This window comes from Streptomyces gobitricini, assembly GCF_039532985.1.
Classification (GTDB): Bacteria; Actinomycetota; Actinomycetes; order Streptomycetales; family Streptomycetaceae; genus Streptomyces; species Streptomyces gobitricini.
In genome coordinates, this window is sequence record NZ_BAAASR010000040.1 from 62245 (window position 1) to 111673 (window position 49429).

Sequence of the window (49429 nt, forward strand, 5' to 3'; positions counted from 1 at the left end):
TGGCGCGTGCCGGTGAGGTACATCGTCACGCCGGCCTTCTTCGCGGCCTCCACGACCAGCTCGTCGCGGACCGAACCGCCCGGCTGCACGACGGCCTTGACGCCGGCCGCGGTGAGGATCTCCAGACCGTCCGGGAACGGGAAGAAGGCGTCGGACGCGGCGTACGAGCCACGGGCCCGCTCCTCGCCCGCGCGCTCGACGGCGAGCTTGGCGGAGTCGACGCGGTTGACCTGGCCCATGCCGACGCCGACACTCGCGCCGTCCTTGGCGAGCAGGATGGCGTTGGACTTGACGGCGCGGCAGGCGCGCCAGGCGAAGGCCAGCTCGGCCAGTTCGGCCGCGGAGAGGGGCTCACCGGTGGCGAGGGTCCAGTTGGCCGGGTCGTCGCCGTCCGCCTGGAGGCGGTCGGTGGCCTGGAGCAGCGCGCCGCCGTCGATGGGCTTGACCTCGACGGGAGCGGAGGGGGCGCCGGGGGCGCGCAGCACCCGGATGTTCTTCTTGCGGGCCAGGACCTCGACCGCGCCGTCCTCGTAGCCCGGGGCGACGATGACCTCGGTGAAGATGTCCGCCACCTGCTCGGCCATCGCCACGGAGACCGGGCGGTTGACGGCGATGACGCCGCCGAAGGCCGAGAGCGGGTCACAGGCGTGGGCCTTGCGGTGCGCCTCGGCGACGTCGGCGCCGATCGCGATGCCGCACGGGTTGGCGTGCTTGATGATCGCGACGCACGGCTCGTCGTGGTCGTACGCGGCCCGGCGCGCGGCGTCGGTGTCCGTGTAGTTGTTGTACGACATCTCCTTGCCGTGCAGCTGCTCCGCCTCGGCGAGGCCGCCCGTGCCGTCGACGTACAGCGCGGCGCCCTGGTGCGGGTTCTCGCCGTAGCGCAGCACGTTCTGCCGCTGGTGGGTGGCGCCGAGGAAGTCGGGGAAGCCGCTGTCGTCGGCAGCCGCGTAGTCGCCGGCGAACCAGGACGCGACGGCCACGTCGTACGCGGCGGTGTGCTGGAACGCCTCGGCGGCCAGACGCTTGCGGGCGGTCAGGTCGAAGCCGCCCGCCTTGACGGCGTCGAGGACGTCGCCGTACCGGGCGGGGGAGGTGACGACCGCGACGGACGGGTGGTTCTTGGCGGCGGCGCGCACCATGGAGGGGCCGCCGATGTCGATCTGCTCGACGCACTCGTCGGGGGTGGCGCCGGAGGCGACCGTCTCGCGGAACGGGTACAGGTTCACGACGACCAGCTCGAACGGCTCCACGCCCAGCTCGGCGAGCTGCTCGCGGTGCGCGTCCAGCCGCAGGTCGGCGAGGATCCCGGCGTGCACGCGCGGGTGCAGGGTCTTGACGCGGCCGTCCAGGCACTCGGGGAAGCCGGTCAGCTCCTCCACCTTGGTGACCGGGACACCGGTGGCGGCGATCCTCGCGGCGGTGGAGCCGGTGGAGACCAGCTCGACGCCGTTCTCGTGCAGCCCGCGGGCGAGCTCCTCCAGCCCCGTCTTGTCGTAGACACTGATCAACGCGCGACGGATGGGCTTATTCACCGACATGAACCTTTCGTCCCTCAATGCGGTAGCCGTGCCGGGCCAGACGCCCCACGACCTCGACGAGCAGCGAACGCTCGACGTCCTTGATGCGCTCATGGAGAGCGGCTTCGTCGTCCTCGCCCCGGACCTCGACCACGCCCTGGGCGATGATCGGGCCGGTGTCGACGCCGTCGTCGACGAAGTGGACGGTGCATCCGGTGACCTTCACGCCGTGCGCGAGCGCGTCCCGCACTCCGTGGGCACCGGGAAAACTGGGCAGCAGGGCCGGGTGCGTATTGACGATCCGACCGCCGAAGCGGGCCAGGAACTCCTTGCCGAGGATCTTCATGAACCCGGCCGACACCACGAGGTCCGGCTCGTACGCGGCGGTCGCCGCGGTCAGCGCGTGGTCCCACTCGTCACGCGTGGCGTGGTCCCGCACCCTGCACACGAAGGTGGGGAGCCCGGCGCGCTCGGCCCGCTCCAGACCGGCGATGTCGTCGCGGTCGGCCCCGACGGCGACGATCCCGGCCCCGAAGCCCTCGGGATCGTCACCGATGGCGTCGAGCAGAGCTTGCAGGTTCGTGCCGGATCCGGAGACCAGGACGACGAGGCGGGCGGGAGCCACGGGGAAACCCTCTTCGCGTTGGCTTTGTGTGGTCGTACGAATGAATCGGGCCCCTCGATACGGGGAACTCTACGAGAGAGCCGACCGTCAGCAACGATACCGGCACACCGAGCCGCCCCCACGGGACGGGGGCGGGGCCGGGGGGTAGCGTCTGAGGCAGAGCCGTCCCCGAACGGACGGACACGACGACACGAGACCCCCGCCCGCGCTGTCGCGCCGGCCCGGGGTCTGAGGGGAAGACGTTCACCACATGCCGGACCGACGCCGCCGCACGGCCATCCACCTCCTGCCGCGGGAACGCCAGTCCACGGAGCCCAGGGACGAGGACAACCCGTTCGCGCCGCCACCCGAGGGCAGGCCGGACCAGCCCTGGCAGCCCCGCCGACCGGAGGGCGGCGACGGCTCCCGGGAGGGTTCCTCCGGGGGCTCCTCCGAGGAACCGGAGCGGGACCGCCCGGCCTGGGGCAGCCAGTGGAGCCCGCGGCAGCCGGGGCGCTCCTCCGGCGGCTTCGGCAGCCGCCCGAGCGGCGAGCAGCAGGGGGGCGGCCGGGGCGGGCCGGAGTCGCCGGCCCCGCGGTGGGACCCGACCGACCCGGCGCAGCGCCGCGCGCGGTACGCGCTGCTGTCGGGTATGTGGGCGTTCTTCTTCGCGATCTTCGACTTCCCGGAGATCGGCCTGCTCCTGGGCGCTCTGGCGCTGTACTGGGGCATCAGCTCACTGCGCGCCAAGCCGCGCCCGGACGCCGCCCGGCCGGCCGCGCCCGGCGCCACCCCCGCCGCCGGCGCGCCGAGCGGCCCCCCGGCGGGACCGCCGCCCGGATCGGGCCGTCCGCAGACCACCGCCGCGGTCAGCGGCCTGGTCACCGCGGTGCTGGCGCTGATGATCGTGGCGGCGACGTTCACGATCCAGCTCGTCTACCGCGACTACTACACATGCGTGGACGACGCGCTGACCAAGACGGGCCAGCTGTCCTGCAACGAGCTGCTCCCGGACCCCCTGCGTGACGTCTTCGGCGTCCAGGAGTGACGGGACGGGATCGAAACGGGACTGAAGGGCGGGTGTGACGGGGCGGCTGTGTGACAGGGCGGGTGTGTGACGGGGCGGCTGTGTGACAGGGCGGGTGTGACGGGAGCGGTTACGTCCGCTGCCGGGGAGGCCCCGGGTCATCGGCACCCGGGGCCTCCCGCGCGCCGTCCTGCGGCGCGGCGTCCTGCGGTCCGTCGTCTCCCGGCCCGTCGTCTCCCGGCCCGTCGTCTCCCGGCGCGGTGTCCCGCGGCACGTCGTACCGCGGCACGGCAGGTCCGGCCACCGGGACGGCGGGGAACGCGGCCATGAGGCCGCCCGAGGCCTCCTTGAGGGCGCTCCAGCGCGCTTCGCGGGCCACCGGGTCCTCCCAGGTCGCGGGGAGGAAGTCGTACGGCTCGAAGGCCGGGTCGCCGGGGTCGTCCTCGGGGGCCGGCCGCTCCCGCGCGGGCTCATCGGAGGGGCCGAACGTGGCCGTCGGCGGTACGGGCGCGGGTACCGGCGCCGGGGCGGACCCGGGCACCGGCACGGGCACCTTCGGAGCGGCCGGCGCCCCGCCCTCGCTCCGCCGCCGCCAGGCTCGCAGGCCCAGTGCCACCGGCACGCCGAGGCCCCCGGCCCACGCCGCGGCCGCCCCGCCCGCACGCCACCACACCGGGCCGAACGCGGCCAGGCGACCGGTTCCCAGCGGCCCGCCCGCGGCCGCCGCCAGCACCGCGACGGCCGCGCCGACCAGCACGGCCGCCAGCAGGGCCGCGAACGCCGCGTCCCGCAGGCCCGCGGCCGGTGCGCCGGTGCCGCGTCGCCGCCCCCCGCAGGTCCACCCCACCGCCGCGCCCGCCGCCACCGGGACCACCGCGACCGTCCAGTTCACCCAGGTGCCGGAGCCGCCCGCCGGAACGGCGGCCAGCAGCGGGAAGGGGGGCGGCGCGACGACTCCCGTCACCCCGAGCGGGGTCACCACCGCGCCCGTACCCATCAGGAAACCCGGCCCGAGCCCGTAGGCCGCGCCCCACACCGCCGCGTTCGGGGCGAGCGCGGCGGCCAGCAGCAGCAACGCCATCCGGCCCGACCAGACACCGGACAGGCCCAGCAGCGCCTCCCGGGCCGCGCCCGCGTGCCACACCAGCGACACCACGACCAGCACCGCTCCCCCACCGAGCAGCACACCCAGCCCGGCGCCCGCGGCGCGGACGGCGACGGCCGTCCGGGAACGGGCGAGCCCGACCCGGACCCGCTCCGGCACCCACACCGGCAGCGGTCCCGTCGGGCGCCCGTACGCCGTCCACACCCCGGCGGCCGCGGCGAGGACGACCAGCGGCGGCAGGTGGAGCGCCGCGCCGAGTGGGTCGGCGGGCAGCGGCCCGCCCGCCCCGTACCCCAGGGCCGCCGCCGCGACGAGGAGGTAGCCGCCCGTGACGGCGCCCACCGCGCCGCTCGCCGAGGGTCTCGGCCGTGCCTGCCCGGGCTCGGCGGCGTCCCGCGCCGTCCGGTACACCAGCCACGCCGGCAGCGCCACGAGCAGCAGCGGAACGACGCCCACGGGCGCGGGTGCCCCCGTGAGGGTCGTGGGCCGCACCAGCTCGGCACCGTGGATGAGGAGCCAGACGCCCGCGGCGACGTGCAGGGCGCCGCCCGGGTCGCTGTCGGGGTACGGGGAGCTGATCCACACCACCATCACCAGGACGGTGACGGAACCGAGCCCGAGCCCGGCGGCGAGCGCGCCGCGTACACAGGCCCCGGCCAGGGCGGCGGTCCGGCCGCCCTGCACGGGGGCCGGCGGGTGATCGGTCGCTTCGGTCACGGCGCCATGCTGCCAACGACACGCGCTTGATCCGCGTAACGGCGGAATGGCCGGTGTGGCGCGCAATATACGGTTATGTACTTTTTCGCCGAGTGCAGCCCTGCCGAGGACCGGCCATGACCCGGACCACGACCGATGCCACCCGTTCCGCCCTCCCGCTGCCCTCCCCCAAGGAGCGGCGCCGGTTGCGCGAGACGATGTCCATGACCGAGGAACAACTCGCCCAGCTCGTCGGGGTGACACGCGCGACGGTGCGCTCCTGGGAGACGGGGCGCACCAGCCCGCGGGGCCGCAAACGGGAGACGTACCTGAACATCCTGGCCGGCGCCCGGGAGAACCGCCCGGGCGGCCGGCGGACTCCGGACCTCCGGCTCCCGTCCAGGACGGACCGCCGGGAGGTGGAGCGGGGCGAACGGCAGGACCCCACGCGCCGCTCCACACCGGAACCCCGGTCCGCGGCCGGGAAGCGGTCGGAAGCCGGAACCGGGGCCGGAACCGGAACCGGGGCCGGGGCCGGAACCGGAACCGGAACCGGGGCCGGGGCCGGGGAGCGCGCCGGGAACGGAGCCGGGGAGCGGCCCGGGACCGGGGGCGGAGAGCGGCCCGGGACCGGGGGCGGAGAGCGGCCCGGGACCGGGGGCGGAGAGCGGCCCGCCGCGCCGGCCGACGCGTTCGACGCCCTGTACGCGTACGCCGCGCCCGCGCTCGTACAGCAGGCCTATCTGCTCACCGGGCGGCGGCGGCTGTCCCGCGAGGCCGTCGAGTACGCCTTCCACCTGGCCTGGGAGCGCTGGCCCGAGGTAGCGGTCGACCGTGACCCGGTCGGGTGGGTGAGGGTGGCGACGCACGAGTACGCCCTGTCGCCCTGGCACCGGCTGCGCCGCTCGCACCGGCACCCCGACGCTCCGACCACCGACCAGGCCGCCCAGACGCTGCGCACCGCGCTGCTGGACCTGGCGCCCGCGTACCGCCGCGCGCTGCTGCTCTACGACGGACTCGGCCTGGACCTGCCCGAGACGGCCGCCGAGACGGAGGCGAGCACCCCCGCCACCGGCAACCGCGTTCTGCACGCCCGCGAGCTGGTCGCCGAGCGGATCCCGGAGCTCGCCGACCCGGAGGCGCTGCAAGCCCGGCTGGCGTCGCTCCTGGCCAAGGGCACCGCCATGGTGCTGGCCGAGCCGAGGACCGTGCGCTCCGGGAGCGAGCGCCGCGCCAGGTGGTGGACCAGGGCGGCCATCGCGCTGACGGTGCTCGTCATCGGCGCGACCGCCTTCACGCTGGCGACCGCGCCGACCGCGTACCACCCGCCCCTCGCCCCGGGCGCGCCGGTGGACGGTGTCCCGGTCCTCAGCGGTCCGCAGCGGCTCACCCCCCAGGACGAGGCGCTGCGGGACAAGCTCCGCGCCGAGCCGGTCACCGGGCCCGCCCGCCTGGTCCCCGACCCGCACTGACCGGCGACGCGGTGAACGCGACGCGGTGAACGCGACGCGGTGAACACGACGCGGTGAACACGACGGGCCCGCCCCCGGAAGTTCTCCGGGGGCGGGCCCGTCGTGCGTGCGTGCGGCAGTGTTCGGGCTGCCGGTGGCTCAGCCCGCGAGGATGGCGCGCGCCAGCTTGGCCGTCTCGGTCGGCGTCTTGCCGACCTTGACGCCCGCGGCCTCGAGGGCCTCCTTCTTCGCCTGAGCGGTGCCGGACGAACCGGACACGATCGCACCGGCGTGGCCCATCGTCTTGCCCTCGGGGGCGGTGAAGCCCGCGACGTAACCGACGACCGGCTTGGTGACGTTGGCCTTGATGAAGTCGGCCGCCCGCTCCTCGGCGTCGCCACCGATCTCACCGATCATCACGATCAGCTCGGTCTCGGGGTCGGCCTCGAAGGCCGCGAGGCAGTCGATGTGGGTGGTGCCGATGACCGGGTCGCCACCGATGCCGACGGCCGACGAGAAGCCGATGTCCCGCAGCTCGTACATCATCTGGTAGGTCAGCGTGCCGGACTTCGACACCAGGCCGATCTTGCCGGGCTTGGTGATGTCGCCCGGGATGATGCCGGCGTTGGACTGGCCCGGCGTGATCAGGCCGGGGCAGTTCGGGCCGACGATCCGGGTCTTGTTGCCCTTCTCGACCGCGTACGCGTAGAACGCGGCGGAGTCGTGGACCGCGATGCCCTCGGTGATGACGACGGCCAGCGGGATCTCGGCGTCGATGGCCTCGACGACGGCGGCCTTGGCGAAGGCCGGCGGCACGAAGAGGACCGAGACGTCGGCGCCGGTCTCCTTCATCGCCTCGGCGACCGTGCCGAAGACGGGGACGGACGTGCCGTCGAAGTCGACGGTCGTGCCCGCCTTGCGCGGGTTGACGCCACCGACGATGTTGGTGCCGTCACCCAGCATGAGCTTGGTGTGCTTCATGCCCGTGGCACCGGTCATGCCCTGGACGATGACCTTGCTTTCCTTGGTCAGGAAGATAGCCATGGTGTTTCCGACCTCGTCCCTTACTTCGCAGCCGCGAGCTCGGCGGCCTTGTCGGCCGCGCCGTCCATGGTGTCCACGCGCTGCACGAGCGGGTGGTTGGCGTCCGACAGGATCTTGCGACCCAGCTCCGCGTTGTTGCCGTCGAGGCGCACGACCAGCGGCTTGGTGACTTCCTCGCCCTTGTCGGCGAGCAGCTGCAGCGCCTGGACGATGCCGTTGGCGACCTCGTCACAGGCGGTGATGCCACCGAAGACGTTGACGAAGACGGACTTGACGTCCGGGTCGCCGAGGATGATCTCCAGGCCGTTCGCCATCACCTGGGCGGACGCGCCGCCGCCGATGTCGAGGAAGTTGGCCGGCTTCACGCCGCCGTGCGCCTCACCGGCGTACGCGACGACGTCGAGGGTCGACATGACCAGACCCGCGCCGTTGCCGATGATGCCGACCTCGCCGTCGAGCTTGACGTAGTTGAGGTTCTTGGCCTTGGCGGCAGCCTCGAGCGGGTCGGCTGCGGCCTTGTCCTCGAGGGCCTCGTGCTCCGGCTGGCGGAAGTCGGCGTTGGCGTCCAGCGACACCTTGCCGTCCAGCGCGATGACACGGCCGTCGGCGACCTTGGCCAGCGGGTTGACCTCGACGAGGAGGGCGTCCTCGGCGACGAAGGTCTTCCACAGGGTCACCAGGATCTCGGCGATCTGGTCCTTGACCTCGGCCGGGAACTTGGCGGCCTCGACGATCTCGCGGGCCTTGGCCTCGGTGACGCCCTCGTTGGCGTCGACCGGGATCTTCGCCAGGGCCTCGGGCTTGGTGGCCGCGACTTCCTCGATGTCCATGCCGCCCTCGACGGACGCCATGGCGAGGAAGGTGCGGTTGGTGCGGTCGAGGAGGTACGAGACGTAGTACTCCTCGGCGATCTCCGGCGCCGTCTCGGCGATCATCACCTTGTGGACCGTGTGGCCCTTGATGTCCATACCGAGGATGTCCGTCGCGCGGGCGACGGCCTCGTCCGGCGTGGCTGCCAGCTTCACGCCGCCGGCCTTGCCGCGGCCGCCGACCTTCACCTGCGCCTTGACGACCGAACGGCCGCCCAGTCGCTCGGTCGCCTCGCGCGCCGCCTCAGGCGTGTCGATGACTTCACCGGCCAGCACCGGTACACCGTGCTTGGCGAAGAGATCCCTCGCCTGGTACTCGAACAGGTCCACGCGCGTCCGTCCCTTTTCTGGTGATCGCGGTTCGTTGTCTGCGTGGGCGTGCCGCGGAGGGCAACGTGACTGCGCTGTCACAAGGGAGGCGTACACGGTGTCCGTGGACGCGGCATGTCCGTCTCGCAGGTTATCCCCGTGAGACCGAGGCACCTAAATCGCAGATCACACCGGAGCGGTGATACCTGTCACAGGCACGAACCTCCGACGGGCGGCCCCACCGCTTGTGAGACCGCCCGTTGCTACGGATTTCGTACCGGATCAGACTCCGGTCACACGCCGCCGTACGGGAGGTAGTCCGGGGTGACCGTGCCGACCGTGCCGTGCACGCCGGTGACGGCGTTGCCGGCGAGCGGCCGCACGTCCCCGGTCACGCCCTCCGCCAGGCCGGCCGCGAAGGGCTGGACGTCGTCGGTCACGCCGTACGCGAACGGCGCCACCTCGCCGGTCACGCCCTCCGCCAGGCCGGTCGCGCTGCCGCCCACGCCCTGGACGACCGGCTGGACCTGGTCGGCGACGGCCTGGACGAGCGGCCGCACCGAGCCGGTGACGCCGTCCGCGAACGGGTGCGCCTGGCCGGCCACCCCACCGGCCAGCGGCTGGACCCCGGAAACGACGCCCTCGGCGAACGGGTACGCGTCGGAGACCACGTCCTCGGCGAGGAAGCCCGCGTCTCCGGCGGCCTGGCCGGCCACCGGCAGGGCCGAGTGGACGGCGCGGTACGCGATCGGCGGCAGCGTGTCCTGGAGGGCGGCGTCCGCGACGGGCGTGGCGGTGGCGGCGGGGTCGTTCGCCACCTCGTGGGCGAAGGAGGCGAGGGGGCCGAAGAGGTAGTCGATCTCACCCTCGGCGTCGGTCCGGACCTCGGCGCCGACGCCCTGCACCTGGGAGGTGGCGTCCTGGACGTGGGAGGTGGCGTCCTGGACGTGGGAGGTGGCGTCCTGGACCTCGGTGGACGCGTACCGGACGTCGGTGGTGACGTCCTGCGTGACCTGCTGCCGGGTGTCCTGGGCGAGGGCGGTGGCGACGGCGGTGGTGTCGTCGGCGACCGTGTCGCCAGCGGTGTCGGCGGCCACGACCGCCTTGTCGGGTGCGGAGAGCGGCACCGAGAGGGACACCTCGGTGGCGCTCGCGGCGGCGGTACCGATGGCCCACATGCCGGTGGCGGTGGCGGCGACGGCTATGGAACGGCGGATGTTCTGGTGCATGGGTACGTCGGATCCTTCGAAGTCGGTTCTCGGCTGGAGATGACGGGCAGACCTGTCCCGCCCCCGCGCGGCAGGTCCTGAGCGGGGGAGGTCTGCCCTAGCCGGGGAATTCGAGGATGGTGTGGGGCCGGTCCTGGATGGGCGCGGCCGTCGCCGGCCGCACGGTGTTCCGTGCCGGTGCGCGGTGCGCGTCCGCCGGGGACGCCACGGCGTGCTGGTCGCCCGGTCGCGGAGTGCCGCCGTCGCCGGTGGCGGACTGCCGGACGGCGCCGCCGCACGGGCCGGGCGCGGAGGGCGGCGACGGCGGGGCGATACGCGTGTCCGCGGCGCGGTACGGGGCGGTGCGGGCGCCCATCGTGTCGGGCGCCGCCGGCTGGAGGGCCGTGGCGCGCGTACGGGGCTGGGCGGCGAGGTCCCGGGCGGCGGTGGCGCCCTGGGGAGCGGCGACGTCCCGGCCGGCCGCCTCGGGGACGGTGGCGCCGTCCTGCGCCGCGCCCGGGCCCCCGGGGGCACCGGTCGGCGGAGCGAGCGGCGCGCCGAGGCCGGGCAGCGGCACCGGCAGCGGTGCCGCGGGCGCGATGGGGAGGGCCGGGAGCACGGGCGGCGCCGACGGCACCTCGGGCAACGCCCCGGTGACCCCGGGCAGTCCCCCGGCGGTCTCGGGCAACGCCCCGGCGGTCTCGGGCAGTCCACCGGCGGTCTCGGGCAGTCCACCGGCGGTCTCGGGCAGTCCACCGACGACCTCGCGCACGGTGTCCGCGGCGGGTCCGGTGACGACCTCGCGCACGGTGCCCTTGGCGGGTCCGGTGACGACCTCGCGCACGGTGCCCTTGGCGGGTCCGGTGACGGTCCGGGCCACCGGCACGGCGGCTTCCTCGGCCTCCCGCACGGCGACCGTGGGGCGGCTGCCCGTGGCGGTGGGGCCCGCGTCACGCGCGGCGGGGAGCCGCTCGGCGGCCACCCGCGGCTTCTCGTGGTCCAGGTCGTCGACGTGGACCACCTCGTCCAGGCGCACCACGGGCGCGGCCGGTGGCCGGTCCGCCGCGTGCGCCTGGCCACCGAGGAGGAAACCCAGGGCCAGCAGACCTCCGAGGAAGAGCACGACCGCCGGCGCGCGCCGCGCCACCGCCCCGCGCACCAGGCGCGGGACGGTCACGGGCACGACGGCTGCTGCGGTCACGGTTCCGGATTCCTCCCCTGCGCGGAACATCGCCTTCCGCGTACGTCGGGCCGATGCTCGCACGAACCCGCCGGGGTGACGCAAGTCCCGTGTTACTGATGGGTCGCCATGTCCGGTATGGGCAGTGGCCGTTTCTCGATCGCCGCCGCCATCACCTCCGGGAAGAGGTCGGGGGTGCAGGCGAACGCCGGCGCTCCGAGGGCCGCGAGCGCTGCCGCGTGTTCGCGGTCGTACGCCGGGGCGCCCTCGTCGGAGAGTGCGAGCAGCGCGACGAACTGCACGCCCGACGCCTTCATCGCCGCCACCCGCTTCAGCATCCCGTCGCGTATGCCGCCCTCGTAGAGGTCGCTGATCAGGACGACGACGGTGTCGGCCGGGCGGGTGATCTGCGACTGGCAGTACGCCAGCGCCCGGTTGATGTCCGTGCCGCCGCCGAGCTGGGTGCCGAACAGGACGTCCACGGGATCGTCGAGCTGGTCGGTGAGGTCCACGACGGCCGTGTCGAAGACGACCAGCCGGGTCGCGATGGACCGCATGGACGCCAGCACGGCGCCGAACACCGAGGCGTACACCACGGACGCCGCCATCGAACCGGACTGGTCGATGCAGAGCACCACGTCCTTCTTCACCGACTGCGCCGCCCGCCCGTACCCGATGAGCCGCTCCGGCACGATCGTGCGGTACTCCGGCAGGTAGTTCTTCAGGTTCGCCCGGATGGTGCGGTCCCAGTCGATGTCCCGGTGGCGCGGCCTGCTGATGCGGGCACTGCGGTCGAGCGCGCCGGTGAGCGTGGCACGGGTACGGGTGGCCAGCCGCTTCTCCAGGTCGTCGACGACCTTGCGTACGACGGCCCGTGCCGTTTCCTTCGTCGTCTCCGGCATCGCCTTGTTGAGCGAGAGCAAGGTGCCGACGAGGTGGACGTCCGCCTCGACGGCCTCCAGCATCTCGGGCTCGAGCAGCAGCGCCGACAGACCGAGCCGGTCGATCGCGTCCCGCTGCATCACCTGGACGACCGTGCTGGGGAAGTAGGCGCGGATGTCGCCGAGCCAGCGGGCGACGGACGGCGCCGACGCGCCGAGTCCCGCCGAACGGTCCCGCCCGCCGCGCCCCCGTCCGCCGCTCTTCTCCCCGTACAACGCGGCCAGGGCGCCGTCCATGGCGGCGTCGGTCCCGGCGAGTTCACGGCCCGTCCCGTCGGCCTCGCCACCGCCCAGCACCAGGCGCCAGCGCCTCAGCCGCTCCTCGTCACTCACTTGCCCGCCCCCGAGAGTTCGTCGTCGTCGGTGTCCCCCGCGCCCAGCAGGAGCCGCAGCAGCGGCAGGACCGCTTCCGCCCGGGTCTCGTCGAGCTCCGCCGCGAAGCCGGGGACCGCGGCCTCAGCCCGTGCCGCCCCGCCTGCCGCCGGGCCGCGCCTCACCAGCTCGCCCAGCGTGCGCCGGACACCCGGTTCGTACGCGGCGAACGTGCGCCGCAGCAGCGGCAGTACATCGGTGAACGCCTCCGCGGGGACCTGGTTCAGCCAGGCGTCGACCAGGCCGAGGAGCCGCTCGTCGTGGACGAGGAGCAGTCCGCCGCCGGGGCCGGAGGCGCCCCCGCCGACGAAGCCCTCGATCCAGGCGGCCGCCTCGGCGGGCGGCGTGCCGGGCGAGAGCGCGAGCCCCATCAGCCGCGCGGCCTCGTCCTCCGCGAGCCGCCCGTCGTCCAGGAGCAGCCGCGCGGCGCGCCCCCGTATGACGCCGGGCACGCTCTCCCGCCCGGCGAGCTTGCCCAGAACGTCGGCCCACCGGCCCGTGACGTCCTCGGTGACGCCGTTCTCCGCCCCGTCCTCCGCGCCCTTCCCAGGGTCCGGCAGGAGCCGGATCGCGGTGTGGACGGCGTCCAGGTGGCCACGCATCTCGGCGGCGCCGTCCGCGTCGAGGCTCGTGCACGCGGGGGGCAGACCGACGCAGATGCGCAGCGCGAGCCCGGTGGCGACACCGCCGAGCGCGGCGGTGTCCGTGGACCGCACGTCGCCGTACCGCAGGGAGCGGGCCAGCGCGGGCAGGGCCTGGGCGAGGTGACCGACGTCCGCGTCGAGGGCGGCACGGTCGGCGAGGGCCTTCATCACCACGGGCAGCGCGTCGGACAGCCCGGCCAGCAGGCACCGCTCGGCGAGCGCCGTGACGTCGGCGAGGGCGGTGGCCGAGGTGGCGTCCGACTCGGCCCTGGCGGTGGCGGCGGCGAGCACGGTGGTGCCCCACACCCCGGCTTCGGCGACCCGGACGTGCAGTTCCGGCTCCCAGCGCAGCCGCCAGCTCTCCCGGAAGGTGCCGGTGCTGCCCCGCCCCGCGGCCGGCACGCCCCAGCCGATGCCGAGGAGCCGCAGCCGGTGCAGCAGCAGGCTGCGCGCCGCGTCGGTCTCCTTGCGCAGGTCCAGGTCGAGCTCCCGCTCGAGGGCCTCGGGCTTGAGGCGCAGGGTGCGCTGGAGCCTGGTGAGGTCACGCTGCAGGGGCACGGCGGGGGCGTGCTCGGGCACTTCGCCGAGGGTGTCACCGATGATCAGCCGGTCCCTGATGAGCCCGAGCGGCACGTCGGAGCCGTCGCACATCACCGCTCGTACGGCGTCGAGCGTCTCGGTCAGCCCCGCGAGGGGACGCCCGCGCATGGCGGCGAGCGTCCCGGCGAGCCGTACGGCCTCGATGACATGGGCGGAGGAGACGATCCGGTCCTCGTCGCGCAGCAGTCCGGCGACCTTCGTCAGCCAGCGCTCGACCGGCCGGTCGGGCGCGCTGAACAGGTGCCCGTACCAGCCGGGCGAGTCGATGCCGGCGCCGTAACCGCTGTGCCGGGCGAGCCTGCGGTGCGTCCAGGGCACCCAGGTGATCTCCGCCTTCACCTTGGGCAGCCCCTTGAGCAGGGCACGGTCGGCGGTGACGGTGGTCCTGGCGGCGAGGGCCGGCACGTGCCAGGCCCCGCAGACGACGGCCACGCCGTCCCCGTGCGTCTTGCGCGCGGCGCGGAGCTGGAGTCGCATGTAGGCCTCGCGCACGAGGTCGCGGCCGTGCCCGCCGTGCCCATAGGTCTCGCGCAGGGCGGCCATGGCGTCGGCGAGTCCGGTGAAGACCGCGATCGGGTCGTGGGCACCGCCGCCCGGGGGTCCGTTCGGTGCGGCTCCGGTGCCCCGGTGCTCGACGACGTCCTCCCACCAGCGCTCCGGGTCGTCGTACCCGGCGGTCCCGGCGAGCACGGCGATGGGGTCGACTCGCAGGCCGTACCGCTGGTCGCCGGCCTTGCCGCCGTCCGCCTCCTCTCCCTCGCCGTCCCTCCAGGTGGGGTCCCCGGCCATGGCGAGGGTGTGGGTGGCGGGCAGGTCGATGAAACGGACGGCCGCGCCGTGGTCCAGGGCCCAGCGGATGGCGACCCACTCGGGGGAGAACTCGGCCATCGGCCAGAAGGACGCGCGCCCGGGGTCGTCGACGGCGTGCGCGAGCAGCGCGACCGGCGGGCTCATCCGCTCGTCGGCCGCGAGCGGCAGCAGGGCGTCCCCTTCCGGCGGGCCCTCGATCAGCACGGCCGGTGGCTTGGCGGCGTCGAGCGCGGCCCGCACCGCACGGGCCGATCCGGGCCCGTGGTGGCGGACACCGAGCAGCAGGGGTCCGGTGGAGCCGGCCGTCATACGGACACCTCGCGGCACGCCCGGTAGAAGTCCTTCCAGCCGTCCCTTTCACGGACGACGGTCTCCAGGTACTCCTGCCAGACGACACGGTCGGCCGCCGGATCGCGGACCACCGCGCCGAGGATGCCCGCGGCCACGTCGCCGGGGCGCAGCACGCCGTCGCCGAAGTGCGCGGCGAGAGCGAGGCCGTTGGTGACGACGGAGATCGCCTCGGCCGTGGAGAGTGTCCCGGAGGGGGACTTGAGCTTGGTGCGGCCGTCGGTCGTCACGCCGTCGCGCAGTTCACGGAAGACGGTGACGACCCGGCGGATCTCGTCGATGCCCTCGGGGGCCGGGGGCAGGTCGAGGGAGCGCCCTATCTGGTCGACGCGCCGGGAGACGATCTCGACCTCGGCGTCCGGTGTGGCGGGCAGCGGGAGTACGACGGTGTTGAAGCGGCGGCGCAGCGCGCTGGAGAGGTCGTTGACGCCGCGGTCCCGGTCGTTGGCGGTGGCGATGAGGTTGAAGCCGCGTACCGCCTGCACCTCTTGGCCGAGCTCGGGGATCGGCAGGGTCTTCTCGGAGAGGATCGTGATCAGGGTGTCCTGCACGTCGGCGGGGATGCGGGTGAGCTCCTCGACGCGCGCCGTCATGCCGTCGGACATGGCGCGCATGACCGGGCTGGGGACGAGCGCGTCCCGGCTGGGCCCGTGGGCGAGCAGCCGCGCGTAGTTCCACCCGTACCGGATGGCCTCTTCGGGGGTGCCGGCGGTGCCCTGCACCAGAAGGGTCGAGTCGCCGCTGACCGCGGCGGCGAGGTGCTCCGACACCCAGGTCTTGGCGGTGCCGGGGACACCGAGCAGCAGCAGCGCCCGGTCGGTGGCGAGGGTGGTCACGGCGACTTCGACGATCCGGCGCGGTCCGACGTACTTCGGTGTGATCACGGTGCCGTCGGGCAGTGTGCCACCGAGCAGATAGGTGGCGACGGCCCACGGCGAGAGGCGCCAGCGGGCGGGCCGGGGGCGGTCGTCGGCCGCGGCCAGTGCCTTCAGTTCGTGCGCGAACGCGTCCTCGGCATGCGGGCGCAGAGCCTCTCCGCCGGACGGTTCGACGGCTTCTTCGGTGACTGGGGTGATTGCGGGCACGGTGATGGATCCCCCTCCAGATCATGTGCGACCGGGTGTGGGATCCACCGTGCACCATGCCACTGACAATCGACCGTTTCCGCTGGTCACGTGGGTCCGAAAGGGATTTCGGACGCCGTTCGCGGGCGGAACCCGCCGTCACTCGGGCCTGGTTGCGGGTGCCGGGATGTCAGCCGGCGACCGGGGAGACGGCGATGCAGCCGGTCGCGGCGGCCATGCCCTTCGCGGTCTCCTCCTTGATGACCTTCCCCTGGTAGATGATCTTGCAGGACATCTCGACGCCGGCCGGGTCGACGGCGATCGGGAGCACGCCGGGCGGCAGCAGACCGCGGAGCTTCACCGTCTTCTTCCACGGCAGCGTGGGCTTCTGCACCGACTCGACCTTGGGCTTCGTCGCGTCACCTCCGTCGACGTGGTAGTCGATCGAGTCGATTCCCTTACCGGTGATCTCGTAGGTGACCTCGTACTGCTCGTTGACTTCCTTGTCGACCTGCTTGGCGGCCTCGTCGGCGATCTCGGAGCAGGCGCCGAGTCCGAGGACGAGTCCGCCGGCGACGAGCACCGACGCGATGGAGCGGCTGGTGCGGTTCATGCTGTCCCCCCGGGTGAGTTGACCGTGTCACAGGCAGAAAACAGCAAAGGGCAGACAAGGTCAACTCCCGGTCGTTGGCGCGAAGTCGCTGGTCAGAGCTGATTGTCAGTGGGGGCGCCTACCGTCGTTCCCATGAATCAGCAGGGGGTGCGCTGGACGGCGGAACAGGTGCTGGCTCTGGCTCCTGACGACGCATCGCGCAGAGCGGGCGGCAGGCTCGGCACGGCCGGGCCGTGGTCGGGTGGCGGCAGCGACGGGTCCGGGGCGGTGTGGGGGCTGTGCAAAGGCAGTGGCAGCAAGCCGTACCGGACGGTTGTGGACACCACGGGCCCGGCCTGCAAGTGCAGTTGCCCGAGCCGGAAGTTCCCGTGCAAGCACGCGCTGGGGCTGCTGCTGCTCTGGGCGGCGGACGGGGAGCCCGTGCGCGGCTCGGACATGCCGGACTGGGCCGAGCAGTGGCTGGCGGGGCGGCGTGCCCGCGCGTCGGGGGGCCCGGGAGGGGGAGCGGGCGAGGGCCCGCCCGCGAGGAACGCCGACCCGGAAGCGGCGCGGCGCCGGGCCGAGCAGCGGGCCGCCCGGATCACGGCGGGCGCCGAGGAGTTGGAGCAGCGGCTGGCCGACCTGCTGCGCGGCGGGCTGGCCTCCGCCGGCCGGTCGGGGTACGGCCTGTGGGAGGAGACCGCGGCCCGCATGGTCGACGCACAGGCGCCGGGCCTGGCCGGCCGGGTCAGGGAGCTGGGGGCGATACCGGGCTCGGGGCCGGGCTGGCCGGTGCGGCTGCTGGAGGAATGCTCGCTGACGCATCTGCTCGACCGCGCGTGGCTGGACGTCGAGCGGCTTCCGGAGCCGCTGGCCGCGACGGTCCGTACGAGGGTCGGGCTGACGGCGCCCGCCGACGGCCCGGCCGTGCGCGACCACTGGTCGGTCCTCGCCCAGTACGACACCTCGGACGGCAAGCTGACGACCCGCCGGGTCTGGCTGCACGGACGGAGCAGCGGACGGGCGGCACTGCTGCTCTCCTTCGGTGCGGCCGGGCGCGCGCCCGGGATCGCCCTGCCCGTGGGGGTGGTGATCGACGCCGAGGTCAGGCCGTACCCCGGCGCCGGGCAGCTGCGGGCCGAACTCGGTGAGCAGTTCGCGCTGCCGGTACCGGACGCGGGTCCGCCACCGGGCGGGACCGTGGCGGACGCCCTGGCGGCGTACGGGACGGCCCTGTGCGACGACCCGTGGCTGGACTCCTGGCCGGTGACGCTGACCGGGGCGATACCCGCGCCGTCCGGGGACGGCGGCTGGCAGCTGGCCGACGCGGACGGCGGGTCCGCGCTGCCGGTCGTCGCGACCGCGCTCGGCAGGCCCGGCCTGTGGCGGCTGGCCGCGCTGTCCGGCGGCAGGCCTGTCACGGTGTTCGGCGAGTGCGGACACCGCGGCTTCACCCCGCTGACCGCCTGGTCGGCGGAGACGCCCGAGACGGTCACGCTGACCTGACGTACGGAGGACACGATGACCACCACGACCTGGGAAGACCTCGTCACGTCGGCGCTGCTCGGCACCGACCGCCGCGCGCCGGCCGCCGACGTCCTGGCGCGGTCCCCCGGCAAGGACGCGCCGGCCGCCCTGCTGGACGCCGCGGCGCTCCACACCGTGCGGCGCCGCGCGGGGCTGCTGCCAGGGCCTGCCGCCGAGCTGCCCGAGCCGGCGCCGGACGACGGGCGGCCACCGCTTCCCGGCCCGGCCCGGCGCCGGCTCGCCCACTTGCTCGCCGACCGTGCCGGCACGTCCTCCGGCGGCGGACGCCGGGGCACGGCGCCCGACCTGACGGAGCTGCTGCCGCAGTGGCTGACGGCCGCGAACGCGCACGGCTACCGGGCGCCCGCGTCCCTGCTGCCCGCGCTGCTGGACGCGGCACGGGCGCGCACCGACCTGCGGCCGGCCGCGCTGGTGTTCGCCGGGCCGCGCGGGCTGTGGCTGGCCAGGCTCAACCCGGAGTGGCGGTTCGCCCTGCGCGGCGCCTCGGGAGGGACCGCGCTGCCGGACCCCGCGGACCGGGAGGCCGTGCGGCGGCTGTGGGAGGAGGGCCTGTTCGCCGAGCGGGTGGCGCTGCTCGGCGCGGTACGGGCGCACGACCCGGGCGCCGCGGCCGCCCTGCTCGCCTCGACCTGGTCCACCGAGCGCGCCGAGGACCGGCTGATGTTCCTCGACTCGTTGCGTACCGGGCTGTCCGACGCCGACGAGCCGTTCCTGGAGCAGGCGCTCTCCGACCGCAGCCGCAACGTCCGGTCGACCGCCGCCGAGCTGCTCTCCGCGCTGCCCCGCTCGGCACTCGCCCGCCGTATGGCCGAGCGCGCGTCCACCTGCGTGCACGTGGACCGCACGGGCAGGGAGGCGACGATCACGGTCGAGGCCCCGCACGAGTGCGACGCCGGCATGCAGCGGGACGGCGTCCTGCCAGACCCGCCGACGGGCCGGGGCGAACGGTCCTGGTGGCTGGGCCAGTTGGTCGAGTCGGCCCCGCTGGCGGTGTGGCCGGCACGGCTGGGCGGCCGTGTGCCCACGGAGATCGTCGCCCTGCCGGTGGCGGACGACTGGGGCGACGAGCTGCACGCCGCGTGGTGCCGCGCGGCGGTCCGGCAGCGCGACCCCGCCTGGGCCCGCGCGCTGCTCGGCCCGCCGACGACACCGCCGTCGACCGGCCCCGGCACGTCCTCACTGGCCGAGCGGGCAAAGCTCCTGTCGATCCTGCCCACCGACGAACGGGCCCTCTGGGTCGCCGGCTTCATCGCGGCGCACGGATTGTCGGAGGCGTTCCAGCTGCTGGGCGTGTGCGCGGTGCCCTGGGCGGAGCCGCTCGGTCACGCGGTGGTCGACGCGCTGGACATCGCCCGGGAAGCGGGGAGCTACCCGTGGAGCTTCAGCGGGGTGATGGGGCTGGCGGAGCGCTGCCTCGACCCCGGCCAGGCGGGCCGCCTGGAGGTCCTCACCGCCGTCCCGGACGAACCGGAGGGCGCTTCGCCGGGGGCGGGGGGCTACTGGTCGGAGGCGTTCCAGCGCCTGGTCGCCACGCTACGGCTCCGTGCGGAGATGCGGGCGGAGCTACAGGGCGCGACGCCGGACCCGCCCTCCGGGGCGTGATGGCCGGTCGTACCGGGGGCCGGCGCGGCGGCCGCCCGGCGCCCGGACCGTCGGTCCACGAGCCGGGCGGGCGGACCGTGGAGCGCCGGGGGGCGGCATGGCACCGACGCCGAGCGGGGCGCGGGAGGCGCGCCCGAGCGGCCCCGGCGGTACGCCACCGCGCCGCGGCGCGCCGCGAAGGGCGGCACCCGCAGGGCGGCCGACCCGGCACGGCACCCGCCCGGGTGTCGGCACAGCACCCGCACGGCACGCACGGTACCCGCCGTCCATCGGCGCGGATCGCGCCGGGACACCCGACCCGCCACCGGCCCGCACGAGCACCTCAACCGCACGGGCACAGCACCCGCCGGACTCGCGCTGAGCGCCCGCCGGGCACCCGTTGAGCGCCCGCACGCACCGCACGGCACCCGCCCGGGTGTCGGCACAGCACCCGCACGGCACGCACGGCACCCGCCGGGCGCCCGCTGAGCGCCCACCGTGCACCGGCACACAGGACGCACACGGCACCCGCTGAACGCCCGCACCGCACCGGCACAGCGCCCGCCGGGCACCGGCACGGCACCCGTGGGGCACCCGCCGGGTTACGCCTCGGCGGAGACGCGGACGTGGGCGTTGACCCAGTCCACGATCGACGCCGTCGTCGCGCCGGGCGTGAAGATCTCCGCCACGCCCTTCTCCTTCAGCGGCGGGATGTCCGCGTCCGGGATGATCCCGCCACCGAACACCTTGATGTCCTCCGCGTCGCGCTCCTTCAGCAGCTCGAGCACCTTCGCGAACAACGTGTTGTGGGCGCCCGAGAGGATCGACAGACCGATCGCGTCCGCGTCCTCCTGGATCGCCGTGTCGACGATCTGTTCCGGCGTCTGGTGAAGGCCGGTGTAGATGACCTCCATACCGGCATCACGCAGCGCCCGCGCGATCACCTTCGCGCCGCGATCGTGGCCGTCGAGACCCGGCTTGGCCACCACCACGCGGATCGGACCGGTCACACCCATCACTGCCTCCACATGCGTCCCCCGTACCTGTATGCCGGGGAGGTGAACGAACGTTATCGACAGCATCCCGCAACCGGCCGTTTCGCGGTGGACAGGGAGGGGGAAATCACACGTGGAACATGTTCGCTACGCGTCGCACCCGCATCGGGAACCCCGTCGGCCCCGGAGAAACCGGGACGATCGCTTCGGGAGCCGTGCCGAGGACGTGATGTCACCGTGCCGCCGCCGGCCGCACGGCGCGGCGGCGGCGCGACCGCCTCGCACCCCACTCCGGGACGGCACCCGAGTTCGGAGGTCGGCCGTGAAGGTCCTGTCGCCATGGAAGCTGCTGCCCTTCTTCCCATTACAGCTGTCCGCCGCCCTGTGCAAGGCCACCGCCCTGGAGCTCGCGATCCTGGCCGGCCACCTGATCCTCTACCCCACCGGCATCGCACCGGAACGGCGTCCGGCCCCCGTCGGCGCCCCGACGCCCCCGTCGCCGCCCTGCGGCACCCCGGCACCTCCGCCCACCGTGCTGCTGCACGGCTTCGTGGACAACCGCTCCGTCTTCGTACTGCTGCGAAGGTCCCTCGTCCGGCACGGCCGCCACCATGTGGAGTCACTCAACCACTCGCTGCTGACCTGCGACATCCGAGCCGCCGCCGAACTGCTCCGCCGCCACGTCGAGGAGATCTGCGACCGCACCGGACACCGCGAGGTCGACATCGTCGGGCACAGCCTCGGTGGCCTGATAGCCCGCTACTACGTCCAGCGGCTCGGTGGTGACCGCCGCGTACGCACCCTGGTCACCCTCGGAACGCCGCACTCGGGGACGACCGTCGCACCGCTCGCCGGCGCGCACCCACTCATCCGCCAGATGCGTCCCGGCTCGTCCGTACTGCGGGAACTGAGCGAGCCCGCGCCCGGTTGCCGTACCCGCTTCGTGGGTTTCTGGAGCGATCTGGACCAGTGGATGGTCCCCGTGGAGACGGCACGCATCGAGCATCCGGACCTGATCACGCGGAACGTACGCGTCACCGGAATCGGCCATCTCGCGCTGCCCGTGCACCCCGCGATCGCGGCCGGCGTCGTCCAGGCCCTGGAGTCGGACGGGACAGCCGCCGGAACATCCGATTCCGCGTCCGTGGCCTGAGCCGACCGGGCCACCTGTCGAACACTTCTCGAACATAGGGCCAAGGCTCTGCCTGCACTCCGCCGAAAGGCGGCCGAATGCCCGTTTCCCCCGGGGCTAAAACCCACGGAAGATTGTCGGTTGCGCGTACCGCCGGGTACAGTCGCGCCCACTGCTTTCCCCTCTGGGGCCCCTTTCACCGGGGGCCACCCCAGACCTGGTCCTGCTGCCGAGGCGAGAGAGACGTTGGTGAACGACCAGCCCCCCCACGCCGGGTACGTCGGAGACGACGCGTATTCCACGGGCAGCCTTGAGTCCGGCGGCCAGGAAACCGGCAGCTTCGCCACCGATCCTCTCTTCGGCGCCCTCCCCGGCACCTACGGGAACGCCTACGAGACGGCTTACGGCAACGGAAGCAGCGGCGGCACCAGCGGTCACCACACGGATCACAGCGGTCAGTACGACGGCACCCAGTGGTCCACCGCCACCCAGCAGTGGACCACCACGGACACCACCGGCTACGACACGCACTCCGGGCAGACCGGACAGTGGGACACCGCCGCGTGGACCGGAGCGGGCACGTACGACGCGACCGGCCAGTGGAACGTGGCCGCCACCACCTTCGAGACGGCCGCTTTCGAGACGGCCACCTTCGAGACGGCCGCCTTCGACACCGGCGCCTACGACGCCACCGCCTGGAACCACGCCGCCGCGCCGACCGAGACGTTCACCGTCCCCGAGCAGTACGACTACGCGGCCGCCGACCAGCCGCCCGCGCCGGAGCAGCACACCGAACCGCACACGGAGCCCCAGGGGGCGCCCGAGTCCGCGGCCGAACCGGAAGCGGCGTACGAACCCCAGCCCGAGCCCGAGGGTCTGCACGACAGCCTCACCGAAACGGCGATCGCCCCCGTCATCCCCCGCCCCACCCGCCGCGCGGGAGCGGGCGGTGGCGGCAGCCGCGGCCGGCGCCGTACCCCCGCCAAGCGTTCCGCTCTCCTCACCGTCGCCATGCCCTCGGCCTGCGTCATGGGCGTCGCCGGTATCGCGGCCGCCTCGGTCAGCGGCCTCACGGGCAGCGGCTCCGCCGAGGCGAAGTCCGAAGAGAAGGCGGTGACCGCCGCCGACGCGGCCTCGGTGCACCCGGTCGTCGCCAACAGCGAACTCGACACCCAGCTGGCCGCCCTCAGCGCCGACGCCCGCGACTTCGGCGACCGCGCCAGCCGCACCCAGGAGCGCATCGACCTCAAGGCGCGCCAGGAGGCGGAGCGCAAGAAGCGCGAGGAGGAGGCGGCCCGCCGTGAGGCGCTGCGCCCCAAGTTCGCCCTCCCCGTCGCCCTGCACCAGCTCAGCGCGCGGTACGGGCAGGCGGGCGTCAACTGGATGTCCCTGCACACCGGTATCGACTTCCCCGTCCAGTACGGAACCCCGGTGATGGCCGCGACCGACGGCACCGTACGCACCCAGTGGAACAGCGCGTACGGGAACATGGCGATCGTGACCGCCAAGGACGGCACGGAGACCTGGTACTGCCACCTCAGCAGCACCAAGATCCGCTCCGGCGAGGTCAAGGCCGGTGAGGTGATCGCGTACTCTGGCAACTCGGGCAACTCCACCGGACCGCACCTGCACTTCGAGGTACGGCCCGGCGGCGGCGCCGCGATCGACCCGCTGCCGTGGCTGCGCAGCCACGGCCTCGACCCGACCTCCTAGCCGCTACAGCTTCTCGACCGGCGCGTACCGCAGCAGGAGCCGCTTCGGCTTCTCGTCCCCGAAGTCGATCGTCGCCTGCGCGTCCGCGCCCACACCCGTCACCGCCATCACCGTGCCGAGCCCGAACTGGTCGTGCGTCACCCGGTCACCGACCGCCAGCGAGATCACCGGCTTGTCCGTGGCACGCCGGGTGGCGAAGCCCGACGGGCCGCCGGAACGCGACCGGGACGACAGCGACGAGGACAGCGACGACGCGATCCCGGACGTCGGCCCGGCGGGCTTGGCCATCGCACCCGTGCGCCTCCACTCCAGGTACGCGCCCGGGATCTCCTCCAGGAACCGCGACGGCGGGTTGTACGAGGGCTGCCCCCACGCGCTGCGCATCGTCGACCGCGTCAGGTAGAGCCGCTCGCGGGCGCGTGTGATGCCCACGTACGCCAGGCGCCGCTCCTCCTCCAGTTCCTTGGTCTGGCCGAGGGCGCGCATGTGGGGGAAGACACCGTCCTCCATGCCCGTCAGGAACACCACGGGGAACTCCAGGCCCTTGGCCGTGTGCAGCGTCATCAGCGTGATGACGCCGGAGCCCTCGTCGTCCTCGTCCGGGATCTGGTCGGAGTCGGCGACGAGCGCCACCTGCTCGAGGAACTCGGCCAGGGTGCCGGGCTCCTCGCCCCGCTCCTGCTCGAACTCGAGGGCGACCGCGGCGAGTTCCTGGAGGTTCTCGATCCGGGTCTCGTCCTGCGGGTCGGTGGAGGCCTGGAGTTCCGCGAGGTATCCCGTCCGCTCCAGCACGGCCTCGAGGACCACCGCGGGACCGGCACCCGAGTCCACGATGGTGCGCAGCTCCTCCATCAGCGTGTTGAACCGCTTCACGGCGTTCGCCGACCGGGCCGCCATGCCGTACGCCTCGTCGACCCGGCGCAGCGCCTGCGGGAAGGTGATCCTCTCGCGCAGCGCCAGCGCGTCGATCATCGCCTCGGCGCGGTCACCGATGCCCCGCTTGGGGACGTTGAGGATGCGGCGCAGCGGGACGTTGTCCTCGGGGTTGGCGAGCACGCGCAGGTACGCGAGGACGTCGCGGACCTCCTTGCGCTCGTAGAAGCGGACGCCGCCGACGACCTTGTACGGGAGGCCGACGCGGATGAGGATCTCCTCGAAGACACGGGACTGGGCGTTCGTCCGGTAGAAGACGGCGACGTCGCCGGCCTTGGCCTCGCCCGCGTCCGTCAGCCGGTCGATCTCGTCGGCGACGAACTGTGCCTCGTCGTGCTCGGTGTCCGCGACGTACCCGATGATCCGGGCGCCCTCACCGGCGTTCGTCCACAGGTTCTTGGGACGGCGGCTCTCGTTGCGCTCGATGACCGCGTTGGCGGCGGACAGGATGGTCTGCGTGGAGCGGTAGTTCTGCTCCAGCAGGATGGTGGTCGCGTCCGGGTAGTCCTCCTCGAACTGGAGGATGTTGCGGATCGTCGCGCCGCGGAAGGCGTAGATCGACTGGTCGGCGTCACCGACGACGCACAGCTCGGCCGGGTCCAGGTCCTCGTATCCGGTCCCCACCAGCTCGCGGACCAGGGTGTACTGCGCGTGATTGGTGTCCTGGTACTCGTCGACGAGTACGTGCCGGAAACGGCGGCGGTAGTGCTCGGCGACATCGGGGAACGCCTGGAGCAGGTGGACCGTCGTCATGATGATGTCGTCGAAGTCCAGGGCGTTGGCCTCGCGCAGCCGTGCCTGGTACATCCGGTAGGCCTCGGCGAGGGTCTTCTCGAACCCTCCCCCTACGCCTTCGGCGTGGGAGGTGCCCCCATCGGCCTGGTCGGCGAAGGTCTCCTCGTCGATCAGCTCGTTCTTCAGGTTCGAGATCTTGGCGCTGAACGACTTCGGCGGGAACTTCTTCGGGTCCAGGTCCAGGTCGCGGCAGACCAGGGCCATCAGCCGCTTGGAGTCGGCCGCGTCGTAGATCGAGAAGGACGAGGTGAAGCCGAGCTTCTTCGACTCACGGCGCAGGATGCGGACACACGCGCTGTGGAAGGTCATGACCCACATGGCGTTGGCGCGCGGGCCGACGAGCTGCTCGACGCGCTCCTTCATCTCGCCGGCTGCCTTGTTGGTGAAGGTGATCGCCAGTATCTGGCCGGGGTGGACGTGGCGCGTCGCCAGCAGGTGGGCGATGCGGTGGGTCAGCACCCGGGTCTTGCCCGATCCGGCTCCGGCGACGATGAGCAGCGGCGAGCCGGTGTGCGCCACGGCGGCGCGCTGCTGGTCGTTGAGCCCCTCCAGCAGCGCGGCGGGGTCCACGACGGTGCGCGGGGCGCCGTCGCGGTGGTAGGCGTCGCGGGCCGGGGGCACGTCGAAGCGGTCGCCGAAGAGGTCGTGCGGGACCTCCTCCGCGGCCGGGGCGTCCCCGGGGCCGTCGGAGTCCTCGGGCGGCGGCGGGGGCTCGTCGGAGGCGTGGTTCCGGAGGTCCGCCAGGAAGCTGTCGTCAAAGAGGCTGCTCATCGCCTATCGAGTCTAGGCCGCCCCACTGACAGCCGTGGACGAACCGGAAACAGGTCCGACTCATCACCCTCCGTACCGATTCGACGACATCACGCCAAGGTCACGAATACGTATCGGGCATATCGAACATCATCCTTCACAGCACCACCACAGGTTGGCTAGCGTGCTCGCCCAAGCGGTCCGTTCTCTCATCGGCGAACCACGCCAGTCGGATCGCCCACGCCGAATTCGTGCTGCCTCCGCGGCAGTCCGGAACCGGGGACCCACACGTACGACCGAGGTGAATCGGCCCGCAGCCCCTCGGGCACGGCCGTAGGGCACCTTCCGTTCCGCCCGAACCTGACAGCTGACCCGGTAGGCGGTCCACGGAAGGAGATGCCGGCCTTGGCGTCGCATCGCAAGCCGCGCGCATCGCGCACCTTGCAGACCCTGCATGCCCACTCCCCCGCCGTCGGGGTCACGACGGCCGCCGCCCTGGCCTCGGTCACGCTCCTGTCGTCACAGAGCGCGACCGCCGCGCCCGGCGCGGCGGGCGACCCGGAGCGCAAGCCGACGGTCGAGGAGGTACAGAGAAAGGTCGACGACCTCTACCGGCAGGCGGGCACGGCGACGCGGCAGTACGGCAGCACCAAGCAGACCAAGCAGACCGAGCGGGCCGAGCGGGCCGAGCGGGCGGGGCGGGCCGAGCGGGCCGAGCGGGCGGGGCGGGCCGGGTGGGCCGGGCGGGCAGCGCAGGCCGGGCAGACGGCGCAGGCCGGGGAAGAGCGGTGGCGCGAGGCCGGCGGGACGCGCGACGACGCCACCCGGCGTACGGAGGCGCCGCACGATTCGCGCCACACCCCGGGGCCCCACGCGGCCCCCCAGCACCGCTCCGGCGGCCGGGCCCCGGCCACGTCACCTGCCTTCCCGGACATGCCCCGGGCGTTCGTGGAACAGGCGCAGCCGGTGGACCGGCTCACCGACCGGCGGCACGAGTCACTCACCGGCTCGCCGGCACAGCAGCCCCACACCGCGCACCAGCGGGCGGAGGCCACGCGGCAGCCGCCGGAGTCACTCAGCGCCTCGCAGGCCTCCCTCCGCGCCACCAAGCAGGCCGTGCAGCGCAAGCTCGGCGACGCCCGGGCGCTGCTTGCGCTGCTCACGGCCGGGGAGCGGGCGCGGGCGGAGGCGGGGGCGGCAGAGGTCCCCGAGCGCCACGAGCAGTGGCGGGAGCAGCCGCAGCAGCCGCACACGCAGATGCAGGCGCAGGCGGACGACGAGAGCGGTCACACCGCCAAGGCCCGCGAGGTCGTCGCCTTCGCCGAGGCCCAGACGGGCAAGCCGTACGTGTGGGGCGCCACCGGCCCGAGCTCGTACGACTGCTCCGGGCTCACCCAGGCCGCGTGGCGGGCGGCGGGGGTCGACCTCCCCCGTACCACGTGGGAGCAGGCGCGGGCGGGGACCCGGGTCCGTACGGAGGACCTGCGCCCCGGCGACCTGGTGTTCTTCCACGACGACATCAGCCACGTGGGCATCTGCAAGGGCGGCGGGAAGATGATCCACGCGCCCGGGCCCGGGGAGGACGTCCGCGAGGAGTCCATCCACCACATGCCCATCCACAGCAGTGTGCGCCCGGCCTGACACGACCCGCCCGGCATGACGGGGCAACGCCCCTCAGCGCCTGCCCGAACCGGGCCTCGGCGTCGGGCCGGGCACCGCCCACCGGCACGGCGTTGCGAGCGACCGGCCGTCCGGTCGGCCGCGCCGAGGTCCGACGGGCCCGACGGGCCCGACGGGCACGGTGGTACCGGAGCGGGACGGGCCGCGGCGGGTGGCGGACTCCTGGACGAGGCCGCCGCCCGGGCGCCCGAGGGCCGGTCAGGTCCAGAGCGTGGCGATGAAGATGTTCACCACGGTCAGGCCGCCCACGGCTCCGAAGACCGCCTTGTCGACCCTTTCCTCGTCACGCTTGACGTAGACCAGGCCGAGGATGACGACCAGGATCGCCAGCTTCACACCGATCTTGACGTTGTTCACGGTCTGGTCGTCGGCCTGGTTGAGGCCGACCAGGGCGACTCCCGTGATCAGCATGAGCAGCGCGCCGTGCAGCATCGCGGGGCCGAAGCGCGCCGTACCCTCGCCCATCGCCTTCATCTGGGTCAGGAAGCCGCCCAGGAGGGCGGCGATACCGATGACGTGCAACGCGACGAAGACATTGATGAGTACGTCCATGGGGCGGAGCCTAACCGGGGCCATACCACCGGGCGCCGGTGAGGGTCGCCTCATCCGTCGCATCGGTCGCGGCCGATACGGAATGCGGGATTCCGAGAGCGTGTGCCTCTCCGAATCCGCTCCGGAACCCTCACCTGCGGTCAATAGCGGTCATGCCGCCGCCCGGCCGTTACCGCCGGGCTTAGCGTCCTGCCCCAGGCCCCACCCCGCCGAAGGGAAGTGACCGCCCTCGTGGCAGCGCACCGGAAACCCAAGCAGCACCCGCTGAACGGCCGCGTGGCCCTCACCCTGGCACTCGCCGGGGCGGCCACCGCCACCGTCTTCCAGGGTTCCGGGCACGCCGAACCCCACCGGAGCCCGGCCCAGGTCAAGGCGGAGGCCGACCGGCTGTACCGGGAGGCCGAGGAGGCCACCGAGAAGTACAACGGCGTCAAGGAGGAAGCCAAGAGGACCGAGGAGGAACTGGACTCCCTGCGCGACGAGGCCGCCCGCCGGACCGCCCGGCTCAACGCCGCCCGCGACGCGCTCGGCTCCGTGGCCTCCGCCCAGTACCGCGGCGGCGGCCTCGGTCCCGCCGCCCGGCTCGCGCTCTCCAGCGACCCGGACGCCTACCTCCGGGGGGCCGCCCTCGCGGACCGGGTCGGCGACCGGCACGCCACGGCCGTCGGTGCCGCCCGGAGCGAGGTCACCGAGCTCGCCCGGCTGCGCGCCGAGGCCGCCGGGCGGCTGCGCGACCTGACGGCCCGCCAGGCGGAGCTGTCCCGCCACAAGGCGGCCGTCCAGGACAGGCTGGCCGCCGCCGAGAAGCTCCTCGCCCGGCTCACCGCCGCCGAGCGCGCGGCGTACGACGGCGCCCCTTCCGGTACCGCGGCGCGGAGCGCCACCCCGCAGGGCGCCGCCCCGCGCGGTCCCGCCCCGCGGCGAGCCGCTGTCGGGGCCCCCAACCCGCGCGCCGCGCAAGCCGTCGCGTACGCGTACGGGGCCCTGGGCAAGCCGTACGTGTGGGGCGCCACCGGTCCGTCGGCCTTCGACTGCTCGGGGCTCACCCAGGCCGCCTGGCGCTCGGCGGGCGTGTCGCTGCCGCGCACGACGTACAGCCAGATCGACACCGGCCGGCGGGTGTCCCGGTCCGCCCTGGCCCCGGGCGACCTGGTGTTCTTCTACTCGGGCGTCAGCCACGTGGGCCTGTACATCGGCGACGGCAGGATGATCCACGCCCCGCGGCCCGGCGCCCCCGTACGCGTCGCGCCGATCGACGAGATGCCCTGGGCGGGCGCGACGCGCGTGGCGTGAGCGCGAGCGCCACGTACGCGGCCGGGAGCGCGGCCGGAGCGCCCGCCGCTCGGTCGCCCCGGTCGCTACGGGCGGCCGTCGACGGACAGGGGCTCCCGGCCCGACGCGGTCCCGGCCCCTTCGCCCAGGCTCACGCCCACGGCCGTCCCCGCACCGGCCCCCGGGTCCGCCCCCGGTCCCCGGCCCTGCTCATGGCCCCGCCCATGGTTTCTGCCGTCGTCCCGGCCCTCGTCCCGGCCCTCTCCACGGCCCCGGCCCGCCTCCGCGGCGGACGCGCCCGGTCCTGCGTCCTGCCCCGTGCCCGGCCCCCTGCCCGGCCCCGTGCCCGCGTCCCGCCCGGTTTCCGCCGCCTCGGCGCGGAACCGCTGCGTGAGCCACCGGAAGACCGACGGCACCTCCCGCACCCATGTGCTGGTGCGGTGACCGCCGTGGACCTGCTGGACGTCGATGCGCGTCGGCGCCCTGGACGCCTCCCGCAGCGCGACGCCCTGCTGGTAGCCGTCGCCCTCGTCACCGGTGAGGAGCAGGGTGACCCGGGGCGGCACCGGGGCGGCCCTGAGCATGTTGACCGGATTGTGCGCGTGCCGGAGGCCGGGGTCCTTGCCGGTGAGCGAGGACGGCTCGGCGGCCGGGTCGTTGTAGCCGGACATGCTGACGCCGAACCGGTAGCGGTCGGAATGGGCGATGGCCAGCTTCGTGGCGCAGTGGGCGCCCGACGAGAACCCGGCGAGCGCCCAGCCGTCGGCCGTGTCCGCGGCCCGGAAGTTGTCGATGACCATCTTGCGTACGTCGAAACTGAGCCAGGTGTCGGCGTTGATCCTGCCGGGCACGTTGGCGCAGCCGGTGTCGGTGTGGCCAAGGAGGTGGCTGCGGGGCGCGACCAGGATGAACGGCTCGACGGCGCCGTCGCGCATCAGCGGTTCCAGCTGCTGGTTGACGCGCATGCCGACGAACCAGGACTTCGGCGAGCCGGGGAACCCGGAGAGCAGTTCCACCACGGGGAACTTCCTGTCCCGGTGGGACGGGTCGTCGTACTGCGGTGGCAGCCAGACGTACACCTCGGCCCTCACCCCGGATATCCCGCCGTCGAGGACGGTCTTCCGGACGCCGGGGCCCATGGCGGGGTCGTCGACGGGGGTGAAGGTCTGCTTGACCCTCGGCAGGTCGGCGACGCTCCTGCCGCCCAGTCCGTCGGGGCCGAGGTCGATGGCGGAGTCGACGTGGTCGCTGGTGCCCAGAAGGTCGCCCCAGCTGTCGTAGAGGCCGTTGACGTTGTTGACCGCGACGAAGACGACGACGATCGCCGTGAGCTGCGCGAAGCCGACCATGCCCAACCGCGTCGCCGCCCGGACGACGGCGGGACCGCGAACGCGGCTCCACAGCGCCAGGGGCAGCAGGACGGCGACCACGGCCAGCACGACCGCGGTCACCAGGAAGGGGGTACCTGTCAGGCTCATCACGGGGAGTAGGAGGGGACGTTCGCCGTCCGGGTTGCCGCTCCTATGTACCGTTTAGCTCACACACAAGCAGCACACACACAAGCAGTACACACGGCCGGCTCGCACGGTCGGCTCGCACGGTCGGCTCACCCACAGCCGGCTCGCCCGCGCCGGCTCACCCGCGATCCGGCCCGGCTTCCTCCACCGGCCCCTGGGTCACACCAGACGACGGGCCGTCGCCCAGCGGGTCAGCTCGTGGCGGTTGGAGAGCTGGAGCTTGCGCAGCACCGCCGAGACGTGCGACTCGACCGTCTTCACCGAGATGAACAACTGCTTGGCGATCTCCTTGTACGCGTAACCGCGCGCGATCAGCCGCAGTACCTCACGCTCCCGCTGGGTGAGCCGGTCCAGGTCCTCGTCGACCGGCGGGGCGTCCGTCGAGGCGAAGGCGTCCAGCACGAAGCCCGCCAGCCGGGGCGAGAACACGGCGTCGCCCTCCTGCACCCGGAAGACGGAGTCGACCAGGTCGGCCCCGGTGATCGTCTTGGTGACATACCCGCGCGCACCACCCCGGATGACGCCGATGACGTCCTCGGCGGCGTCCGAGACGGACAGCGCCAGGAACCGCACCGGGTTCTCGGGGGCCGTCAGCAGGCTCGCGCAGCGGCGCAGCACCTCCACCCCGCCGCCACCGGGCAGGTGGACGTCGAGGAGGACCACCTCGGGACGGGTCGCGGTGATCACGGCGACCGCCTGGTCGACGTCGGCGGCCTCGCCGACCACCTCGACGCCGGTCGTCTCGGTCCGGCCGATCTCGGCCTGCACCCCGGTACGGAACATCCGGTGGTCGTCCACCAGCACGACCCGTACCCGCCGCTCCGTGCCCGCCGCAGCCGTCGTGTCCTCGGTCATCCGTCCGCCCTCTCCATCTCCAGCTCCACCTCGGTGCCGTCGCCCGGCACCGACCGCAGCCGCGCGGTGCCGCCGTTGCGCTGCATCCGCCCGATGATCGATTCTCGTACGCCCATCCGGTCGGCGGGTACCGCGTCCAGGTCGAAGCCCGGCCCCCGGTCCCGTACGGACACGAAGACCGTACGGCCCTCCACCTCCGCGTACACCTGCACCGCCCCTCCCCCGCCACCGTACTTGGCGGCGTTGACCATGGCCTCGCGCGCGGCCTGCATCTGCGCGGCCAGCCCTTCGTCGAGCGGGCAGTCCCCCACGACCACGACCTCCAGGGGCACGCCGTGCTTGTCCTCGACCTCGGCGGCGGTTCTCTTGACGGCCTCCGCGAGGGTGTCCGGCTCCTGGTCCTCGTCCTTCCCGGTGCCCTCCGGCCGGTACAGCCAGTTGCGCAGTTCGCGTTCCTGCGCGCGGGCGAGCCGCCGGATCTCACCGGGCTCCTCGGCATGGCGCTGGATCAGGGTGAGCGTGTGCAGGACCGAGTCGTGCACATGGGCGGCGACCTCGGCCCGTTCCTGGGCGCGGATGCGCATGGTGCGCTCCTCGGAGAGATCCTGCGACATGCGTACCAGCCACGGTCCCGCAAGCAGGGCCATCCCCGCGAGGACGGCTATCGCGGCGGTGAGCGCGGTACCGAGCTGCGCCGCCGAGCCGCGCACCACCATGAAGACCGTCAGGCCCATGCCGACGAGCGCGACGCCGGCCAGGCCCCGCACGAGCTGGAAGAGCCGCCTGCGGCCGCCCGGCTCGGACCAACTGGCCCGCCGCGCGTTGTCCACCTGCCGCCACACCAGGACGACCCCGACACCCACGAGCAGCGTCGGCCACACATAACGGTTGGCGTCGCCGCCGAGGTCGACGCTGGTGACGAAACCGACCGCGCCGACGGTGAGCGCGATGAGCGCCACGACCTGGCCCTTGTCGGGTTTGCGGAGCCGGCGCCGCCCGTCGGGCGCGGTCGCGAACACGGAGCGCGGCCCCGAGCGCCCACCGACGCCGAGGGGGACGACGATCCAGAAGACGGCGTACACCAGCACGCCGAGGCCGTCGGCGACGAAGAGGGCCAGGAAGACCAGCCGCACCCAGATGACCGGGAGCCCGAGGTGCCCCGCCAGACCGCGTGCGACACCGCCGAGCATCCGCCCGTCGGCACTGCGGTAGAGCTTGCGCACGGGCGGGTCGTCGGTCGTCTCGGGCGGGCGGGCGGCGACTGGCATGCCACGATCGTCACACGCCGGCCGGCGCCGGACATCAGGGCCGCCCCTCATCCGACCCTGAGAAACCGCGATGCCCCGAAGGGCAATATCAGGGACGGTCCAGGGTCGCCGAAGGTGCCGGCGCGCCTCACGGGCCGTCACCATGGACGTATGACGCGTACGACCCCCGCTCCCGCCGAAACCGGTGGAGCACCGCCTCGTCCGCCGCTACGGCGCTCCACGCGCCGGAAGGTGGTGGCCGGGGTGTGCGGCGGGCTGGGACGGTACTACGACCTCGACCCGGTGATCTTCCGGGTCGTGGTCGGGGTGCTCTCCCTGACCGGAGGCCTCGGCCTGGTCTTCTACGGTTTCGCCTGGCTCCTCGTCACCGCGGACGGCGACGAGGAGAACGAGGCGCGGCGGCTGGTGTCGGGCCGGGTCGACGGCGCCTCGCTGATCGCACTGCTGATGGCTCTGGTCGGCTGCGGTCTGTTCCTGTCGATGCTGGGCAACGGAAGCACCGTCTCGTTCTCGCTGCTGCTGATCATCGCCGTCAGCGGGGCGGCCGTCTGGTCGCAGCGCCGTCGGCTGGTCGACGGCCCCGAGGCGGTGGCGGACCCCGTGACGGCGCACACGGTGGCGGAGGCGCCGCCGGAGACCAAGGCGCCGCCGCCGCCCGAGTCCCCGTCGTGGTGGCGCGAGCCGATCGTCAAGGACGGTACGTCGGGGCCGGTCCCGCTCGGTTACCTGTGGGGTCCGGAGGACGGCGTGGGGGTGGAGGACGCCCTGCTGCGGCGCCCCGCGAGGAGCGGCGGGGCGGGAGCGGCGGCCGTCGCCGGGCGGGGCCCGCGGTCCATCGGCGGGGTGGTCCTGCTGCTGGCCCTGGTGGCGGGCGGGCTCGGCACCGGCCTGTCCTGGGGGTCGCAGCCGCTCGGTGCGTGTCTGCAGATCGGGCTGGTGTCCGCGCTGGCGGTGTTCGCGCTCGGGCTCGTGACCGCTTCGTTCCTCGGGCGGACGGGCGTCGGCACGGTCTTCATGACGGTGGTCACGGCCGTGCTGCTGACGGGCGCGGCGCTGATACCCCGGCAGATCGGCACGGAGTGGATGCGGGCGGACTGGAGGCCGGCGACCACCGCGGACCTGCGTCCCCGGTACGAGCTGGACACCGGCGTCGGCACCCTGGACCTGTCCCGGCTGGCCGTCCCGGCGCAGGCCACGGCGCGCACCGCCGCCGAGGTCGGCGCGGGCCGTCTCCATGTGGTCGTACCGAGGAACGTGACCGTGCAGGTGCGCGCGGAGGTGGGGTTCGGAGACCTGCGCCTCCCGGCCGACCCGCCCGGCGACATCGACATCGCCCCGGACCGCGAGGCGACCCGCACGATCGCCCCGCCCAAGGGCACGTCCCCGGCGGGCACGCTCGACCTCACCCTGGAGGTCGCGCTCGGACAGGTGGAGGTCACCCGTGCCGCGTCCTGACGAGTACGGCGCGTGGCGCCACGGGTTCCGCCCGGGCCGGCTGGTCCTGGGCCTCACGGGCCTCGGCATCGCGGCGCTCTACGCGGGCGACGCGGCCGGCGCCTGGGGCACGCCCTGGTACGCGGCGCTGCCCCTGCTGAGCGCCGGGCTGGTGCTGGCGGGTGTCGCCGGCCGGCTCGGTCACCGCGCCCGGCGCCGGCGCGCCGCCAGGGCGGCGTCGAGCGACAGCAGCGGGGCGCCGGCCAGCACCAGCGGCAGCCACGCCATCAGATAGGGGAGATCGTTGCCGTAGTAGTAGGGGTCGGCCTGCCAGCTCACGGTGAGCCACAGGCTCAGCGAGATCAGCGCCCCGCCCAGCGCGGCGAGGCGCGCCAGCAGTCCCGCGAGGGTGCCGATCCCGACGGCCAGCTCGCCGAAGGCGATGCCGTACCCGAACCCTTCCGGGTTCTTCAGCGCCAGGTCGACGAGCCAGGGCAGGGCGGAGGAGTCCCGGACGGACCGCATCATCTCGCCGATCGACCCGGTCCCGGACGCCGCCATGAAGCGGTCGTCGGTGATCTTGTCGAGTCCGGCGTAGACGAAGGTGACCCCGAGGAAGACCCGCAGCGGCAGCAGCGCGTACCGTCCGGCGGTCGCCCTCCAGCCGGGCGGTTCACCCGCGTCCCCGTAGCGCGCTGTCGCCCGGTGGCTGTGCGTCATCGCCGGCCTGCCTCTCCACACGGCTGTTCCCGAAGCCGATTCTCCTCGGCATTCCCGCCCGGGGATACGCGACGGACGGCGCGCCGGTTCAGGAGCGGAGCGGAAGCGGGCCCCGTGCTGGGCCGGCCGCCCGCCACGCCGGTGGCTCGACGGGGACCGGCACAGGCGCCCCCGCCGCGCTCATGGCCGGAAAGATGCCGCCGGACACGGCAACGGACCGGGGTGAGCACACCCACGCGGGGCCGCTGGAGCACAATGCACCGCATGACGGACGACGACCGCACCCCGCCCTCCCCGCTGGTCGGTCTCCTCGAGCTGGAGCCCCACATCGAGGGCGGCTGGTTCCGGGAGACCTGGAAGACGACGGGCACGACCGCGCCGGACGGCTACCCCGGCCCCCGCACCTACGCGACCGGCATCTACTTCCTGCTCCATCCCGGTGAGCGGTCGCGCTGGCACCGCGTGCGCTCCGACGAGCTGTGGCTCTGGCACCGCGGCGGACCGCTCCGCCTCTCGCTGGGCGGCGGGGGCGACACCCCGTCCGAGCCCTGGGACCTGGTACTGGGCCCGTCCGTCGAGACCGGGGAGCAGCCCCAGCTCCTCGTCCCGGCCGGCACCTGGCAGGCGGCCGAACCCGCGGGTGACGAGCCGGTCCTGGTCACCTGCGTGGTCGCGCCGGGCTTCCACTACGACGACTTCACGCTCGAAGCCGCCGCCCACAGGAAGTAGGCGACGGCTTCGGTCGGCGCGGAGCGGGAACTTCCGAGCGGGGGCGCCCCCACCGGGGGTTCACCACCGGTGTCCCACCGCCCGGGGCCCACCGCTCGCGGGTTCACCACCCGGGGATCACTCCCACTCGATGGTGCCCGGCGGCTTCGACGTCACGTCGAGCACCACCCGGTTGACGTCCTTCACCTCGTTGGTGATCCGCGTCGAGATCTTCGCCAGCACGTCGTACGGCATCCGCGTCCAGTCCGCCGTCATCGCGTCCTCGGACGAGACGGGCCGCAGCACGATCGGGTGACCGTACGTACGCCCGTCACCCTGCACGCCCACCGACCGGACGTCGGCGAGCAGGACGACCGGGCACTGCCAGATGTCGCGGTCGAGTCCGGCGGCCGACAGTTCCTCGCGGGCGATCGCGTCGGCCTCGCGCAGCAGGTCCAGACGCTCCTTGGTGACCTCGCCGACGATACGGATACCGAGTCCGGGGCCCGGGAACGGCTGGCGCTGGACGATCTCCTCCGGCAGGCCCAGCTCCGCGCCGACCATCCGGACCTCGTCCTTGAACAGCTTGCGCAGCGGCTCGATCAGCTGGAACTCGAGGTCCTCGGGAAGCCCGCCCACGTTGTGGTGGGACTTGATGTTGGCCGTGCCCGTACCGCCGCCCGACTCGACGACGTCCGGGTAGAGGGTGCCCTGGACGAGGAACTCGACGGGGTGGTCGTCCGGCGCCTCGGCGACGATCTCGGCCTGGGCCTGCTCGAAGACCCGGATGAACTCACGGCCGATGATCTTCCGCTTCTCCTCGGGGTCGGAGACCCCGGCGAGCGCCTTCAGGAACCGGTCCTGCGCGTCGACGACCTTCAGCTGCACGCCGGTGGCGGCCACGAAGTCCTTCTCGACCTGCTCGGTCTCGCCCTTGCGCATCAGACCGTGGTCGACGTACACGCAGGTCAGCTGCGAGCCGATGGCCTTCTGCACGAGGGCGGCCGCCACCGCCGAGTCGACGCCGCCGGACAGACCGCAGATGGCGCGCTTCTCGCCGACCTGCGCGCGGATCGCCTCGACCTGCTCCTCGATGACGTTGCCGGTGGTCCAGTCGGGGCGCAGGCCGGCGCCGCGGTAGAGGAAGTGCTCCAGGATCTGCTGGCCGTGCGTGGAGTGCATCACCTCGGGGTGGTACTGCACGCCGTACAGCTTCTTCTCGTCGTTCTCGAACGCCGCGACCGGCACGACGTCCGTGGACGCGGTGACGGTGAACCCCTCCGGCGCGGCGGAGCAGGCGTCGCCGTGCGACATCCACACCGGCTGCTCGGCCGGGGTGCCCTCGAAGAGGGTGGAGGAGACCCTGCTGACGTGCAGGGGCGTACGGCCGTACTCGCGCGCGCCGGTGTTGTCGACGGTGCCGCCGAGGGTGGTGGCCATCAGCTGGAAGCCGTAGCACATGCCGAAGACCGGGACGCCGGCCTCGAAGAGCTCGCGGTCGAGCTGGGGGGCGCCCTCCTCGTACACGGAGGACGGGCCGCCGGAGAGGATGATCGCCTTGGGGTTCTTGGCCAGCATCTCGGCCACCGGCATGGTGGACGGGACGATCTCGCTGTAGACCCGGGCCTCACGGACGCGGCGGGCGATGAGCTGGGCGTACTGCGCGCCGAAGTCGACGACCAGTACGGCGTCGGGCGCGGCAGCGGGATTCGCTGATGACACTACGGCGGCCTTCCGGCGGGGAGGAGTCTGTATGTCGATTCTACCGGCGCGGCCGGGGGAGCCTTTGTCTCACCATCCGAACCCGCACCCGTCCCGCTCGGCCGATGGTCCATACTGGCCGCATGCGCAAGCTCTCGACCTTCGTCTTTACCTATGGCACCGGGCCCGTCCGGCTGCCATGGTCGTGCTGCTTGAGCAACTGACAAGCGACTTCCCCAGGCGCCCCGGGCCGACAAGGTCCGGGGCGCCTGTCGTTTCTCCGGATCTCGTCACCGCCCCGGGGCCCAGCACCAAAGGAGCCCCGCCATGACCGCAGTGCACACCGACCGGACCGGCGCCCGCACCGACGAGGCCGCGGACGTGATCACGGGCGCGCGTGAACGCATCGACGCGCTCGACGACCGGATCATCGGCCTCATCCAGGAACGTGTGGCCGTCTCGGCCGTCATCCAGGAGGCCCGCGTCTCCTCCGGCGGCCGGCGCGTGCACCTGGCGCGCGAGATGGAGGTGCTGGCCCACTACCGCGACGCCCTGGGCAGGCCGGGCACGTCGCTGGCGATGACGATGCTGGAACTGTGCCGCGGCCGCATCTGAGTTCGGGCGCGCTCTCACCCGTACGGCGCGTGACCGCTCCCGTACGGCTTCGTTGGTCCCGGTGTCCGTGTCAGCCAGGGGCGGGCCGAAGAAACCACGCGTGGCTCCGCTGGGGCGTGTGGCGTTCCCCGTGGGGTGCGCCGTGGGACCTCGCTCCAGCGCGCGTGACCGGACGGCAGGGGACAGCAGCCCGGTCACCCGAAAAGGCGGTCGGCTCCGGGGACGCCCGGAGCCGACCGCATCAGGTCCGAACGGTCGCCCGCCCACGGCCGGCCGGCACGATGCCCGACGCTTCCGGTCCCGCCCCCCACCCCGCACCTCGTACCTCGTACCTCGTACCTCGTACCGCCAAGGTCCGCACCACCGTCCAGGACCACTCCCACGACCACTGCCCAGCGGCGTTACCCCCCGGCGCCGCTTCCCCTCGGCCCCGGCGCTGCCCTGACGCCGGTGCCGACGGCCAAGGGCCCCGCGGAAGCGTTTCCGCGGGGCCCTTGTTCTGCTGCCCTGCGTGCCCTGCGTGCCCTGCGCGCCCCTCTGCAGCACGGGCGCGCGCGGAGAGGCACGGCGGAATGTGTGACGCAGCGCACATAAAGTTTTCGTCAGTTGGCGTACAACCATCCCCGCACGTCGCAGGTCATGCATGCGGAATCAACGGCCACACCCGTGACACCCCACACCGGGTCGGCCCACACGACACCGTGCCGCTCCAGGCGGCACGCCCGGACTTCACTGAGGTCTTCATGAAGCTTCGCCGCGCCATGGCGGTCGCCGCCGCGACCGCCGTCATAGCCCCTGCCGCCTTCCTGGCGGCTCCGGCCGCGTACGCGACGGACGGCACCACCAGCACGACCTCGACCTCCGGCGCCACGGGCGAGGCGGGGACCGGTACGGCCGACGACACCACGGCGACCGAAGAGGGCACCAAGACCGACGACGGTGCGGCCACCACGGAGGACGGCACCAAGACCGAGGACGGTTCGCAGACCGGCGACGGTGCGGCGTCCACCGAGGACGGCACCAAGACCGAGAACGACGCCACCACGGGCGAGGGCTCGAAGACCGAGGAGGACAAGGTCACGGGCGGCGCCGAGGGTGGCGCCGACAAGCCGGGCGCCGAGACCGGCAAGGACGAGGAAGGGGCCGGCAAGGAGGAGATCGTCGACGAGGAGATCGTCGACGAGGAGATCACGGAGGAGGAGGTCTGCAAGCAGGCCGCCGTCGACGTCTCGCTCTCCAACCTCCCCAGCAAGATCGTCGCGGGCAGCGGCTGGAAGAACTTCCAGCTGAACGTCAAGAACAACAGCGCGGAAGCCCTCGACGAGGTCGTCGTCGGCGCCTGGGCGTCCTACGCCAAGGACGTCGACGAGGAGGCCTACACCGACCGCCTGGTCGAGAAGTACGCCAAGATCGAGTACAAGAAGCCCAACGGCCAGTGGGAGAACGGCGCCAACCTCACCGGCCAGAGCATCGGCTTCTTCTTCGACGTCGTCAACCTGAAGAAGAACGAGAACCGCACCATCCAGCTGCGCATCTCGATCGACAAGGCCGCGCCCGCCGGCGCCGCCCTCGGCTTCGCCGCCACGGGCTACGACAAGAACGACGAGTGCTACGAGGACTACGCGGACTACGACTTCCAGGTCCTGGCCGCTGGCAGCGAAGGCGGTGACGGCGGCGAGGCCAAGCCGTCCGACGAGAAGCCGGCCGACCTGAAGCCGCAGGGCGGCTCGACCCCGATCAAGGTCGAGGGTGAGCTCGCCGAGACCGGTTCCTCCTCGATGCTGCCGACCATCGGTATCGCCGGTGGTATCGCCGTCGTCGCCGGTGCCGGTGTCGTCTTCGCGCTGAAGCGTCGTAACAGCGGTGCCACCGCGTAACACGCGTACCACCGCATAGAGCAAGAGAGGCGCTGCACTCGGAGGGGGGTGCAGCGCCTCTCTCGTGTCCGCTCCCGCGTTTCCGCCGCCGTGCTCTCCCCCTACCGCTTCGGCGGGACCACCGGCATGCCGAGGAACGGGAGCCTCAGGGCGCCGAAGGCGTGTGCCGGGACCGCGGGCGACGCGGGCGCGACCGGGGCGAGGCGCTGGTACGCCGCGCCCTGCGCCGGCCGCGGGTCCCGCTCGCCGTTGTTCGGCCAGAAGGACATGGCGCGCTCCGCCTGGGCGGTGATGGTGAGGGACGGGTTCACACCGAGGTTCGCCGAGACCGCCGCGCCGTCGACGACCGAGATGCCCGGGTGGCCGTGGAGGCGGTGGTACGGGTCGATGACGCCGTCCTCCGCCGTCGCTCCGATCACGCAGCCGCCCAGGAAGTGGGCGGTGAGCGGGGTGCCCACCAGTTCGCCGACGTTGGAGCCGGCGAAGCCGTTGATCTCCTCCGCCAGGAAACTCGCGGCCCGGGTGCCCTCGGCGATCTGCTTGGGGTTGGGGGCGCCGTGGCCCTGGCGGGCGGTGAGCAGGCCCTTCCCGACACCCGCGCGCTTGCGGTAGGTGGTCAGGGAGTTGTCCACGGACTGCATGACGAGCCCGATGATGGTCCGCTCCGACCAGCGGCGGTTGGACAGCGACCGCATGGTCAGCAGCGGGTGGCGGACCACGTTGCCGAGCCATGCCCTGACCCGGCGTTCGGCGTAGGGGACCTGGAGGATCGAGAGGGACCCCATGGCGTTGGAGCCCTTGCCGTAGCGGACCGGTTCGATGTGGGTGTTGGCGTCCGGGTGGATGGACGAGGTGATGGCGACGCCCTGGGTGAAGTCCACGCGCGCGTGACCGTGCCGCTTGCGGTAGCGGCGGTCGGTGGTCTGGGAGCCGACGAGCGCCTCGGAGTTGGTACGGGTCAGCTCGCCGAGGCGGTCGGAGACGCGGGGCAGTTTCCCCTCGTCCTTCATGCGGTGCAGCAGCGTCTGGGTGCCGTACGTGCCGGCCGCGACGACGACGTACCGGCAGCGCAGCGGCCGCGGGGCGGCCTTGCGGCGGCGGTGCGTGGGGACGGTCGAGACGACGTAACCCTCGCCCGAGGGGGCCTCGGTGATGGCGGTGACCGTGGTCATGGGGTGGATGACCGCCCCGGCCTTCTCGGCGAGGTACAGGTAGTTCTCGGTGAGGTTGTTCTTCGCGCCGTGCCGGCAGCCCGTCATGCACTCCCCGCACTCGGTGCACGCGCGGCGGGCCGGTCCCGCCCCGCCGAAGTACGGATCGTCGGCCTTCTCGCCCGGCCTGACCTTCGCCGAGCCGCCGGCGTCCTCGCCGTCCCCGAAGAAGACTCCGACCGGCGCGAGGTGGAACGTGTCGCCGACGCCCATCGCCTGGGCGGCCGCCTTGAGGTGGACGTCGGAGGGGGTCATCGTCGGGTTGAGCCGTACGCCCAGCATGCGCTTGGCCTGGTCGTAGTACGGGGCCAGCTCCTCCTGCCAGTCGGTGATCGACGCCCACTGCTTGTCCCGGAAGAACGGCTCCGGCGGTACGTAGAGGGTGTTGGCGTAGTTGAGGGAGCCGCCGCCCACCCCGGCGCCGGCCAGCACCATGACGTTGCCGAGGAGGTGGATGCGCTGGAGGCCGAAGAGTCCCAGGGCAGGGGCCCACAGGTAGTTCTTCACGTCCCAGGAGCTCTTGGGCAGGGTGCCGGGGGTGAAGCGGCGGCCCGCCTCCAGCACGCCGACCCGGTACCCCTTCTCCGTCAGGCGGAGGGCCGAGACCGAGCCGCCGAAGCCGGAGCCGACGACGATGACGTCATAGTCGTACGTACCGGGCGAACCGCCCTGGTGGCGGGCAGGGGGGACCTGGGGCATGGGCTCTCCTCGTACCGAAGTGGGGAAGGTCTAGCGGAAGCGGAACGCCTTCATCAGGCGCAGGCTGCGGTTCATGAGCGCCGCGTACTGCTCGTCGTCCATGCCGAAGGCGGGCGCGAGCGGGATCACCCGCTGCTGCGCCACGGTCTGGGCCTCGGTGTACTTGAGGATGCCCTCGGCGCCGTGCCGGCGGCCGAGGCCGGAGTCCTTCATGCCGCCCATGGTCGACTGGACGCTGCCGTACGCCGGCGCGTATCCCTCGTTGATGTTGACGGTGCCGGTGCGGAGCTTGGCGGCGACGGCGTGGCCGCGGCGCCCGTCCTTGGTCCAGACGCTGGCGTTGAGGCCGTACGCGGTGGCGTTGGCGCGCTCGACGACCTCGTCCTCGTCGGTGAAGCGGTAGAGGGACACCACGGGCCCGAAGGTCTCCTCGGCACACACGGCCATCGGCTCCTGGACGCCCTCCAGGATGGTCGGCTCGTAGAAGAGGGGGCCGATGTCGGGGCGTGCGACACCGCCCGCGACGACCGTGGCGCCCTTGGCGACGGCCTCCTCCACGTGCCGTGTGACGGTCTCCAGCTGCCGCTCGCCGACCAGGGACCCCATGTCGGCGCCGTACGCGAGGGAGTTGCCGAGCCGCATCGCCTTCGTCCGGGTGGCGAAGCGCTCCACGAAGGCGTCGGCTATCGACTCGTGGACGTACAGCCGCTCGATGGAGATGCAGAGCTGGCCGGCCGAGGAGAAGCAGGCGCGTACGGCGCCCGCGGCGGCCTTCTCCACGTCCGCGTCGTGGAGCACCAGCATGGCGTTCTTGCCGCCCAGTTCGAGGGAGACGCCGACGAGGCGGGCCGCCGCGCCCCGGGCGACCTCGCGTCCGGTGCGGGTGGAGCCGGTGAACGACACGTAGTCGGCGTGCTCGACGACCTCGGGGCCGATGACCGGCCCGTCGCCGAGGACGACCTGGAACACCTCGGCGGGCAGGCCTGCCTCGATCAGCAGGTCCCGTGCCCACAGGGCGGTGAGCGCGGTCTCGGTGTCGGGTTTCATCACCACCGCGTTGCCGGAGACGAAGGCGGGCAGCGCGTCCCCGACGGACAGTTCCAGCGGGTAGTTCCAGGGCGCTATCTGGCCGACGACCCCGCGCGGCTGGCGCAGCTCGGTCACCTTGGTGAGGGTCGGTACGACGCCGGTGTGGCGCTTCGGCCTGAGGTACGCGGCCGCGCGGCGGCCGTAGTGGCGGGCGGCGACGGCGACGGCCTGGACCTCTTCGTGGGCGTGCAGCCGGGCCTTGCCCGTCTCCAGCTGGATCAGGTCGAGGACCTCGGCCTGCCGCTGGAGGACCAGGTCGTGGAAACGGAGGAGGACGGCGGCACGCGCGCGTACCGGCGTGGCGGCCCAGACGGGCTGCGCGGCGCGGGCCCGGGCGAACGCCTCGGCGACGTCCCCGGGCGTGGACTCGGGCAGCTCGGCCAGCCGTTCCCCGGTGAACGGGGTGTGGTTGGCGGTCCGGCCGGAACCGACGACGCCACGGGTGAGCTGGGCGACCACTTCCGGCGTGACCACGTCGGCGGCGGTACGGGCGCCGGCCGGGGCGGGGGCGATCGGGTTCGTGCCGAGAGGTGTGGCGGGACCGGCCTGCGTGTCCGTCGCCTGCGTGTCCGTCGTGTCCGTCATGGGGGCGAGGGTATGCCGGATGGGGCCCGTGCGGTACCCGCCGGTAACAGCTTTTCACCGGCCGCTCACACCGTGCCAGTGTTCACTGGCAAATAAGCCCTGATCAGGAGTGCCGCACCCGGAAGGAATCGAGAACGGTGTCGAAGTGCCGCTTCAGCTCGTCGAGCCGGGCCACCGGCGCGGAGACCCACACGTCGTACATCCGCCCGCTCTCGTCCCAGCAGATGTCGTACGTCCGCCGAGCCCCTTCTGGGGCCGCGAAACCGTTCCAGGTGAACTCCCGGAGCGCGGCCGCCAGTCCGTTGTGCGTCGTGGGCGTGACCTTCGCGTCGCGGTAGCCGGGATACGCCTCGGGGCCGTTGGCGTGGGCGCGGTGCATGTACCCGAGGGGGCCGCCCGCGTCCGGGGCCTGGACCCGGATGCCGATCCGCATCGACCTGTCGGACGACATGTAGAAGACCCGCCGGTCGTCGGTGGACCGGACGTAACCGACCGGAACGGTCAGCGAGAAGCCGCGCGGGTCGGAGGCGGAGCGGTACCCACTGGGCACGCGGGCGTGGGAGGGGCCCGGGGCGTGGCTCCCGGCGGGCGGACGGGAGGCACCGGGGGCCGGCGTGGGACCGAGGGTGGGCCCCGGGCCGGAGCCGGTACCGGCTGCCGCGCCGGGCGTGTTCGGGCTGCTGAGCCCGTCCGCCGACGGGGAGACGGTGGCCGTCGGGTGGTCGCCGCCGCCTCCGCCACCGCCGCCGTCACCCCGCAGGAGCAGTACGCCCGCGGCGCCGGCCCCGGCGAGGGTCACCAGGAGCACGGCGGCCACCACCGGCGTACGGAACCGCGGCCGGGCGGGGCGGCCGGCGTGCGGGGGTACGGCGTCCCGGTGCGGGGGCGCGGCACCGGCGTGGGGCCGCGCGCGGTCGCGGATGCGGGCACGGGCGCGTGCGCCGGCACCCCCCGCACGGGCCGGGACGGCGTCGGAGGGCGCGGGGTGGGAGCCGTCGGCGCGGGGCGGGACGGCATCGGCGTACGGACCGGCGACGCCGGGCACCCTGCCGGAGTACGACGTGTACGACGGCGGTGCGTCGCCGGTGAACGACGGCGGTGCGTCGCCGGTGCCCCCGTGCCCGCGCCGCCCGTACCCCCGGTCCTCGTAACCGCCCTGCTCATAACCCGCCTGCTCGTAACCCCGCTGCTCGTACCCGCCCTGCTCGTACCCCCGCGGTCCGGCTGCCCCCGCGTACGCCCGCAGGAGCCGTTCCGCCTCGGCCGCACCCATCCGCCGGGCCGGGTCGCGCTGCAACAGGCCCCGTACGACGGGCAGCAGGGGACCCGCCGCCGCGGGCGGCCTGAAGTCCTCCTCCACCACGGCGTGCAGCACCCCGCCCAGCGAGTCCCGGTGGAACGGCGACTGGCCGGTCAGCGTCGCGCACAGCAGCGCCCCCAGCGACCACAGGTCCGTCTCGGGACCGGCCTGCGCGCCCTGCATCCGCTCGGGCGCGGTGTACTCCGGCGAGCCGACGAACATCCCCGCCTCGGTGATCGTCGTCGACCCGGCCAGCTGGGCGATCCCGAAGTCGGTGAGCACGACACGCCCGGTGCCCTCCTCCAGCAGGACGTTGGCGGGTTTCAGGTCCCGGTGCAGCACCCCCAGCGCGTGAGCCGCGCGCAGGGCGCTCAGCAGCGCGAGGCCGACGCGGGCCGCCTCGCGGGCGTCGAGCGGGCCGCGGGCCGCGACCCGCTCGGCCAGCGAGCCACCCTCGATCAGCTCCATCACGATGTACGGGACGTCGTCCTCCTCGACGACGTCATGGACGCAGACGATATGCGGGTGGTGCACGCGCGCGATGGCACGGGCTTCGCGGAGGGTGGGATGGAGGGCGGCCCCCACATCGACGTGGAGCTCCTTGACGGCTACGCGGCGGCCGAGCAGCTCGTCGTACGCCCGCCAGACCGTACCCATGCCTCCGCGCCCGAGCCGGGCCTCCAGCCGGTAGCGTCCGACGATCCGCCGCTGCTGCCCCGATCCGGACACGGCACATCCCCTCTGCTCGCGCCGGGGGTCACTCCCCGGCGGGACGCCAGCCGCGCAGCACGATGTCGAACTGCTCCCTGGTCACCGGCCAGTCGGCCGCGGGAGCGGACATGAACAGCGCGTACTCGGTTCCGTCGTCCGCGTAGTACACCTGGTCGATCGCGTGCCGCTCGCCCGCGTTGGCGTTCTTCTCGACCCAGGTGAACTCCCACAGACAGGATTCCAGTTGATCACGGAACGTGTTCGTGTGCAGCACCTTCCGCTCATACCGGGGAAGCCGCTTCTTCAGCCCTTTCTCGATATCGAGCATGTGAAGGCAGGGATTCTCGAAGTCCGGTGAGGCGTCGGCACTGATACGGATGAGGTGGCGGCCGTTGTCCGGCGTGTAGTCGATCTGACCGCCTTCCGTCCGGCGCTTCCAGCCCTCCGGTACGAGAAGGCTGAAACCCGACGGGTCCTCGACCCGGTCCCAGCCATCCGGAACGGCGTCCGTCGACCCCTTCCGGTCGGCCGTGGCCGCGCGGGCCGTGTCGTCGTTCCCGTACCGCATCACGGCGAAACCCGCCGCACTGCCCACGGCGAGGGCGAGGACGGTCACGAGGGCGGCCGTCCGCCAATGGCCGCGGCGGGACTCCGGGGTGGCCGCCCCCCGGTCGCCCGGGGCACCCGGGCCGCCGGGGTCGCCGGGGCCGCGGGGTTCCGTGCGCTGCCGGTCTCTCGGAAGGCCGGTGGCCGGGTGGTGCGCGGCCGGGTGGTGCGGGGTCCGGAGGTCATCCGCCCCGGAGCCCGCTGCCCGGAGCTTCGAGGTCCACCGGCGCCCGGCGTCCCCGTCGGTGGCCTTCCTGTCGGTGGCCTTCCTGTCGGCGGGTCTCCCTTCCGAGGACCCGGACTCGGCGGCCCGTTGCCCGGGCGGTGGGAGTTTCGCGGTCGCCCCCGGGAGGTCGTCCCGGCTCATCGTCCGCGTCGGGACGTAGGCCTGCGCGGTCGCCGGGGTGCGGCCCTCCATCGCCTCCAGCAGCATGCGTTCGGCCTCCGCGGCGCCGGGGCGGTCCGCCGGATCCTTGCGCAGCAGGGCGATGATGACGGGTTCGAGGGCGCCCGCGTACCGGGCGGGCGGCGGTTCCTCGTTCACTGCCGCCTGCATGACGCTCAGCGGTGACGTGCGGTGGAAGGGTGAGGTGCCCTCGACCGCCGTGTACAGCGTGACGCCGAGTGACCAGAGGTCGGAGGCGGGCCCCGGGTCGCCGCCGCGTACCCGCTCGGGTGCCAGGTACTCGATGGAACCGACGAGTTCTCCGGTACGGGTGATGGTGGAGTCGCCCTCGATGGCGGCGATCCCGAAGTCGGTGAGGAGCACCCGGCCGTCGCGGGCCAGCAGGACATTGCCGGGCTTGACGTCCCGGTGCAGCACTCCGGCCGCATGCGCGGCGCGCAGCGCCCCCACGACGTGCAGCCCGATACGGGCCGCCTCACGGGCCTCGATACGGCGATTTTCGGCCGCCTTGGCCGCGTCGGCGAGCGAGGGGCCGTCGACGTACTGCATCACGATCCAGGGGCGGTCGTCGTGTTCCAGCACGTCGTGGACGGTGACGACGCCGGGGTGCGTGATGCGGGCGGCGGCGCGTGCCTCCTTCTGCGTACGGGCGTGGAGTACGGCCCGGTCGGCCTCGGAGACGTACTTGCCGGCCGTGAGTTCTTTGACCGCCACCGTGCGGTGCAGCACCTCGTCGTGGGCGCGCCAGACCTTGCCCATACCACCGCGGCCGATGGCCTCGCTCAACCGGTAGCGCCCGGCGAGCACGAGTCCCGTGCCCATGCCTTGAGAGTGTTCCACTGTCCCCCGCTCGTTCCTTCGGGGTCCAGATTACGGAGGGTGGCGCCATGGCCGAAACCTCGGGGTTGCCAAGGAGACCGCTCTGTGATGCGTACCTGGGGTTACCGGCGTATCCCGGGTGGGCGGGCGGCTGTTGGGGCGGTCGCTCAGCGGGTCGAGCGGTAGGCGCCGACGGCCTGCTGGTAGATCTCGGACACCTTGTCACGCTGTGTCTCGGGGCCTATGACCTGTACGACGTGGTAGCGGTCGCCGATGATCAGGGCGAGGTTCCGGACGTACACCTCACGGCCGCTGGCGTCCGACCAGGTGAACTGGCCTTCCGCCATGACCTGTCGGCCCACGTCTATCCGGCGCAGTCCGCTGGCCGTCGCCCAACTGCTGTCCCGCCAGGGCTGCAGTTCGCGCTCCTTGGTGCGCTGGTACTCCAGGGGGTCGCTGCCCGCCGTCCGGACGGTGTCCCGGCCGGGGACGACGATCAGGGTGAAGTCACCGCCGGTGTAACGGACCTGGCCCACGTCGTTGATGGGGTTGCGCTGCCAGGTCTTGTCGACACCGATCCGGAAGCCCTCGGGGTCGTCACGCACCGTGTACCCGGCCGCCATGTCCGGTGCGTCGGGCGCGCCGGGTGTGACGGTGTTGGTGGAGGGCGCGGGGGCGCTGGGGACGGACTGGTCCTCCGGTGTCCCGGACGGCTGCGGCTGTGGCTGCGGAGGCTGTTGGGGTCCTTGCGGCTGCTGCGAACCCTGTGGGACCTGCCCCTGGGACGGCGTCTGCGCCTTGGGCATGAACATCACGGCGTACGCGATGGCGGCGGCGAGCACGAGCAGGATGCCCAGCAGCAGGACTCGCCCGAGGGTGCGGGGGGCGTGGCTTTCGCGGGGCGCGCGAGGGGCGCGGGTCTCGTGGGTGACCCGGGGCGCGGTGGTCGCCGCGGGGCGTGTCCTCCTGCTGTGGCGGTGGCGGCCCTGGGCCGCTCGGGACGCGCCGGGCCGGCGACGGCGGACCAGTTCGCCCCGGCGGCGCACGATGGGCAGGCGGGTGGCGTCGACGGACGGCATCGGCACGACCCCGGTGCCCGCGTTGGGCTCCGGCGCCGACCGGATGAGCGAGCGCAGCCAGCCGCGCAGCTCCTCGAAGTCGGGTCGCTCCGTCGGGTCCTGACGCAGCAGGGACTCGACGACCGGCCGCAGCGGGCCGCACTCCTCGGCGAACGCGGGCGGCTCGGAGCACACCAGCTGAACCAGTTCGGCCGCGTTCTCCTCGGGGTACGGGGCGTGCCCCTGGACCGCGCGGTAGAGCAGCGCGCCGAGTGCCCACAGGTCGGTGGAGGGGCCGATGGGCGGCGCGAGCTGCCAGGTGTCGTGGACCGGGCCGGCCTGTTCGGGCGCCCACCGCTCGGTCACGGCGCCGACGACGGCGATCCTCGCCTGACGGGCGCGCTCGGCGGCGAGGGACGTGGCCGGACCACGGTACTCCTGGGCGGCGGCGGCCCGGTCGGCCTCGGCGGCGCCCTCCCACCGGCCGGGCGGCCCGGCGTGCGGTCCGGCGCCGTACGGCTCGACGGCCTCGGCGCCGGGTGCGCGGGTCTGGCGCCGGGCGTCGGCCCGCAGCGCGTCCCTGGTGCCGTACGGGGAGACGCCGCCGCCCGCCGGGACCGATCCGCGCCCGGAGCCCGGGCCGTCGCTCCAGGTCCCGGCCAGCAGCGCGCGGCGCGGAGCTCCGTCGCCGCCCTCGCCGCCCTCGCCGGTGTCGTCGTCCTCGTCGTCGTTGAGGTCGGCGGCGTGGGACCACCACTGCGGCTCGTGGTCCGCCGGTGTGCCGCCCACCGGGGCCGCGGGCCCCTGCGGCCGGGGCGGCAGGGAGAGGGCGGCCCCCGCCTCCTCGGCGCGGGCGGCGGCACGCGCTCCGGCCCGCCACGCGGCGATGGCGCCCGCCCGCGCGGCACGGCCGTC

36 protein-coding genes and 1 riboswitch are annotated in these 49429 nt (G+C 73.5%); of the genes, 12 read left to right on the forward strand and 24 right to left on the reverse strand.

Features of this window, described 5'->3' with window-relative positions; genetic code table 11:
* Both purH and purN read right to left on the reverse strand, forming a co-directional pair.
* The coding region (gene purH / locus ABD347_RS27460) for a bifunctional phosphoribosylaminoimidazolecarboxamide formyltransferase/IMP cyclohydrolase (RefSeq protein WP_344366236.1) at nucleotides 1–1541 on the reverse strand (1541 nt) is incomplete at its 3' end.
* Nucleotides 1528–2145, reverse strand: coding sequence for a phosphoribosylglycinamide formyltransferase (purN, locus tag ABD347_RS27465; protein ID WP_344366239.1), 618 nt, complete (start codon nucleotides 2143–2145; stop codon nucleotides 1528–1530). The genes purH and purN, both read right to left, overlap by 14 nt.
* A 250-nt stretch (nucleotides 2146–2395) precedes the next feature.
* On the opposite strand from purN, the gene ABD347_RS27470 reads away from it, so the two are divergent.
* The gene (locus tag ABD347_RS27470) at nucleotides 2396–3172 is read left to right on the forward strand and encodes a hypothetical protein (RefSeq protein ID WP_344366241.1); all 777 of its coding nucleotides are present in this window, start codon (nucleotides 2396–2398) and stop codon (nucleotides 3170–3172) included.
* 109 nt (nucleotides 3173–3281) lie between these two features.
* On the opposite strand, the gene ABD347_RS27475 is transcribed toward ABD347_RS27470, so the two are convergent.
* Nucleotides 3282–4973, reverse strand: coding sequence for a cell division protein PerM (locus ABD347_RS27475; RefSeq protein ID WP_344366244.1), 1692 nt, complete (start codon nucleotides 4971–4973; stop codon nucleotides 3282–3284).
* A gap of 116 nt (nucleotides 4974–5089) precedes the next feature.
* Between ABD347_RS27475 and ABD347_RS27480 the strand changes: the two genes are divergently transcribed.
* Nucleotides 5090–6424, forward strand: a complete 1335-nt coding sequence (locus ABD347_RS27480; RefSeq protein ID WP_344366245.1) for a helix-turn-helix domain-containing protein — start codon at nucleotides 5090–5092, stop codon at nucleotides 6422–6424.
* A gap of 138 nt (nucleotides 6425–6562) precedes the next feature.
* Here ABD347_RS27480 and sucD read toward each other — a convergent pair whose 3' ends face one another.
* From sucD to ABD347_RS27520, 8 genes are all read right to left on the reverse strand, one after another.
* The gene (gene sucD / locus ABD347_RS27485; protein WP_344366247.1) at nucleotides 6563–7447 is read right to left on the reverse strand and encodes a succinate--CoA ligase subunit alpha; all 885 of its coding nucleotides are present in this window, start codon (nucleotides 7445–7447) and stop codon (nucleotides 6563–6565) included.
* 20 nt (nucleotides 7448–7467) lie between these two features.
* The gene (gene sucC / locus ABD347_RS27490) at nucleotides 7468–8646 is read right to left on the reverse strand and encodes an ADP-forming succinate--CoA ligase subunit beta (protein ID WP_344366249.1); all 1179 of its coding nucleotides are present in this window, start codon (nucleotides 8644–8646) and stop codon (nucleotides 7468–7470) included.
* 272 nt (nucleotides 8647–8918) lie between these two features.
* Nucleotides 8919–9854 (reverse strand): hypothetical protein, encoded by a 936-nt coding sequence (locus tag ABD347_RS27495; protein WP_344366250.1) that lies wholly within the window; start codon nucleotides 9852–9854, stop codon nucleotides 8919–8921.
* A 97-nt stretch (nucleotides 9855–9951) separates the two neighbouring features.
* A complete protein-coding gene (locus tag ABD347_RS27500; RefSeq protein ID WP_344366251.1) occupies nucleotides 9952–11034 on the reverse strand; it encodes a hypothetical protein in 1083 nt (360 codons plus the stop codon).
* A 92-nt stretch (nucleotides 11035–11126) separates the two neighbouring features.
* On the reverse strand, nucleotides 11127–12287 hold the full coding sequence (locus ABD347_RS27505) for a VWA domain-containing protein (RefSeq protein ID WP_344366252.1): 1161 nt from the start codon (nucleotides 12285–12287) through the stop codon (nucleotides 11127–11129).
* Nucleotides 12284–14689, reverse strand: coding sequence for a DUF5682 family protein (locus ABD347_RS27510; RefSeq protein ID WP_344366254.1), 2406 nt, complete (start codon nucleotides 14687–14689; stop codon nucleotides 12284–12286). The genes ABD347_RS27505 and ABD347_RS27510 overlap by 4 nt, the downstream gene beginning before the upstream one ends.
* Nucleotides 14686–15819, reverse strand: a complete 1134-nt coding sequence (locus tag ABD347_RS27515) for an ATP-binding protein (protein ID WP_425575782.1) — start codon at nucleotides 15817–15819, stop codon at nucleotides 14686–14688. Before ABD347_RS27515 ends, ABD347_RS27510 begins: the two co-directional genes overlap by 4 nt.
* A 163-nt stretch (nucleotides 15820–15982) precedes the next feature.
* Nucleotides 15983–16405 (reverse strand): MmpS family transport accessory protein, encoded by a 423-nt coding sequence (locus ABD347_RS27520; RefSeq protein ID WP_344366255.1) that lies wholly within the window; start codon nucleotides 16403–16405, stop codon nucleotides 15983–15985.
* Between the two features lie 132 nt (nucleotides 16406–16537).
* Here ABD347_RS27520 and ABD347_RS27525 point away from each other — a divergent pair, with 132 nt between their 5' ends.
* Nucleotides 16538–17890 (forward strand): SWIM zinc finger family protein, encoded by a 1353-nt coding sequence (locus ABD347_RS27525; RefSeq protein ID WP_344366257.1) that lies wholly within the window; start codon nucleotides 16538–16540, stop codon nucleotides 17888–17890.
* A 15-nt stretch (nucleotides 17891–17905) separates the two neighbouring features.
* Complete coding sequence (locus ABD347_RS27530) at nucleotides 17906–19534, forward strand: DUF5691 domain-containing protein (protein WP_344366259.1); 1629 nt, start codon at nucleotides 17906–17908, stop codon at nucleotides 19532–19534.
* Between the two features lie 581 nt (nucleotides 19535–20115).
* Here the strand turns inward: ABD347_RS27530 and icmB are convergent.
* Nucleotides 20116–20529: a coenzyme B12-dependent isobutyryl CoA mutase small subunit gene (gene icmB, locus ABD347_RS27535; protein WP_344366261.1), complete on the reverse strand. Its 414-nt coding sequence runs from the start codon at nucleotides 20527–20529 to the stop codon at nucleotides 20116–20118.
* Nucleotides 20530–20830: 301 nt separating this feature from the next.
* Here icmB and ABD347_RS27540 point away from each other — a divergent pair, with 301 nt between their 5' ends.
* The gene (locus ABD347_RS27540; RefSeq protein ID WP_344366262.1) at nucleotides 20831–21661 is read left to right on the forward strand and encodes an esterase/lipase family protein; all 831 of its coding nucleotides are present in this window, start codon (nucleotides 20831–20833) and stop codon (nucleotides 21659–21661) included.
* Between the two features lie 228 nt (nucleotides 21662–21889).
* A complete protein-coding gene (locus tag ABD347_RS27545; protein ID WP_344366263.1) occupies nucleotides 21890–23353 on the forward strand; it encodes a peptidoglycan DD-metalloendopeptidase family protein in 1464 nt (487 codons plus the stop codon).
* Nucleotides 23354–23356: 3 nt separating this feature from the next.
* On the opposite strand, the gene pcrA is transcribed toward ABD347_RS27545, so the two are convergent.
* A complete protein-coding gene (pcrA, locus tag ABD347_RS27550) occupies nucleotides 23357–25852 on the reverse strand; it encodes a DNA helicase PcrA (RefSeq protein WP_344366265.1) in 2496 nt (831 codons plus the stop codon).
* Between the two features lie 210 nt (nucleotides 25853–26062).
* Nucleotides 26063–26229, forward strand: a riboswitch (cyclic di-AMP (ydaO/yuaA leader).
* On the opposite strand from pcrA, the gene ABD347_RS27555 reads away from it, so the two are divergent.
* Complete coding sequence (locus ABD347_RS27555) at nucleotides 26228–27472, forward strand: NlpC/P60 family protein (protein WP_344366266.1); 1245 nt, start codon at nucleotides 26228–26230, stop codon at nucleotides 27470–27472. It overlaps the preceding riboswitch by 2 nt.
* 237 nt (nucleotides 27473–27709) lie before the next feature.
* On the opposite strand, the gene ABD347_RS27560 is transcribed toward ABD347_RS27555, so the two are convergent.
* The gene (locus ABD347_RS27560) at nucleotides 27710–28063 is read right to left on the reverse strand and encodes a hypothetical protein (protein ID WP_344366268.1); all 354 of its coding nucleotides are present in this window, start codon (nucleotides 28061–28063) and stop codon (nucleotides 27710–27712) included.
* A gap of 231 nt (nucleotides 28064–28294) precedes the next feature.
* On the opposite strand from ABD347_RS27560, the gene ABD347_RS27565 reads away from it, so the two are divergent.
* Nucleotides 28295–29356 carry a C40 family peptidase gene (locus ABD347_RS27565; protein WP_344366270.1) on the forward strand — a complete coding sequence of 354 codons (1062 nt, stop codon included), beginning with the start codon at nucleotides 28295–28297 and terminating at the stop codon, nucleotides 29354–29356.
* Nucleotides 29357–29421: 65 nt separating this feature from the next.
* Here the strand turns inward: ABD347_RS27565 and ABD347_RS27570 are convergent, their stop codons facing one another.
* From ABD347_RS27570 to ABD347_RS27580, 3 genes are all read right to left on the reverse strand, one after another.
* Nucleotides 29422–30813 carry an alpha/beta hydrolase gene (locus ABD347_RS27570; protein ID WP_344366271.1) on the reverse strand — a complete coding sequence of 464 codons (1392 nt, stop codon included), beginning with the start codon at nucleotides 30811–30813 and terminating at the stop codon, nucleotides 29422–29424.
* A gap of 198 nt (nucleotides 30814–31011) precedes the next feature.
* Nucleotides 31012–31707, reverse strand: coding sequence for a LuxR C-terminal-related transcriptional regulator (locus tag ABD347_RS27575; RefSeq protein WP_344366273.1), 696 nt, complete (start codon nucleotides 31705–31707; stop codon nucleotides 31012–31014).
* A complete protein-coding gene (locus ABD347_RS27580) occupies nucleotides 31704–32975 on the reverse strand; it encodes a PspC domain-containing protein (RefSeq protein ID WP_344366275.1) in 1272 nt (423 codons plus the stop codon). Before ABD347_RS27580 ends, ABD347_RS27575 begins: the two co-directional genes overlap by 4 nt.
* A 150-nt stretch (nucleotides 32976–33125) precedes the next feature.
* On the opposite strand from ABD347_RS27580, the gene ABD347_RS27585 reads away from it, so the two are divergent.
* Nucleotides 33126–34430 (forward strand): PspC domain-containing protein, encoded by a 1305-nt coding sequence (locus ABD347_RS27585; RefSeq protein ID WP_344366277.1) that lies wholly within the window; start codon nucleotides 33126–33128, stop codon nucleotides 34428–34430.
* A 180-nt stretch (nucleotides 34431–34610) separates the two neighbouring features.
* On the opposite strand, the gene ABD347_RS27590 is transcribed toward ABD347_RS27585, so the two are convergent.
* Entirely contained in the window at nucleotides 34611–35129 is a 519-nt protein-coding gene (locus ABD347_RS27590; RefSeq protein ID WP_344366278.1) for a DoxX family membrane protein, read from the reverse strand.
* Between the two features lie 264 nt (nucleotides 35130–35393).
* Between ABD347_RS27590 and ABD347_RS27595 the strand changes: the two genes are divergently transcribed.
* On the forward strand, nucleotides 35394–35858 hold the full coding sequence (locus ABD347_RS27595) for a cupin domain-containing protein (RefSeq protein WP_344366280.1): 465 nt from the start codon (nucleotides 35394–35396) through the stop codon (nucleotides 35856–35858).
* A gap of 117 nt (nucleotides 35859–35975) precedes the next feature.
* Here the strand turns inward: ABD347_RS27595 and guaA are convergent, their stop codons facing one another.
* On the reverse strand, nucleotides 35976–37559 hold the full coding sequence (guaA, locus tag ABD347_RS27600; protein WP_344366281.1) for a glutamine-hydrolyzing GMP synthase: 1584 nt from the start codon (nucleotides 37557–37559) through the stop codon (nucleotides 35976–35978).
* A 306-nt stretch (nucleotides 37560–37865) separates the two neighbouring features.
* Here guaA and ABD347_RS27605 point away from each other — a divergent pair, with 306 nt between their 5' ends.
* Both ABD347_RS27605 and ABD347_RS27610 read left to right on the forward strand, forming a co-directional pair.
* Nucleotides 37866–38153 (forward strand): chorismate mutase, encoded by a 288-nt coding sequence (locus tag ABD347_RS27605; RefSeq protein WP_344366283.1) that lies wholly within the window; start codon nucleotides 37866–37868, stop codon nucleotides 38151–38153.
* 743 nt (nucleotides 38154–38896) lie between these two features.
* Nucleotides 38897–40030 carry an LPXTG cell wall anchor domain-containing protein gene (locus ABD347_RS27610; RefSeq protein ID WP_344366284.1) on the forward strand — a complete coding sequence of 378 codons (1134 nt, stop codon included), beginning with the start codon at nucleotides 38897–38899 and terminating at the stop codon, nucleotides 40028–40030.
* A 101-nt stretch (nucleotides 40031–40131) separates the two neighbouring features.
* Here the strand turns inward: ABD347_RS27610 and ABD347_RS27615 are convergent, their stop codons facing one another.
* The 5 genes from ABD347_RS27615 to ABD347_RS27635 form a co-directional block, all read right to left on the reverse strand.
* Nucleotides 40132–41940, reverse strand: coding sequence for a GMC oxidoreductase (locus tag ABD347_RS27615; protein WP_344366286.1), 1809 nt, complete (start codon nucleotides 41938–41940; stop codon nucleotides 40132–40134).
* Between the two features lie 30 nt (nucleotides 41941–41970).
* Nucleotides 41971–43614 carry a succinic semialdehyde dehydrogenase gene (locus ABD347_RS27620; RefSeq protein ID WP_344366288.1) on the reverse strand — a complete coding sequence of 548 codons (1644 nt, stop codon included), beginning with the start codon at nucleotides 43612–43614 and terminating at the stop codon, nucleotides 41971–41973.
* Between the two features lie 103 nt (nucleotides 43615–43717).
* Nucleotides 43718–45571: a serine/threonine-protein kinase gene (locus ABD347_RS27625; RefSeq protein ID WP_425575783.1), complete on the reverse strand. Its 1854-nt coding sequence runs from the start codon at nucleotides 45569–45571 to the stop codon at nucleotides 43718–43720.
* Between the two features lie 100 nt (nucleotides 45572–45671).
* The gene (locus ABD347_RS27630) at nucleotides 45672–47459 is read right to left on the reverse strand and encodes a serine/threonine-protein kinase (protein ID WP_344366292.1); all 1788 of its coding nucleotides are present in this window, start codon (nucleotides 47457–47459) and stop codon (nucleotides 45672–45674) included.
* Between the two features lie 164 nt (nucleotides 47460–47623).
* A partial coding sequence (locus ABD347_RS27635; RefSeq protein ID WP_486388599.1) for a serine/threonine-protein kinase occupies nucleotides 47624–49429 on the reverse strand: 1806 nt, incomplete at its 5' end.

Coding starts and splice junctions, on each gene's coding strand:
- ABD347_RS27470 (WP_344366241.1), top strand. CDS start 2,396: ATGCCGGACCGACGCCGCCGCACGGCCATCCACCTCCTGCCGCGGGAA.
- ABD347_RS27480 (WP_344366245.1), top strand. CDS start 5,090: ATGACCCGGACCACGACCGATGCCACCCGTTCCGCCCTCCCGCTGCCC.
- sucD (WP_344366247.1), bottom strand. CDS start 7,447: ATGGCTATCTTCCTGACCAAGGAAAGCAAGGTCATCGTCCAGGGCATG.
- ABD347_RS27495 (WP_344366250.1), bottom strand. CDS start 9,854: ATGCACCAGAACATCCGCCGTTCCATAGCCGTCGCCGCCACCGCCACC.
- ABD347_RS27510 (WP_344366254.1), bottom strand. CDS start 14,689: ATGACGGCCGGCTCCACCGGACCCCTGCTGCTCGGTGTCCGCCACCAC.
- ABD347_RS27520 (WP_344366255.1), bottom strand. CDS start 16,405: ATGAACCGCACCAGCCGCTCCATCGCGTCGGTGCTCGTCGCCGGCGGA.
- ABD347_RS27525 (WP_344366257.1), top strand. CDS start 16,538: ATGAATCAGCAGGGGGTGCGCTGGACGGCGGAACAGGTGCTGGCTCTG.
- ABD347_RS27530 (WP_344366259.1), top strand. CDS start 17,906: ATGACCACCACGACCTGGGAAGACCTCGTCACGTCGGCGCTGCTCGGC.
- icmB (WP_344366261.1), bottom strand. CDS start 20,529: ATGGGTGTGACCGGTCCGATCCGCGTGGTGGTGGCCAAGCCGGGTCTC.
- pcrA (WP_344366265.1), bottom strand. CDS start 25,852: ATGAGCAGCCTCTTTGACGACAGCTTCCTGGCGGACCTCCGGAACCAC.
- ABD347_RS27555 (WP_344366266.1), top strand. CDS start 26,228: ATGCCGGCCTTGGCGTCGCATCGCAAGCCGCGCGCATCGCGCACCTTG.
- ABD347_RS27560 (WP_344366268.1), bottom strand. CDS start 28,063: ATGGACGTACTCATCAATGTCTTCGTCGCGTTGCACGTCATCGGTATC.
- ABD347_RS27570 (WP_344366271.1), bottom strand. CDS start 30,813: ATGAGCCTGACAGGTACCCCCTTCCTGGTGACCGCGGTCGTGCTGGCC.
- ABD347_RS27575 (WP_344366273.1), bottom strand. CDS start 31,707: ATGACCGAGGACACGACGGCTGCGGCGGGCACGGAGCGGCGGGTACGG.
- ABD347_RS27580 (WP_344366275.1), bottom strand. CDS start 32,975: ATGCCAGTCGCCGCCCGCCCGCCCGAGACGACCGACGACCCGCCCGTG.
- ABD347_RS27585 (WP_344366277.1), top strand. CDS start 33,126: ATGACGCGTACGACCCCCGCTCCCGCCGAAACCGGTGGAGCACCGCCT.
- ABD347_RS27590 (WP_344366278.1), bottom strand. CDS start 35,129: ATGACGCACAGCCACCGGGCGACAGCGCGCTACGGGGACGCGGGTGAA.
- ABD347_RS27595 (WP_344366280.1), top strand. CDS start 35,394: ATGACGGACGACGACCGCACCCCGCCCTCCCCGCTGGTCGGTCTCCTC.
- ABD347_RS27605 (WP_344366283.1), top strand. CDS start 37,866: ATGACCGCAGTGCACACCGACCGGACCGGCGCCCGCACCGACGAGGCC.
- ABD347_RS27610 (WP_344366284.1), top strand. CDS start 38,897: ATGAAGCTTCGCCGCGCCATGGCGGTCGCCGCCGCGACCGCCGTCATA.
- ABD347_RS27615 (WP_344366286.1), bottom strand. CDS start 41,940: ATGCCCCAGGTCCCCCCTGCCCGCCACCAGGGCGGTTCGCCCGGTACG.
- ABD347_RS27620 (WP_344366288.1), bottom strand. CDS start 43,614: ATGACGGACACGACGGACACGCAGGCGACGGACACGCAGGCCGGTCCC.
- ABD347_RS27625 (WP_425575783.1), bottom strand. CDS start 45,571: ATGGGTACGGTCTGGCGGGCGTACGACGAGCTGCTCGGCCGCCGCGTA.
- ABD347_RS27630 (WP_344366292.1), bottom strand. CDS start 47,459: ATGGGCACGGGACTCGTGCTCGCCGGGCGCTACCGGTTGAGCGAGGCC.